A 57671-nucleotide genomic window follows, 5' to 3' on the forward strand; every position below is an offset into this window, starting at 1 on the left:
GCGTGTCAGTTTAGACGCCGAGCACCAAGGTCTGAATTTTTCAGAGCACGGTGCCCGTACAGAATTAAGCGAACTGTTATCGAGCATGCAAGAGCAAGAACGCACGGGTGACTTAAAACAGCGTGTTCCGGTTGAACCCTTTACCGAAGTTGGACAAATAGCAGCACAATACAATCGTGTGATGTCGAACCTCAATCGCATGATTATGCGCACACGCTTGATTGTCAGGGATATGCAAGACGGCATTATTACCTTTTCAAATAAGGGCATTATCACCAGCGCCAACCCAGGGGCTGAAGTGATTTTTGGACGGTCGGCTCAGGACATCATTGGCTCACCGAGCGGATTACTGTTGCATGAAGACTCGCGCCAGTTTTTTCCTGCCACGCATTTAAATGATCTATTCGTAACACTCGCCAGCAGTCCAGATGAAGGCCCACATGAACTCGTGGGGTTTAAAAACGACCTATCTCTTCCCTTCCCTATTGAAGTAACCACCTCAGCGAGCCCCACCGAGGAAGGTATACAATACAGTGCGCTGATCCGAGACATTAGCGAACGAAAACGCATGGAAGCACGCTTGCACCGTCACTCTGAACTCGCACAAGTCACCTTGGAAGCAATCACCGAAGCGTGATCACCTGCGATGCCCAAAAAAATACGGTCTATTTGAATCCCATGGCCTGTACGCTTTTGGGCTGGGAGGCCCAGGCCGCATTTGGCCTCCCTATTGACACACTCTTACCCATGCAAGACAGTGATGGAGACAGAGTCCTCATATCAACGCTTTGCACCGATACCCACTTTAATAATACGTCAAACTCATCATTCAGCTATTTTAAGCTGAGGAACAAACACGGCAAGACGGCTGAGGTGCAAATTAAGTGCTCGCCACTTTTCGATACACAAAAAAAGAGCATGGGTTGGGTGATAGCCCTGCAAGACATGACCCAAAACAACCGACTGCAAGAGATGCTCACTTTTCAAGCCGTCCATGACACCTTAACAGGGCTGATCAATCGACGTGAGTTTGAGCGGCGTTTAGAAGGTCTAATCATTGAAGCACAAACACAAGGGGCCGAGCATCTCCTGTGCTATCTGGATTTAGATCAATTCAAGCTGGTCAATGACACCTGTGGCCATCGCGCTGGGGACGCGCTGCTCAAACAGCTGTCCAGTTTACTCAAACCCATCCTGCGTCAAAGCGACACGCTGGCGCGTCTTGGTGGTGACGAGTTTGGCGTTTTACTGTCCTACTGCCCACTGGAGAAAGGTCTGCAGATTGCCGAGCAGTTACGTCGGACCGTGACAAACTTCCGTTTTTCCTGGGATGGGCAGGTTTTTTCAGTGGGTGTGAGCATTGGTATGGTGATTATTTCACATGATTGTGGATCACTTGATGAGGTTCTCAGCCATGCCGATACCGCCTGCTATGCGGCCAAAGATCTTGGACGAAATCGCGTGCATTTATTTGAGCTGAACGATCAAGAATTGCACTTCCGTAAAGGGCAGATTCAATGGGCTAGCCGCATTCAGAACGCTTTGGATCGTGACAGGTTTCGACTTTACTTTCAGACGATTGTCCCATTTGATACGGCACATCTGGACATTCCTCACTATGAAATATTAACCCGTTTGGTGGATGAAGAAGGGGAAATCATTCCACCGGGTGCGTTTATTCCAGCCGCAGAGCGCTTTGGTCTGATGCCCAAAATTGATCAGTGGGTTATCCGCAATACGCTGGCGTGGATGGGCGACCAACTTAGACGAAATCAACAGCCTGTTTTCTGTGCGATCAACTTATCGGGGGCGTCTATTGGACGCCAAGACTGTTTAAACGTCATCCGCGACCAAATACGCAAGCATGCCGTTCCTGCTCAATATATCTGCTTCGAAATTACCGAAACGGCCGCCATTGCCGATCCATCAAATGCAGCTGCCTTTATCGAAGAGCTAAAGTCTCTAGGCTGCCAATTTGCACTCGATGATTTCGGCAGTGGCCTGTCTTCATTTGGTTACTTAAAACAATTGCCCGTGAACTATCTAAAGATTGATGGCATTTTCATCCAAGACTTACCCAACAGTCCGATTGATCAAGCCATGGTGGCCTCGATCAATAACATAGGTCATCTGATGGGCTTGAAAACCATCGCTGAATGCGTTGAAGACGCTGAAACGCTCAGGATTCTCGCCCGCATCGGTGTCGACTATGCACAAGGATTTTATCTCTCACGCCCCGAACCCTTAGAGTCCATTGGCGGCGTGAAAGTCATGCCGCGTTAATCAATGCCCAAACACAGACCAACCTGTGTGTTGTACAAAACGCTCTAGGGCTCGGGTTCCTAAATAACTATTCCCGAGTTTATCGAGCCCTGGAGACCAAACAGCTATGGAGCCCTTACCGGGAGCAATGGCAAGAATACCACCGCCGACACCACTTTTTCCGGGCAACCCCACGCGGTAAGCAAACTCGCCAGAACCATCATAGTGACCGCACATCATCATCAACGAATTGATACGACGGGCACGTTGGGCCGACACGACACGAATCCCCGTTGTTTTATCCACCCCATCGGATACCAAAAACAGCCCAGCTCTTGCCAGTTGCTCACAACTCATAGCAATGGAGCACTGATGAAAATAGGTCCCCAGCACCTTGTCTACATCATGACGTAAACGCCCAAACGCCTTCATAAAATGCGCCAGTGAGGCATTGCGGTCACGGTGGGCCATTTCAGACGCGGCTACAATGTGATCAAAGCAAATACTATTGTCATTCGAAATAAAGCGCACGAAGTTGAGGATCTCGGCAAGTGTTTCTTTTGGCGCATGCCCCATCATAATGGCATCGACCACCGCTATGGCACCTGCATTAATAAAGGGATTACGCGGCCTGCCAGACTCATGTTCAAGCTGAACAATTGAGTTAAATGGATCACCCGATGCTCGCGCCCAACATGCGTCCAAATACCATCCCCCAACTTGCCAAGCGCAATCGTAAGGGTAAAGACTTTTGAAATACTCTGAATGGAAAACAAGGTATTTGCTTGCCCAGCCGAGTACATTTGTCCCTCAGGGGTGCAAACCGCAATACCGAACTGATGCGGATCGACATGCGCCAGTTGCGGAATATAATCCGCCACCTTGCCACGATTTTTTTCTGTGGATAAAGTCAAAACGAGGTCATCTAAATATTCTTGTATCATGAAGGGGCACTTTGTTGATCTATTGTTGTTATCGATTGGTCTGACTATTTTAACGTGATTTCAGATGCCATGGCTCTAAAAGAAATCGGCTTAAAAACAGAGAGTGATGCGATCTGTTGCTGATTATCTTACAAAGAGCGTCTATCATCATCTAATCGTCAAATGTGAACTCGGTTGAGGCTATGTTGAAATACTCAGATAAAAACATAATAGGACAGATGATCATGAAACGCCGAGTGCTTATTATTTATTCTGGTGGAACCATTGGTATGCAACCCTCTGAGCAGGGCTATGTCCCGATGAAGGGTTTTCATAAGCTCATCAACAAGCTTTTTCGTGCCCGTGGTCTACAACACCTCCCTCACTATGACATTATCGAATGCCAGCAGCTGATTGATAGTTCAAATATCCTGCCCAACGATTGGACTCGACTCAGTCATCTCTTAATGCAAAACTGGGACGAGTATGATGGATTCGTACTGCTTCACGGCACTGACACCATGGCTTATACCGCCTCTATGCTGTCATTCATGCTCCAGGGAATGAATAAACCTGTGATTTTAACAGGCTCTCAAATCCCCATGATGGAGGCCAGAAGTGATGGTCCAGAAAACCTGATCACCGCCGTAATGCTGGCCGGTCATTACAATATCCCCGAAGTGTGTATTTTCTTCGCGAATCGGCTCTTGCGCGGTAATCGCAGTACGAAAGTAAAAAGTGCCGGATTTGATGCATTCGACTCCCCCAATTTTCCTTGGTTAGGCAGTATTGGAATTAACATCGAGATTCAAAGCCAGTTGCTACTCAAAAAGCGTGCACCATCACACCTTGCCCCTACCTTTAATCCTGATGCCGTTGCCGTGATTCAAACCTTTCCGGGGATCTCCGCCGAGATTCTTAAAGCCGTTGTTGAGCGTCCAGGGGTAAGAGGGTTAGTTTTGCAGACCTATGGAGCCGGCAACCCTCCAGATGCCAACAAAGACTTTATTGAGGTGCTAGCACATGCATCAACGTCTGGAGTGACCATATTGAATATCACCCAGTGCGCGTATGGATCGGTGAGCCAAGGTGCCTACGCAACAGGGGCAACGTTGAATCGAATTGGTGTCATTGCAGGTGCGGATTTAACCCTTGAAGCCGCCTTCACAAAACTGCACTTTTTACTCAGCCAGAATGAGTCCATCGATGCCGTGCGACAAGGACTTATCCTTCCTCTAGCAGGAGAAATGACCGTCTGAACTCGATAGACTAGGGGAAACACCTATCTTTAGCGGATACCGCCTTTCGGGTTACACTGAACACTCGAGCGGCCAATATCAGCCGATTTGGGTTTATAGGAGAGATGCCATGACTGAAGACTTTTCTCGCAATCTAAGGCTTCTATGCAGTTACTATAAATCCATTGCGGATGTCTGCCGCAGAATGAAAATGAATCGGCCTCAATTTAACCGTTATTTAGGGGGACATGCGAAGCCGTCAGCCAACACTCTTCGACGTTTTTGTGATTTCTTCGGTGTCGAAGAACATGAAATATTGCTCCCTCATAATCAGTTTTTGCGGTTGATTCAAGTCCGTCCACGCCCCTCTAGCGATGAGCTAAGAGCCTCACCTGAAACTGAGCATTTAGAACACTTAGGTCAACTCGGTCATCAAGGCTTGATAAATACTTAGGCTATTATTTTGAATATCATCTTTCCATGGCCTATCCTGGCAAATTGCTCAGAATGCTAACCTGTTTGGAACGTCAGCAAGATAAAGTCTACTACCAGCGCACAGAACGCTTGCAAGAAAGCCCTAACGATAAAATCTATCATGGGAAGTACTTAGGATTTGCAACCTTCTTGATTGATCGCATCTTTATGGTCGACTACGAGTCACTCACCGATCAAGAAATCACGCAGACCATTTTATTTCCGACCTTTAAGAATCGCGTCACGCGGCTAACAGGGTTGAAGTTAGGCGTGTCGGGCAGTGGCGAGCGCATGCCCTGCTGTGCACGAGTAGTCTATGAATATCTGGGGCCATCCGTTGATATACGCCGAGCATTCAAACTCTGTGGGTTGTATGATCTTGACTCACCCGATATCGATGAGAGTATCAAACAGGCCGTTGCTAATGACATTCAACCGGGAGAATGGCATTTTCGTGCTCGACATTAAAGACCGATTACAAGCAGACGGCGTCATACTCGATGGCTTGATGTTGTTGAACCCTGCGTTCAAGCAGGGCTCAACATTTGCCATCCAAGCACAAATGACTAACGAAAAACCTTAACCAATCAAAATATTCCCTATTTGTACCCAGTCCTGCTCAACCCGTACAGCCCAAACATCCACTCCCACCTCCGGTGCTTCAATACAGCGCCCGGTATCTAACCGAAAGTGTTGTTTATACAAGGGTGATGCAACAGACCAGATGCCTTGACTTTCACAGAGAATGCCATGGGCAAGAACTTCAGATCCGGAAAAAGGATCGGTATGGCCAATCGCGTAGAGCTCAGTATCATGACCTGGAAGCCAGAATACAGCCACAGGCTCCTTGCCAAGCATGACAGCGATGCCTGAGTGGGGCACTAGATCCTTGCGATGCAAACGTTCTGCCATTGGAGTGATGCAGTCGATGCAGCATTCATGCGACTTCCTCCTCAGTAATCATGCGCGCGGGTATCAATTGGCCACGCTCTTCAATCAATTGAATACGCGCTTTGCGGGGCTCGCTCGCGTTCACATAACTGCGAAAACGCTTACGTTTCTCGCTGTCATTGATGGCGGTTTTCCATTCACATTGATACGTATCGACAATATGCTGCATCCGGGTTTCCAGCTCCTCAGCCAAACCGAGGCTGTCATCAATCACCACCTCCTTCAGGTATTTTAATCCGCCTTGAAGGTTTTCGAGCCACACAGAGGTACGCTGTAATCGGTCAGCCGTATAGACATAGAACATCAACACTCGATCAATATAACGAATCAGTGTCTCATCATCTAAATCCGTCGCGAATAGATCCGCATGACGAGGTTTCATCCCACCATTGCCACACACATACAGATTCCAGCCATTCTCTGTCGCGATCACTCCGATATCTTTGCTTTGCGCTTCCGCACATTCACGTGTACAACCGGATACCGCCATTTTAACCTTATGGGGTGAACGCATGCCCTTGTAACGATTCTCCAAGCGAATCGCCATGCTCATGCTGTCTTGCACACCGTAGCGACACCAAGTATCGCCAATACAGGATTTGACAGTTCGCAACGACTTGCCATAGGCATGCCCTGTTTCAAAACCCGCTGCAATCAACTCTTCCCAGATTAAAGGCAACTCATCTAAGGTCGCGCCAAACAAATCAATCCGTTGGCCACCCGTGATTTTGGTATAGAGGTTGTATTTTTCACCCACTTCACCAATTTTAATCAGCATTTTGGGGGTTATTTCTCCGCCTGGAATTCTAGGCACAACTGAATACGTTCCATTTTTCTGCATATTCGCCATAAAGGTGTCATTGGTGTCCTGCAGTGGCAAATGCTTTGCTTCGTGAACATGTTCATTCCACACACTGGCCAAAATAGACGCCACGGCTGGCTTACAAATTTCGCAACCTCCACCCTGCCCATGTCGCTCAATTAGCTCATCAAATGTTTGAATACCTTCAACTTTAACTAAATGAAACAACTCTTGACGGGTATGGGAAAAATGCTCGCAGATGGACTTATCAACCTGAACACCTCGGGCTTCTAACTCGCTTTCAAACACGGTTTTGACCATCGCGGCGCAACCACCACACCCCGTTGCCGCTTTTGTCATCGACTTGATATCAGACAGACTCACCGCCCCATCATTCATCGCCTCACAGATATCGCCTTTGGTCACATTGTGACATGAACACAACGTCGCCTCATACGGCAATGCCGATGCACCCAAGCTCGGCGAGCTCATACCAGAGCTGTCCGGTAGAATTAAGGATTCGGGGTGTTCCGGTAACGCGATGCCATTCAATGCATATTGCAATAGGGTGTCATAATAACTGTTGTCACCGACCAGAATTGCACCCAACAGCTTAGAGCCATCAGCGGAGACAACTAAACGTCGATACACGCCCTCAATCTCATTGCTGTAGCGATAATTCAGTGCACCGGGTGTCGCGCCATGTGCATCACCAATGGACCCCACATCGACACCTAACAGTTTAAGCTTCGTCGACATGTCCGCACCGGTAAAGGTGGTTCCAACATTGCCAATCATATGGCAGCCGCCACCCGTGCCATGGTGTAGCCCGGTGCGACTAGGCCATATTGCTGATTGTTCCAGACCGCGCACTCACCAATTGCATAGATTGACGGATCACTGGTCCGGCAATGTTGATCAACGGCTATCCCGCCTCTCTCTCCCAGCTGCAAACCGGCCTCACGTGCCAGCTGATCTTGTGGGCGAATACCCGCTGAAAACACAATCAGATCTGTTTCAAGGTAGGTTTCATCCGCAAAGCACATCCGTAGTCGTTGTTCATCGCCAGGAATAATCTTGCGCGTCGCTTTTTCGGTGTGAACCTTAACACCCAAATCTTCGATTTTGGCACGTAAAAGTGAACCCGCATCACTGTCCAATTGAACCGGCATCAAGCGCGGTGCAAACTCAACCACATGCGCCTCTAATCCAAGCATCCGCAGTGCATTCGCCGCTTCGAGCCCTAAGAGCCCCCCTCCTACAACAACCCCTCTCGTGGCCCCTTGAGCACTGGCCCGAATGGCATCCAAGTCTTGAAGCGTTCGATACACCCAGCAATGATCCAACTCACGTCCGTCTATCGGTGGCACAAATGGATAGGAGCCCGTCGCAAACACCAATGTGTCATATGAATACTGCCGCTGTGCCGTCGTCACAGACTTTGCTTCGCGGTCCAGCGCGATCACCGCTTCATTGAGATGCAAATGGATTCCGGGGAGTGTGTAGAATCCATCATCACCCAATTGTAAGTGCGCCGAACTTTGCTTTTCAAAATACTCAGATAAATGGACACGGTCATAGGCACGCTGATTTTCCTCTGCAAATACATGCAGTTCATAATCGGCGGCCATCTCTGATGCCATCCACTGTTCAGCAAAATGATGACCTACCATCCCATTGCCAATAACCACTAGTTGTTTTTTCATGGTGTTCACCTCGACCTCTATCTACTTGAACGATTTCGTTAAGCGGAGGCCGCTTTTTTAAGACTGGCTTGGGTGGATTTCGGTTTCTCAGCCGATGTGAGCACTTCCACCTTACGTTGCTTTTCATATAGGAAACGCAAAACTGCTTGTCGATAACGGTTGTACTTGGGGTTATCAGCCATCTCTATACGATTACGCGGTTTAGGTAAGTCTATTTCCAAAATTTCACCGATGGTGGCCTCTGGGCCATTGGTCATCATGACAATACGATCTGAGAGCAATACGGCTTCATCAACGTCATGTGTGATCATGATGATGGTGCTGTTAATCTCAGCCTGAATCTTCATCACCTCATCTTGTAAATGGGCGCGAGTCAGTGCATCTAACGCACCAAATGGCTCATCCAATAACAGGACCTTCGGTTCCATTGCTAGAGCTCTGGCAATCCCAACACGTTGCTTCATGCCCCCAGAAATTTCGGCTGGACGCTTATCCAATGCGTGAGACATGTGCACCATTTCCAGACTTTTTAGTATCCATTCATGCCGTTCTTGTGCTGTCTTTGTTTTCTTGAAGGTTTTATTAACAGCAAGCGCCACATTCTCATACACCGTCAACCAAGGCAGTAATGAATGGTTTTGGAACACAACACTTCGATCAGGACCCGGTGAGTTCACTTCTTTACCGTCTAGAATGACCACGCCATCTGTCGCAGGCAAAAGCCCCGCCACGATGTTCAACACCGTCGACTTACCGCAACCGGAGTGACCGATTATCGAAATGTACTCACCCTTTTTAATATTTAAGTTCACATTCTTGAGCACACAGGACTGTTTAGCACCCTGTCCAAAGAATTTGTTTACACCTTCAATCGATAAATAATGCTTAGACATTTTATGTGCTCCTATTAGTTACTCGTGCCGCGGGTGACTAAACTTGAAATAAAACCAATGAATTTATCGAGCAGAAATCCGACAACTCCCACATAAACCAGCGCTAACACAATGTCACTGATCATAGATGCATTCCACGCATCCCAGATGAAGAAACCAATTCCCACGCCACCAATCAACATTTCAGCAGCAACGATGGCTAACCAAGACAAACCTATGCCAATGCGAAGGCCTGTGAAGATATAGGGTGCGGCTGCTGGCAACATGACTTTGGTAAAATACTCATAACCATTTAGTGATAACACCTTAGCAACATTGCGATAATCCTCTGGTATATTACGAACCCCAACAGAGGTATTAATAATAATTGGCCAGATTGCTGTAATAAAAATCACAAAGATTGCGGATGGACTGCTGTCTTGAAATGCTGCCAACGAAATTGGCAGCCATGCCAAGGGGGGAACCGTTCTTAAGATTTGGAAAATAGGGTCTAAACCGCGCATGGCCCAAGTGGACTGACCAACCAGCACACCTAAACTTATCCCAACAATAACCGCTAAGCTGTAGCCATAGGCAACTCGTTCTAAGCTCGCCAGAATTTGCCAGCCCATCCCCACATCCGTTCCACCGTTGTTATAAAAGGGATTGATAATTAACTCCCAAGTATCCTTAACAACTTTAGAGGGTGAAGGTAACGTCGCGCCCTGAGAGGAAGACAATAGCTCCCATATCAGCATTAATATAAAACCAACAATAAGTGCAGGTAAAACCTTTTGCACAAAACTGTCACCCAGGCTTTTAAAACGCAATAGTGTTTTATCCATTGCAGCAGGCATGCCGACAGCCGATAAAGGTTTAACAATACTATTCGCTTTGGTAGTCATAGTAAAAATCCTCCCCCAACAATAAGGGCTTATTATTTATACGCGTTTAATCGCTAAGCTATTTAAATAGGCATCTGGGTTTTCTGGATCAAACACCTTGCCATCAAAGAAGGTTTCCAATCCACGAGATGTTGTTTCTGGAATATCGGACTTATCAATGCCTAATGTAGCCGCCGCCTCGCGCCAAATATCCTCTCGGTTAACTTGGTCAATAATCGTTTTTGAATCAAAATCTTTAGGCAAATATCCCCAGCGCTTATTTTCGGTTAAAAACCATAAGTCATGGCTTTTATAGGGATAGGATGTGCTGTCTTTCCAATAACGCATTTGACTCGGATGGTTTTCAACCACCTTACCAGTACCATAATCAAAATTACCTTCCATACGGTCGATAATGTCAGCATAGGGGGCATGTATCCAACGACGTCTTGAGCAGATTTCAGCGATTTCCTTTTTATTTTCGGGTTGCTCACAAAACATCTGAGCTTCCATGATCGCCATGATTAATGCTTTTGTTGAATTAGGGTTTGCATCGACATAATCTGCGCGCATCGCAAAGGCTTTTTCCGGATGGTTATGCCATAGCTCGCCCGTGGTGTTGGCGGTGTAGCCGATACCCTGATTAATCAGCTGCTGATTCCAAGGCTCGCAGACACAGAAGGTATCCATACTGCCAACACGCATATTGGCAACCATTTGAGGCGGTGGAACCACAATCGTCGAGATGTTCTGATCAGGATCAATGCCTCCAGCGGCCAACCAGTAACGCATCCACATATCATGAGTGCCGCCTGGGAAGGTCATGGCTGCATTCACGGCCTGTCCCGAGGCCCGCTTAGCCGCTATTGCCTGTGCGAATTCTTGAGTATCGAGCCCCACTTTTAAATCACTGTATTCACGACCCACAGAGATGCACTGACCCGACAAGTTCAAACGCGCCAAAATATACATAGGCGTTGGAACATTATTGGCGGTCATGGCCCCCGATGCGATCAAATAAGGCATGGGCGTTAAGATATGAGCGCCATCGATGCCGTTACGCTGAGACCCCAACACGAGGTTATCGCGTGTTGTTCCCCAAGAGGACTGTTTCAGCACTTCAACATCCTTCATGCCATGCTTAGCAAAAAATCCTTTTTCCAAGGCTACAAATAAAGGCGCGGCATCTGTCAGGGCAATAAATCCAAGTTTTGCCGATGTCGTCTCAAGCTTGCCTGATGCCGCTTGAGCCTTAGAAGAGACCAATGGCAAGAACCCACCCAAAGAAGCAGCCCCTGCCAATGCCGCCATGCCACCCACAAATTTCCGTCTATCCACATTTAAAGGTTGAACGTCAGTTGTGGTGTTCAGCGTTGAATTTTTAGCTTTCATGGATTTTCTCCTAATCAAAAAAAAACGGCGTCATCTCGAACATCCGAAGGATCAGATGTGAGATGGACGCCGTTGTCCGATTCAGTGACCACAAAATAGTTTATGGTCCGATGCATTATGTCTACTGAATTAGAATGCTTATTTCATGCCAACTTTTCATAGGGCATTAAAAACAATGAATTAGGAAAAAACATGTAAAAAAGGTAAGGCAATCTAGAGTATTTTTGCCCCGTGATTGGGCAAGGTGCACTGAATTCATTCAAAACAAAACGCCAAGGGTCATTTTTTACCAATAATGGCCTGAGTGCGTTTAATAATGGTATCCGCAATGTCGATTACGCGGAGATTTTGTTCCATGGCCGCTTGACGTATCTGTCGATAGGCGGCTTCTTCAGAGAGGCCTTGGTACTCCATCAGCAGCCCTTTTGCTCGCTCTAGGGTTTTACGCTCGGTCAAGGCTTGGCGCGCTTGCTGTAGTTCATCGCTCACTAACTGCAAGCGCATGGATTGAGCTTTTAGTAACTCGTAGACTGAACGACCCGGCGTGATGGATAAGTCCTGATCATACGCATGCAAGGAGTCCGTTAAATAGCTTAATGAAGATGAACCTACATCATCTTCCTTTGCCAAATCAGCCAAAAGTCGGCGATGATTGTGTAAGTCTTGCTCCGCGGCTTTTAATTTAGTTTGACACAAGGCCAATAGATCCGCCGCCAGCAAGCTCTCGATGGCTCGCATGGCATCAATACGGCAAGTGGCAACGTCATACCAGATTTCACTAAACGCCGAGGGGATTGCCTGCCCTTCTTCCGAGCGCGCAACCAGTTGCCGTAAGCGAATCAACTCATCTGAACAGGGGTCGGATAGCAAGGCCTCCCAACTTATTAAAGGCGACTCGCTACTAAACTCGGTGAACACTTCAAAGCATCGGGATTGTGCGTCGATTAAATCATGAAGTTTTTGCTGATCCTCAAGCTCAAAATGACCCGCAGCAAAGCCACTGGCTCCCCAAGCCCGCTCTTGCCCTGCTAATTCTTTCCCTTGCATAAAATTGAACATCGCCACCAAAGCCCGTGTAATATCAGGGTCTGTCGCTGTATCGGCGGCTTCAAAAACGACTGATAACAACCCTGCAATCAAGCGGCTCATCAGCCCTGTTAATTCTTTGGCACTTATTTGAAGGCTCTGAGTTTTGTCACGAATCGATGGCAAGCTATTCAGACCATGAACGACGTAAGCGATACGCGTATAGAGCCTCACGCTACCTGACAAGTGGCAGGCATCTAGATTCATAGACGCCAACCGTGCTTTAAGCTCTGTTTCGAGATGCTCGCCCTGCTCAATTTGAGCTAAGCGCTGAGGGCCAAAGCGTTGACCTGATGATGCGATATAGACATTCGATAAACCACGTTCACGCTGCAGTGTATGAACCAGCTGACTGATTGACTTGACCAGTTCACCCGTCATCAAAAGTTGTTGCAGATTGGATATCTCACAGCGCTTAGACGCCAATAAGAAATCTTCAGTACGGCATGCAGGCATAGACGTCTCCGATTGATAGATCTTACATCACATCATAAAACGCAAAAACTATACCATCCTGCGCACAATGTTGTTTTCTGTGCAATGTAACAGATTTAATCCAGCTTCCAACGTTTTATTTATGTACCCGCACAGTCCCTGCCACCAATTTAACGCAATGCACACTTCTTTCGCACCAATTTGTGGCAAGTTTCATTTCTCAATCGCCTCCTTATCTACCACCAGCACCACAACACTTGTGTATCTCCAGCATGGCATACCTATTGCTTAAATTATTTATGAATCTTCTCGTCTGGTTGATGAACCAGATCGGCAATGCTGCCCATTTCTTTGCACATGATTGGTGTGTGAAGCAATGGGCTTTTTTTTTGGATGAGTGACTATGAAGCAAAACACAACTTGCCCGTATTGTGGTGTAGGGTGCGGTGTAACCGCAGAACTGTCGGATCAACGCATCATTGCAGTCTCAGGCGATAGCCAACACCCCGCTAACTTCGGGCGGCTGTGTATCAAAGGCTCAACGCTTCATGAAACCACCCAAACTGAGCAGCGATTGTTGCTGCCTCGCGTAGATGGACAAAACGTGCATTGGTCTGACGCGATTGAAGCGGTCGCCTCCCGAATTCGCCAAAGCTTGGACGCACATGGACCAGGCAGTATCGCCATGTACTTATCAGGGCAGCTGCTTACAGAGGATTATTACGTCGCCAATAAGCTGATGAAAGGTTTCTTAGGGTCATCTCACGTCGACACCAACTCACGCTTATGCATGGCATCAACCGTTGCAGGACATAAACGTGCGTTTGGCTCTGATTCGGTTCCTGGTTGCTACGAAGATATTGAGCTGGCTGACCTGATTATTCTGGTGGGCTCAAATGCAGCTTGGAATCACCCTATTTTATTTCAACGAATTCAAGCCGCTAAAACGCAACGTCCTCAGGTTAAAGTCGTTGTTATTGATCCTCGTGCAACGGCAACCTGCGAGCTCGCAGACTTGCATTTGGCCCTCAAACCCGGCTCAGATGTCGCTCTCTTTAATGCCCTTCTTGTCCATCTGGCTCACTCGGATGCTCTCGACCAATCCTATATTGACCAGCACACGGAAGGGTTTGAAAGAGCCATCGAAGCGGCACGCCAAGACATCCCCGATATCCAAACAGCCGCGAGATTAACCGATATTCCTTTAGCCGACCTAACAATATTTTTTGATTGGTTTACCAACACACCCAGAACACTCACGCTCTTTTCTCAAGGTGTCAATCAATCCAGCTCTGGGACGGACAAAGTCAATAGCCTGATGAATTGTCACCTAGCGACAGGACGGATAGGAAAGCCTGGTAGTTCACCTTTTTCGTTAACGGGTCAGCCCAATGCCATGGGAGGGCGTGAAGTCGGCGGCCTCGCCAACCAATTGGCTGCACACATGGAGTTTTCGCCCGAAGCCATCAACAGAGTTCAAAACTTCTGGAACGCCCCTAATATGGCACAACAACCCGGCCATAAAGCTTGGACCTCTTTCAAGCGATTGACCGTGGGGAAATTAAAGTATTATGGATCATGGCCACCAACCCTTTGGTCAGCTTACCCAACACAGCGTTGATCCGTCGAGCCTTAAAGCGTTGTGATTGTGTTATTGTGTCAGAAGCCATGTCTGAGACGGACACCCTAACATTTGCCGATATTCAGCTGCCAAGCAGCACTTGGGTGAGAAAAATGGCACAGTCACTAACTCTGAACGCCGTATTTCAAGACAAAAGGGATTGATTAAAGCGCCAGGCGAGGCTCGTCATGATTGGGAAATCATCTGCGATGTTGCCAAAGCCCTAGGGTTTGAAGAAGGGTTTAACTTTAGCCACCCCGCTCAAATCTTTGCTGAGCATGCGGCCTTGTCAGGGTTTGAAAACGATGGGCAAAGGAGCTTTGATATCAGCGGGCTTAGCCACTTGTCTCAACAAGAATACGATCAACTTCAACCTGTGCAGTGGCCGATCAATCAACACTTTCCGTATGGACGCAAACGCCTTTTTGACGACGGCCAGTTTTCGACCCCCTCAGGAAAAGCACAATTTATTGCCACTCAAACAAACACTCCAAAAGCCCTTCCATCGGCTCAGTGGCCCTATCAGCTCAACACTGGGCGAATTCGCGATCAGTGGCACACCATGACTCGGACAGGGCGAGCGGCCCGATTGTTTAATCACCGAGCAGAGCCCTTTGTAGACCTTCATCCAGAGGATGCTAAGTATCACAACCTACGTGATCAAGACTTGGCTGAGTTAAGCAATCATCAGGGTCGCTATATCGGTCGTGTTCGGATCAGCGCAGCGCAGCGTCAGGGCGAAGTGTTTATTCCCATGCATTGGAATCAACAATTCAGTGGTGATGGCTACTGCAATGCACTGCTTGAAGGCTTTTGTGATCCAGTGTCGGGCCAGCCCGAGTCCAAGCAGGGAGCCGTCGCTCTTAGCGCCTACCCGGCTCAATGGCATGCACAGTTACTGATTAAAGATGACACTGAGTTAAGACTCAGGGGCTATTGGTCCAAAATTCCGATGCGTCATTCAACACAGTTTTTGCTGGCCGACACAGAGCTTCCTCGCTCATGGATGGAGTGGTGTCGTCAGCATTTAGGACAAGCCCCAGACAGCTGGGTGCAAAGCTCCGCGGGTGACATGAGAGCAGTGGCATTCGATCAGGATCGATTACGTTGGGTATTATTAATCAGCCTAAATCCGATTCAATCAGACCCAGCGCCTATGGATATGCTCTTTTCAAAACGTACCTTAACACCCACGCAACGCACTAGGTTACTCAATGCTCAACAAGGAGCTCAAGCGACACAGATCATCTGCAGTTGCCATCAAGTGACCGAGGCATCGATTAAAGCCGCCATTGAAAAGGGCTGCCATACACTCGATTCACTCAAAGAAAAACTGGCTTGCGGAACCGGATGTGGATCCTGTATTCCTGAGCTCTCGTCACTCTTGGCTGAGGAGATTGCGACGCTCACAATTGAAGAACAAAGTGTATAACCACCGTTATTCTGTTTCGACCCAGCGAGCTTTGATCTCAAGGATCGCTGGAATCTCTTGAACAAACACATCCACTAAGGTTGGATCAAAATGCTTACCACTTTCGGAAACGATCAAGTTCACAGCATCATCAACGGTCCAAGCTTTTTTATACGGCCTAACACTGGTTAAGGCATCAAAGACATCCGCAATGGCAACAATACGTGCTTCAATCGGAATGGCCTCACCCTTGAGTCCTTCAGGATAGCCGCTGCCATCCCACTTTTCATGATGATACAGAGCAATACGACGTGCCATTTGCAGCAAAGAAGAGTCGTCCTGCCCAATAATTTCAGCACCTATTTCAGCATGTCGCTGCATTTCGCGCCATTCGTCTGCATCCAGTTTGCCTGGTTTACGAATGATTGAGTCTGGAATACCTATTTTTCCCACATCATGCATAGGAGCTGCATTTAATAAATCATCGGCATCATGCTCATTGAACCCAGCAGCACGTGCAATCACGCGCGAGTAATGACTCATACGAATCACATGCATGCCGGTTTCATTGTCTTTGTATTCCGATGCTCGACCGAGTCGCTGTACGATGGCTAAGCGCGTTTCACGAATCTCATCTAAATGCACAAGGTTCAAATGCGTTTTAACGCGCGCTTTCACCACGGCGGCACTGACAGGTTTAGTAATATAGTCAACGCCACCCGCTTCAAACCCTATCGCTTCATCATCCACATCCGATAAGGCTGTGACAAAAATGACAGGAATTGAACGAGTTGAATGTTCAGACTTTAATAAACGGCAAACACTCAGTCCATCTAAATCCGGCATCATAATATCAAGCAAAATCAGGTCAGGCTGCTGCTCCTTCGCAAGACTGATGGCTTTGTGGCCATCTCGTGCAAACACCAAGCGGTATTCGTCCTGTAAAATATGACGAAGCACTTGTAAATTTGTCGGTTCATCGTCGACAATCAAAAGTTTAGGGCGAACATCGGTACGACTCATGAAGCTTATCCCCCTCCTGATTTGAATTCAAACTTTCCTGCAACGTCAACAACGCTGAGTGTGCACAATCAAAATCAAAATCCTCCAAACAGTCCGTCAAGGTGACTAGGGCGTGACTGCCTATGCACTCCGCTAATGCATCAAGACAATCGTCGGGTAATTCCCCCTTATCCAGTCGAGCCAGCATCTGATTAATCAGCGCCTTAGCCTTTTCTACAGAATCTATATTGAGTTGGATCTGACTTTCAAAAACGATCTCATTCGGTAATGTATCAAACAGAGCATACACCTCTTGAAACGCCAACGTGAGCGCTCGTATTTCTTCATCATAATGATGACTTGGCCCTTTATCTTTTAACGCTTTTTCTAATGCATCCAGCGCATGTGCTAGGGATTTTAATGCTAAGTTACCCGCAGCCCCTTTTAAGCGATGCGCCTGCTCCAACAACTGGGAAGCATTCAGGCTCACCAAAGCATCAACCGTCTCTTTATTCTGTGCCAAAAAGCGCTTAATCACATTATGCAATGCTTGCTTAGATCCCCAAAGCGCCACCCCCTGTGCATAATCAATGACATCTACGCCTTTAATTTCATCACCCTCTAGCGGGAAATGCCTATCGGATGAGGGTTCGTCCTCTGACAGCTTCAGCTGCAGAACACGAACAATTTCCTCACGCAAGGCCTGCATATTCAAGGGTTTGATAGCAAAACCTGACATGCCTGCTCTCTCTGCATTGAGGCGATCCTGTTCTAAAACGTTGGCGGTCAGTGCGATAATTGGGGTCGGTGACTGCTGTTGCATCCGCTCCCATTCGCGAATATTGAGCGTCGCGTCATACCCGTCCATTTCAGGCATTTGCACATCCATTAGTACTAAATCAAACGGATGCTCTTTAAAGGCAGAAACCGCCTCATAGCCATTTGTTACTAACTGCAGCTGATGCGACTCCTTCTCAAAGTTCAACGCCAAAAGTTCAAGATTTTGAGGCACATCATCTGCTATCAGAATCCGCAACGGAGGCAATTGTGCTTGGATTGCACGTCTTCGCGGAGTAATAACCTCTTTTCCTACAGGAAGTGGTAACTCTATTGAGAAACAAGAGCCCTTACCCAGTTCACTGGTAACGCGTATGTCTCCTTTCATCGCCTCAACCAATTGTTTTGAAATACTGGTTCCAAGCCCTGTTCCACCGTATTTTCGAGTGGTGGATGCATCTTCTTGTGAGAAGGGATCAAAAATAGCCTCTAAGCGGTCGGCCGCAATGCCAACACCTGTATCCAGTACCTTGATCAAGAGGAGATCGTTTTCATACTTCACCGATACAACAACACGTCCATGATGGGTAAATTTGATGGCATTGCCAACCAAATTAATCAACACCTGCTGAATGCGCAACGGATCCCCTTTAAACCAGGTTGGCTGCTCTTCGGGATAATCGCAGATCAGTTCAAGGTCTTTTTTATAGGCTGAGAGCCCAAGTGTTGCCAACACTTGATCACACACATCCCGTAATGAAAAATCGATCGACTCTAAAATCACCGCACCCTGCTCTAATTTTGCTGTGTCGAGGATATCATTCAATAGGGATAACAAGGACTGGGCCGACTTTCGAATGGTTGTTAAGTGGCGCTGTTGGGTCGGTTGTAAGGGCGTATCAAGCATTAAGTCAGTAAACCCAATAATGGCGTTCATAGGGGTGCGTATTTCATGGCTCATATTGGCTAAGAAGTTCGTTTTGACTTGTGCAGCGAACTCAGCTTTCTCTTTTGCTTGACGTAAACGTATCTCCATATCTCTGCGTTCAGTTAAGTCTGTTGCTAGCTCTATGACTCGCGCGTGCCCATGATCAATATCGTGGATCACACGAAAGGATGAACGCACCCACAAGGGCTGCTTGTCTTTTCTAACTCGGTGATACTCACCTTCTAGCCGCTCTTGCTCCATCAACTCATCCCAGTTCAGTTGATGTATAGACTCGCCCTCACGATCATCATTGAGCAGCGTATAGGCTGGTGCAACAGCTCATTTTCTAGAAAGCCAGTTAGGGTGAGAAAGTTTTCATTCACCCTGAGGATTTGTCCATTTCGATCATATTCACACACAGCGACGGCTTTATTCACCGCTGACAATACGCCACTTAAAATCGCATTTTGACGTTTGGATTCAGTGATGTCGACCATGACGCCATCAATCCATATCAGTTCACCTTGCCCATCACGCACCCCGGACGCACTTTCTGACACCCAACGGGTAGTGCCATCACGGTGTATAAATCGATATTCAATAACCCATGGCTTATCGTCTAAAATCGAGTTGGATACGACATTCCAGACATATTCAACATCCTCAGGATGGATCAAGGCCCCAAACGTGACATTCGCTTCAGTAAACTCGTCTGATTCCCAACCAAGGAGTTCTTTTACTTGGGTACTGACAAACAAAACCGTCCAATGCTCATCAAAACGACAACGAAACGTCACGCCAGGCATATTGTTGATTAAAGTTCGGTACTGATGTTCACGCTCTAGCAAGGCTTGTTCCATTTCTCGGCGCTGCGTCAAATCGGTAATAAAGCCAACAAAGAGCTTTTGGTCCTGTACTTGCGTTTCACCGATCGCTAGGCGAATAGGGACAAGATGCCCATCTTTATGTAACGCTTCCACTTCACGGCCGACGCCGATGATGCTCGCATGTCCTGTTTTCAAGTAATTTTTTAAATATTGATCATGATGACGCGCATGCACTTCGGGCATTAGTGATTTAATGTTTTTACCCAAAACGTCAACCGCTTCCCAGCCCAAAATTCGTTCAGCAGACGGGTTAAACGCGCTAATAGTACCGAGAGAATCAATGGTAATAATGCCATCAACAGCAGTGTCAAAAATGGCAGACAAGCGTGCAGATGTTTCTTTTCCTTGCCAATACAGCGTTTTGTAGCGCATCAGTAAGACTGTTGCAAAGACAACGCCACTGATCACAATCGTCACCAATGTGATTAACAGCGCCATCTCAATATGATGTGTCACATCCTGTGATTCGGGGATATGGACTTCGCCAACAAAACGAGCCGCCAACATGGCCGTGTAGTGCATCCCAGCAATGGCGCACCCCATGGTTAAGCCACTAATGGATAAACGAACGCTAAAAGGCATCACAGTAATGCGCGCCAAGCCAAAACGAACCCAAAGCGCAATGACGGCCAAGAGAACAGCAACAATAATAGAGGCAGCAAACCAATATGGGTCGTAACCCAATTTCAGCTCAGTTCGCATCGCTTCCATGCCCGTGTAGTGCATAAGGCCAATACCACTGCCCACGAGCAAGCCCCCGTAGAGCAAGATGCGCTTACTGATTTGATCTCGTGCCAACAGATCCAACGCCACCCAAGACGCAAGAAAACCAGGTAATGCCGATAACAGCGTCGTCAAGCCATGATAATGAACCTCGGCCGGCAGCTCAAACGCGAGCATCCCGATAAAGTGCATTGACCAAATTCCACCGCCCAATGCAAATGCACCAATCATTAGAAAGCGTTGGCGCGTCCAAGGATCACGCTCACGCTTCGCAAAACCCGCGACACGAAAGGCCATCATCGAGGCACCTGTCGCAATCAATAAAGACAACACAACTAACCAGCCATTGTAATGCCCTTGGATCAAGGCCTCAGGATGCCCTTGCAAGATAAAAAAATAACTGAGTCGGTCTAGCACGTTTTGCATCTCTTTGGCGGCTTCACTGAACGTTTAGAAGAACATTATCCAGAATATTTGTAAACTACACGTCATAGAATCAGGCAAATTAATTGATCATCAAACCCTATCGCCAACAGGCTTACAGAGGCAATTTGCAATGAAGAAACACACATCGGTTCTGTTTATTTGCTTAGGCAACATTTGCCGCTCACCCACGGCAGAAGGCGTTTTTCGTGAGATGTCCGAGCAAGACTCACACCCATTTACAATTGACTCGGCGGGCACGGCCGCATGGCACATTGGCAAGGCTCCTGACACACGCTCTCAGACTGTCGCACTCAAGCGCGGCTACAACCTAAGTGGGTTAAGAGCAAGGCAAGTGAGAGTCGAGGACTTCAAGCAGTTTGATTACCTCCTTGCGATGGACGCAAATAACCTAAAGGACTTGAGGGCGTTAGCACCGAAAGACTTCAAAGGGCATTTGTCACTCTTCACAGATTTCGCAGCAACACCTTACCAAGGTGTTGAAGTTCCCGACCCCTACTACACGGATGGAGACGCAGGGTTTCACGAAGTTGTGGATATTATTGAAGCGGCAAGCCGAGGGCTACTTGAGCACATCGCACGGCAGCAGAGGTAAGGTTTTTAAAATCGATAACAGCCCTCTAAGCCTAGAGAGCTGTTATATAGTAGGCGGCGCGGTTTATAGGGTTATCACGTCCTTGCCACAGCCACAATTCAACGAGCCCAGATCCTTAACGAATCCCAAATCAAACTCAGCAAGATAGTCGGATTCATACTGCTCTACAAAATTAATCTCTTGAAAGTTCCGCGCTTTAAGCGTCGCATTACTAACTAAATCAGTAATATAGTCATATCCCTTATGAGAGGTGATCGAATAATTTGATTCATCGCCCACGATTGTCAGGACATCGTAACCCTTGCCACCATCTGCAAAACTACCGTCGGCAAAGCTGTTCAAAATTAAATGATCATCACCCTTACCCAGATCAACGTCCTTAGCATGGAAACCTATGTAAACCGTGTCATTGCCTGAACCTGTGTCAACTTTTCCATTATTCACATCAATCTCAAGACGGTCATTACCTGACCCTGATTTGAAAGAAGACTCTAATGTATTGATAACGGCAAGATTATTACCATCGCCCATATCAATTTTTCCAGCTTTCTGACCTACATACAGCTGGTCTTCACCTTTACCCGTAGATACCTTCGCTAAATCACCATTGACCCAGATCAGATCGTCATCTTTTCCGCCTTTGATTTTAGTGGTCACGTCGCCGCCAACAAATAGATCGTTATCACCTTTGCTTAAGTAGGCTTTATTCAGATCACCCTCAATCATGATTTGGTTTTCACCACGGCCTAAAGCGGTAACCTTAGAGGCATCTCCGCCAACGTATAACTGATCATTTCCTTTGCCTAGACTGACTTTACCCACATCACCACCCACGGTAACGACGTCATTGCCAGAGCCAGCCTTTATCTTCTGTGCATTTCCATCAACGTCTAAGCAATCATCACCTTTACCCAAAGACGCTTTTCCTAAATCGCCACCGATAGAAACGACATCGTCCCCAGATCCTGCGCGAACTTTATTGGCATCGCCCTCTACACAAAGGTTATCATCGCCTTTACCCAAGCTCACTTTATGAACATCTCCGCCGACAACGACCTTATCATCACCCGCACCTGCTTTGATCTTATGAGCGCTACCCCCGACTTCAAGGACATCGTCGCCTTTACCTAAGCTGGCCTTCCAAAGATTTCCGTCAACAATGACTCTGTCATCTCCATGACCTGCTTTTATCTTCCATGCATCGCCTGTTACGGTGAGCGTGTCGTCCCCAGCGCCTAACTTCGCTTTGGATAGATTGCCATCAACAACAAAGTTGTCATTTTGCTTTGTCCCTTTAATGACATCGCCTTGTTTTTTGGCAAGATTTAATAAACTTTTCAACAAAGACATTTCAATATTCCTTTTCATTTATCTTAGGTATTAGTGCATTTTAGTTTAAATTCATTTTCGCGCCAAGAAATTGATCGTTTTTTAACCACCACATTAGACTAAGAGATTAAAAGGAGATATTGATCAATAACACGAATTCGGTGTTTGATCTGGATGAATATCGCCATCGACCTCTTCTGGGTCGATATCATTAAGGAGCAATGCTTCGCGCACCAGCTCTATCTCATCAATAATCCGTTGGTAGTCTTCGCCATATTCATAGCGAGTCACTTCAATTGCCTTTGGCATAAACGTAAAGGCGACTTTTAAGGCATGCAGTGTTTTTTCGTTTAATTCACTCATCGCAATTTTCTCATCAATCAGGCAAGGTAGTCACCTTACGATAAATCATTCACTGTCTTTTCGCCATTGTGAAGCCGATGCATTGAGGAGCGGCTGGAGTTAGGTTTTAACCTGCGCATTCAATATGCAGATGGATCTACGCAAGCGTTTTGTGCATTAAGAGGCGATGACCGAACGCATCCGACCATCGCATTAGGCAAGTCTTAGAAAGAGAAGACTTTAGTGCTGCTCAGCATTTTTGTAGCCACTTCTGGTGGAGCCGCAGGGGTGATTCCTTCACGCAATGCATCTTCAGTATTGCCACTGTTCGGTAAGTAGAGTGCGCAAACCTCAACCTTTGCTCCGCCCTTTTGTAAATTCATCAGCAACTGCTCAGGCGTCACATCGCGAGGCTTGAGTGTTTCGTTTTCCGTCGCTTTTAAAGCAAGATCCCCGGCAGGTCCGCAGAGAAGAACATCCACTTGCGCGCCTTGACCTTGCATCGCATTGCCCAGCACCATCGCCATTCCTTGCGTTTGTAGATCTGCACTGTTCACTAAAATGAGTGCACTTTCAGCGGCTTGGCCTTCAGCAAAACTGAACGGAGACAAAGCCACTGAAGACGCGAGAACAAGGGCGGGTAAAATTGAACGTTTCATTGCACTTCCTTTTTACGTTGAGTTAATCGAATAAAGTAAAACCAATCTAAATTAGATTTTACTAATAAAATGAGTGGATGCAAGGTAAAATGTCCATAGAGGAACATAACGGAAGGCGAAAGCAGAAAGCGCCTTAAACAAGTATGGAAAGCACTATGTATTAACAAGCCTTCCGAAAGGTCAAATTATAGCGAACACCGACCTGCGCATTAGGCTCATTCAAATCGGCTTTTAAGGGCATAACCCCATGAAAATTGAGGCGTGAACGACCACCCCACACCACCACATCCCCTTGTAATAAAGGGAAGCGCTGCACGGGGTCTTGACGACGCTCCCCACCGAACATAAACACAGCGGGCAGCCCTAGCGACACAGATACAATCGGCTGTGACATGTCTTGCTCATCCTTATCCTGATGCAAAGACATCTTGGTTCCGATCTCATAACGATTAATCAAACAAGCATCCGGCATAAAGCTTTAAAACCCGCTTGCTCTGCTGCCGCTGCCGCGACTTGATAAAATAAAGCAGGCATGGCTGGCCAAAGGTTCCCCGTCACAGGATCGACAGCAGCATAACGATACCCCTTGCGATCACTTATCCATCCAAAGGAACCACAATTGCTCATACTGACTGACATCCAAAATCCACCGGGTGTTTGCTGCCGACGAAAAGGAGATAAGGCTTCTATATTGGCAATGCCCTCCAGCAGCTCGCCAACCCACTCGATTGCAAAGTGTCTTAAAATGACGGCATCATCGCCAATCACCTGCACCCAAGGGGTGGGTGCACACGCATCGTCAAATAGATCTCCCGTCACTTTCCTTCCTCGTTAAAGCAAAGCCTTGATGGCGGTACGATAGACAGGCAGCAATTGCGATAAACGCCACGAATCTGGCATCTGAGCTCCAGAGGTTGTTGCCATAATTGCACAAATTGATCGGCCGCCTGCTCCGCCTCCTTTATGGGTTCATTCAACTCACTCGCATATAAAAAAGGTGCCTTGATATACTCAGGGTACGCCAAGCGCTTTGGTGCATAGGGAATGCAACCCGCGGCCATGGCCTCTAGCATCGACAAGCCTTGAAAATCATGCAGCGCCGTTGATAACACAACGTCCGCTTGCGTTAAAAGCCTACGATACTCTGATACGTCAGCCATAAAGCCCCAGTTCACGATTCGCTCCGCATGACGCTCACGTATGCACTGAAAAGCCTCCGGCTGCTTACGAAACTGCTCTCCCACTAGACTGAGTGAAAAATCTTGCTTTCGCTCCAGTAACGCATCCAAAAAATACGCTAATCGATCAGGCCCCTTATCGTACTCCCAACGATGATTCCACAAGAGATGTGGCTGGGTGTGATGAATGGGCCTCTCTCGTACCGCAAAGAGTTCATCCTCAATCGGTACAGGAAGAATCGATGATTTCTCGAAAATATGATCCATCAAACCGACAGGTATTTCATCTGGCAGTTTTTTAAGCAGAGCACTGGCTCCCTCAATAAAACTACGGCGGTTCCACTCGCTGTTAAACAGTATCTGTTCGGCAGATAAGGCGCTGTAGAGGTTAATCATTTGCGGCTCGTAGCTTTTATGCTGGCGACCTGAGTCTGGAAAGGCAAACTGATTTTCATGCATATAGAGCAAGGCCGGTGTTTTCGCCAAATGAGGGTGTAAGCCACGCAACCCAGCTAGATCGACCATGGACGTGCAGATTAATAGGTCCCATGATTCTCGCAATTGCGGATGTTGAAACCAACTCAAGGCATTTCCTCGAATACGCCAACTGAAGTAACGGGGCGATAACACTAAGGTGTGCCAATGCATTTCAGGCAACGCGGCCATAAGTTGAGTTCGCCAACGCTTATGACTGGCGGCATCGTACGCCGAAAGAAGCAATATTCGAGGGGATGAAATAGAGGTGCTGGGCATTGGTTACATTCAACGACAGATAAAAAAACCAATACTACCGTAATTGCTCGTGTTTAGCAGATTCATCCGTCCAGCGCTCCGCCTTCATTTATGGCACACTAAAGCATCTGCGCTCCAACATAGCGCACCCAAAAATGACCCAACACTGAAAACACCTTCAAAATACGTTGTTTATTGAATGGCCTATAAATTGCAAGTAATAGTGTAATCAAACAGTAAAGTGTGATGCTTACGCAGTAACGCCTTCACTGAAATTGGGTAACGTAGCCCGCAGGTTGACAGGATGAATGTCCTAACGACCTGCGGGTTTTTTTATGCTTAGGAGTCAGCCATGCCAGCACTACATCCGTTCAGCCCTTTGGCTTTTCAAAGCCGTTTTTCTTCTATAAAGATGGAAAAGGGTCTTAGTGGGCTCGTATCCTTTTTCCGTGGACGCGCGCGCCAAGGTCAAGTGGCCTTAGTTGGAGCGGGCCCCGGTGATCCAGAGCTGATCACACGCAAAGGTTGGCAACGGATTCTTGAGGCAGACATCCTGGTTTACGATGCGTTGGTGAGCCAAGAATTGCTCGACGAGATCCCCGCGTACATCAAACGGATATACGTAGGCAAACGCAAAGGCCATCACTCGATGTCACAGCACGACATTAATCAGCTGTTGGTCGAGCTAGGTCAACAAGGTCTCAAGGTTGTGCGCTTAAAGGGGGGCGACCCTTTGATTTTCGGCCGCGTCACCGAAGAGATTCAAGCATTGCAAGCCGCTCATATCCCTTACAGCATCATTCCTGGCATTACGGCCGCAGCAGGCTGTGCGGCGGGATTAGGCTTTTCACTGACCGAGCGCGGAATCGCACCCAGACTTCGACTGATCACGGCCCATTTTTGTGATGATCGTGATATCAATTGGGCAGACTTAGCGAAAACCGATGAAACCTTGGTTTTTTATATGGGCCTATCTAAAGTCTCGACCATCAGCCAAGAGTTACAAAAACATGGACTGCCTGCCCACTGGCCTGTGTTATTTGTTGAAAACGGAACCCATAAAAATGAGCGCATGATCAAAAGCACGCTGGCCGAAATGAGCAACTGTGTGAACTCTATGGCATTGCAATCGCCCACGTTGATCTACATAGGACAAGTGACGCTGAATGCGCGTTCACAGACAGAAACCCTCTGCTCAAAACAGGCTCATATTGGCTAACTGAAGTGAGGTGCTGGGGTATTCGCGACTGAAAACCTATGGTCTTCAAAAGACTCAGAAGGTATGATTCCTATCTTTGATTGGCAGGTCATTCGCTGAAGGTTATCGTATGGATACTCGTTTTTTAACACAATTAACCCTAGCCATAAGCCTTGGTCTAAGCGCATCACTGACTAGTGCTAATGGCAGCATCGAACGCATCGTCCACCCTGACGGCCGAATCGAATTTTCCAACACCGGACGTTCGGGTCAAGCGAGCAGCTCACAAACACGCTCGGTGTTTTCTTATCGCACCCGCGATGGCAGTCTGGCCTTTACCGATCAACGACCTTTAGACGGCGTTGATTATACCGTCCTCCGTTTTGACTGTTACGCCTGCCGTGTTGACTCGGGTATCAACTGGCGAAGCACACGTTTATTCACAGACCGTTACCGGGATGAAATCAATCACGCCGCACAAACCTATCAAGTCGATGCTGCACTCATTCGTGCTGTCATTCATGCTGAATCGGCATTTAATCCAGGCGCAATTTCCCCTAAAGGAGCACAAGGCTTAATGCAATTGATGCCCGGCACGGCTTCCGATATGGGCGTTCGCAATGCCATGGATGCTCGCGAAAATATTGGCGGCGGTGTTAGATACCTTTCAGCCTTACTGCGCCAATATAACGGCGATATTCGCCTGGCGACTGCCGCCTATAATGCAGGCCCGGGGGCTGTTCAGCGCTACGGTGGCATTCCTCCCTTTCCTGAGACACGCGCCTACGTTGATCGCGTCGCGACCTTGCATCAACGCTACCAATCTGCACAGTAATGTGATAGCGTACTAGTACATGAATACAAAAGACCCTTATACCGAGGCGTTTTTGGATGCAATTTTAGCGGCTGATAGCATGAAAGCCTGATGAGCCTACTAGAAAGTTTGCTCACGCCCGCTGAACTTAATGAAATTCCTAAGCGACTCCAGATTCTAAAAATGCTGCAAGCCGGTATTCCTCAGCGAAAAATTGCTGAGCAGCTCGGTGTGGGTATCGCAACCGTTTCCCGTGGCGCTCGTGCGCTCAAACGTGACTAACAAGAGTTCATCATGTCTAACCGACCGAAAAAAATCGAGCTTCCTCGTAAGCCACACTACATCACGCTAACGACTGACTGCGATTTTTTTGATTTGTTCTGCAAAATCGAAAAACGCTTCACGCATTGTTTTATGTTGGAGTCTTTGGGGGAAGACAGTCACTTTTCTCGTCACTCCATTATAGGCTTTGATCCCGAACAATTGCTCTACGCCAAGGGTAAGCAGCTGACAATCGAAGATCGTCAAGGCAATAAAGAGCACTACGAGAGTGATAATCCCTACTACTTGCTGCGCGAAATCATGCCGCAAGACATCATTTCACGAAAGTATGCCGGTGGTTTGACAGGCTATATTAGCTACGATGCGATGAGCTACTTCGAACCCTCATTAGCGCTGAAAACCAATGACTGGTTTGAATCCTTCCGCTTTGGGCTTTATAAGGATGGGCTGATTCTCGACAAAATGACGGGCGAGATCATTTATTTTTACTACAGTGAAAATCGTATTCAGCTGATTCATGACATTATGGCCACGCCTTTTGAAGGCATGGGCCCTTTGCGCATTGAGTTCACACATGAAACCATGACCGAACAACAGCATGCTCAGGCCGTGATGAAGGTTAAGCAGGATATCATTGAAGGTAAGATTTTTCAGTGCGAAGTCGGCTTCAAAAAGTACCTACGCTTTGAAGGCGATACCCTCAATATGTATGAGCAACTGCGCGAGGTTAATCCTTCACCGCAGATGTACTATCTCAAGTTTGACGACCAAAAGCTCATCGGTGCCAGCCCCGAACTCTTGTTTAGACTGCGCCAAGGTGAGATGGAGACCTTCCCTCTTGCAGGCACCACTCGACGTGGAAAAGATGCACAAGAGGACACAGCTCTAGCCCGAGTGTTGTTAAACGATCCTAAAGAAATTGCTGAACACAATATGATCGTGGATTTACACCGCAACGATATTGGCCGCGTCGCTCGCTTTGGCACCGTCAAGGTTCGCAGCCTGATGGACATCAAACGCTTCAGCCATGTACAACACATTTCCAGTGAAATTGTTGGGATCATCGACGAAAAAGAAGACATGTTTTCAGCACTGGCCAGCAACTTTCCGGCTGGGACACTAACGGGTGCTCCTAAAATTGAAGCCATGAAAATCATTGACGACCTCGAAACCGATGGTCGTGGTCCATACGGGGGCGCTGTCGGCAACTTCTCATTTAATGGTGATTGCACCTTTGCTATTCCAATTCGCACCGTCTTTGCCAAAGGCAACCAAGCCTATGTGCAAACCTGTGGCGGTAATGTCTACGACTCGAATCCTGCTGATGAGTATGAAGAAATTCGACGTAAGTTTGCGGGCACACGCAAGGCATTAGAAATATTCACGGACCGCCAGGAATCTTCAAAATGAAAGTACTGATTGTTGATAACTACGATTCGTTTACCTACAACCTTTACCAATACATCGGTGAGATTTTAAGCAGTGCCTGCAATGCTGGAGTGATCAGTGAGTTTGACGTTTGGGTCAAACGCAACAATGAGATAACACTAGAAGAGATTCAAGCACTGCAACCGGATAGGATCATTATTTCACCCGGCCCAGGCTCACCGGATGATGAGCACTACTTTGGCGTATGTGCGCAAGTCATTAAAGAACTTGGCCCTAAGATTCCGTTATTAGGTGTGTGCTTGGGTATGCAAGGCATCGTGCATGTGTTTGGTGGCAAAATCATCAAAGCACCACTCCCAATGCATGGCAAAATTAGCGCCATTTCTCACCATCATCAAGATCTCTTTCGTAACATCCCGGATCAACTCGAAATCATGCGCTATCATTCATTGATGGCCGAATACGCAAGCTTTCCAAATGATCTGGAAATCACGGCCATTACGGGGAATATTTCGCTTGATCAGCTGCAGGATACGTCTCGTTCTATCTCGGCAAAGGACTTTGAAATAATGGCCGTCAAACATAAGACTTATCCGATTTATGGTATCCAATTCCATCCAGAGTCATTTGCTACAGAGGGCGGGAAAGAGCTGATCAGCAACTTCCTATTTTTGTAGCACGCAAACGTCATGCAGACTTTATGGCTGAATCGCTCTTTAGATTGAGCCGCAAAGAGTGGCTGGGCACCGATGGTTCGCATTCAACCAAAGGTAACCCCTTATTTTTAGGGGTTCCAGCCTTGCAAGGCTTTTAAACTGCGCACCTCATAAAGAATAATTTGGATACCTTGGGCGCGCCTACTCAGTGCCACATGCAGCCATCGCTTAACATAGGTGTATGTCTACCCAGAGCAAACCCATAGTCCTCTTCACAATCGACTCAAAAAAGCCGATACTGTTCTGGATAAGGCCAAGAAAAGCGGATAATCACGTTTTGAAAGGGCCAAGATCCAAACATATCAACACGATGCTGATGATCTCTCATCTAAACAACAGACCTTACGATTAAAAGCCCCTATGACTATTCTCCTGTCTATCTGGATTAAATTTATATTCCTATTTGCGCCTTTCTTTGTCGTCTCGATGTTTTTATCCCTGACACGAACCGACACAATGAAAGCCAGACGTTCAATTGCAAATCGCTCCGTATTTGCGGCACTTTGCATTAGTTTAATCCTACTGTTTTTCGGCTCTCAGTTATTTACTGTATTGGGCATTACACTTGACTCCTTCCGCATCGGTGCGGGTATTCTCTTGTTCTTATCGGCTGTCAGCCTTGTTCGGGACGGTGTGCGAGCCAATGCCGAAGTTCCACAGGAGCAACGTGACGATATTTCCGTTGTACCGCTCGCCATTCCAACCATTATTGGTCCTGCATCGATTGGTGCCATTCTTGTCTACGGGGCAGAGCTTCAAGGCATTGAAATCTTATTTGGCGTCGCAGGCTTACTTTTAGCCTTGGTTTTTCTGCTCGTGTGTTTACACATGGCGTCATGGCTGGAAAAAATACTAGGACGAACGGGATTAAACGTTTTGAGTAAAGTCACGGGGCTTATTTTAGCTGCAATGGCCTCTCAAATAGTTTTAACCGGAATACATGGATTTATTCAGAGCGCAAGCTAAAATATCACCTATCTTAAAATGCTTGTTTAACATTTACTTGGTCACAGGAATGACATTTATGAAAACCTTCCACGCTCGCTCCCTCGCTACTGCCGTCTTTTGCGCAACCTTTTTGATGGGGTGCAGTAATGAGTCTGACACGCAAGTGTCCGCTCCAGCTTCATCCACGCCGCAAAGTTCGGTTGCAACCACCGCTGGCTTGCTGAGCTATATTCCATCCAGCTCCCCGTATTTCTTCGCAAGCCGTGACGTGTTAAGCGAAAAGGATGCGTTGGAACTCATCGAACGCAGTGGCTATTTCCGCTACTTAGATGAAGACTTAGCAACCCTGCGTGACTACCGTGATCAAGCAGACTCAACCGAAGAAGCCACGATTCTTGATATTGTGCTTTCAGTTGGCAAAGAACTTACTGCACTGAAGACCCTTGAAGACTTCCACAATGCGGGACTGAAGCCCAATGCGCATTCCGCTATTTATGGTTTAGGCCTAGTGCCAGTGCTCAGAGTCGAGTTACACGACGAAAGTGCCTTCGAAACCATGATTCAGCGCGTCCTAACCGATGCCAACTTAACGCCCGTCAAAAAACGCTTTGAAGATATCCAGTACTGGTCTTTAGGTGGCAGCGACGAATGGCCAGTTGAGCTGGTCTTGGCTATTCACGACCAGCAAGCCATCTTTACATTGCTACCCAGCACCGCTGACAACGACGTATTGGCAAGCATTCTAGCCACATCAAGCCTACGGACAGCCTCGCCAACACACCAGTACTTGCACAACTTGAACGGCGTCACGCCTTTACACCTTACGGTGCAGGACAGGTGTCATCTGCGCGCGTATTCTCTGAATTGTCGCAGCCTGAACACATCGCCTCCCAAGCCTTATTCAATGCTATCGAAATGCCTGCATTCGATGCAGGTGAATGCCAGCAGGATATTGATCGTCTGATCAAACGCTTTCCTGGCTTAACGATTGGCATGAAAGAATATGGCCCTGATCGCTTCCAGATGAACACCATCCTCGAAACCGATTCAGCCTTAGCAGCAGATTTAAAAACCTTTGCCGCCAAGGTTCCGGGGCTTGGGCAAGCGGATAGCTTAGCCAGTATTGGACTGGGATTGAACTTACCTGTTCTGATCCAAGCATTGCAGCGCTATGCATTAGAGGTACAACAGGCTCCCTTTAACTGTGACGACCTTCAAGGGATTAACGGCATGTGGGTCGACATCAGTGATGCTCTGAACAACCCTATGCTGCTGATGTCAGCTCCTGCCATCACGGGCTTAAAACTGCGGATTGACAGCCTGTTTGTCCAAAATTATGAGCCGTCTGGAACGGGTATCCTGACCCTTGCATCCCCGAACGCACAAGGCCTTTTGTCCATGGCCAGCTCGTTTGTTCCTCAAATTGCCGCTCTGGGTTTAAGCAATAATGGTGAAGTTAAAAACCTAAGCCCAGACATGCTACCACCGGGTATGCCCAGCGTCAGCGCGGCATTAAGCTCAGATGCACTGACCGTTGGTTTTGGCATTGACACACCGTCCGTCATTTCGGATGCATTGAAGGCGCCATCCAACAGCGAACCCCTGATGCTTTACGGGCACCTGACCGACCATTTTTACTCAGCTCTGATTCCTTTTGCGGAACAAATGAGTCCGTTTGGTGATGAACTCAGCGGAAATGAATTATCTCGCTATTCTTCACTCTATAAGAATACAGAGCTTTGGATAAAAGCAGATGATTATGGTCTTGAAATCGGATTTGCGGTTGAACTGAAGTAATCGGAAAGACATCCTTCGGCGACACGTGGAGGGCATTACCACACGTATTGCCGAAGGCGTTTATGATCTCAATGCATTTCCGCGCAAGACATATCTGGGCTAAGCGTCTAGACTCAAATAACACAGTCAAGACTTTAGCTTACCCCTATCTCGCTTTATAATCGCTTAAATCAATGATTCAGTTGGGAGAAAGTTCTATGTCTTTTAAACGTTCAAAAAAAGCGGCTTTGATGTGTCTAGTGCTTTTAACCGCTTCCATCCTTGCAGGCTGCAACACCATTCAAGGTGTGGGTAAAGATGTTCAACGAGGTGGTCAAGCGATTGAGCGCGTTGGTAAATAACCCCTTGTTCATCCTTCTCGACCCAACCGATCAGACATCAGTGCTTTGTAAAGGCTGAACCCACAACGTCTGATCGGCCCATTCCCGTGCGTCCATTGCTTCATGTGTGACCATGAGCACGATTTTTTGCTGCTCTTGGCAAACGTGTTTCACCCAGTCTCCACAGAGCCTGCGCGTTTGCGCATCCAGTGCACTAAAGCTCATCCAATAAAACGATTGGCTGTTCACGCAGCATCACCCGAATTAACGCGATACGCTGACGCTGGCCTCCCGACAACACTGAAGGCTTACGTTTTAGCTGTTCTTGGACACCTAGTAAAGCCAAGGCCTGCTCAACCTGTTGCCACTGCGCTGGCGTTGGGGATGCTTTGCAAAAACCCAATTTAAGGTTTTGCTCAACAGTTAAATGTTCAAACAGATTGTATTGCTGAAATAACGTTGAAACTGGGCGCAAACGAATATCCAACGTTGCAATAGACTGCTCCCCCAGATATATCTGCCCCTGCTCCGCTGGGTAAAACCCACCAAGGGTATCCAACAACGTGCTTTTACCGCAGCCACTTTCTCCCATCACCGCCAGCATTTGCCCTGTGGCAACGTGAAAATCATAACGCCAAGACAGTGATTCGCGTCGAATATGCAAGTCTCGAACGTCTAACCCGAGCTTATTTGGACGCATTATTTGGCTCCAGTACTCGTAACACCAACATGGAAATTCCCATCAATAATAATGCGGCTAACGCAGCATCGGCCATTCGATAAGAGCCCGCCAAGCTGTAAATTAACCAAGGCAAGGTTCGCCACTCATCGCGTCCAAAAATTGAAAAAATGGCCATATCCCCTAACGCCAGCACAAAACTCATTCCGAGAACACGCTGAAGCGTTGGCCGTAAATAGGGCACGTAGACACAATAAAAATGCCGCCAAGCTCCCAGCTTCAGATCGGAAACAAGCCGTCGGTACTGTTGATCATACTCAAAAACAGCAGGCTTCAGCTGAGTGAATGCAAAAGGCAGTGCAACGAGCGTGTTTAAGAGGATAATGGCGACCCACCCCCATTCATGCCAGCTCAAGTAGGGTAAAAAGAATAAATAAATACCCACCGACAGCACCATACCTGGAATCATTAGATGATGAAGCGCAATGGCTTCAATAATGGCCCGCCTTCGTGCTGAGGTTGACTGTCTCCATACTGAAAACACACCCACGACACAGACCAGCAAGCAGAGACTGGCAACTGATGCAAACCCCAAAGATCGCAGAGTGACCTGCATCAGCTCATCCCAAGGAAAAACCGCCAGATTAACACGCATCGCTGCTGGCAAAAGCGTTAGAATAGGCAGCACCAAGAACAAGACCGCCATTCCATAGGCGCAACGTCCAATCAGCGTTATCGCTGCGCCTTGAGACGGTCGCCATCCTGTCTCCTGAGCAGGAGACAACCACTCCAGCTTTCCTAAACGCCGGAACAACACGTACAACACACCCACAATTAACAACTGAGTCCAAGCTAAAAACAGCGCCTCTGCCGGATTAAACTGATACTTTAAGGCTTGATAAATGGCCACTTCCAGAGTGCTCGCCGACGGCCCTCCCCCTAGGGCCAAGACCACTGCAAAACTATTGAAACAGAGTAAAAAAATAAAACCCGCCACGGCTGGAATCACACCTCTCAGCACAGGCCACTCAACCAACCAAAAGGTCTGCCATGTCCGAAATCCCAACTGAGACGATAATTTCCAAGCGGTTTCAGGGATCATTTGCCAACGATGGCAAAATACCCGTATTGCAAAGGGTAGGTTTAAAAAAACATGTGCCAGCAGAATGCCATTCAGCCCATAAAATCGCCAATGTTCTCCCAGCCAAGGGGTTAAGTAGCCCGAACGACCAAACAGCGCCACCAGCCCTGTAATCAAGACTAAGGAAGGCATCACAAAGCACAACAGGCACCAGCGTAAAAACCACGCCTTCGCCACTAACCCCGTATCCAGCGCCAACGCGCGGGCAACCGGGATCGCCAACAGCACCGACACGACACTGCTTAACAAAGCCTGCACGAGAGAAAACTCTAACACTTGCCAAAACCAAGGCTCGCTCAGCAAGCTCACATCAGCGGCAGAGCGCCCCCAGCCCATTAACGCCCAAAAGGCAACGAGGCTAACGGCGAGCAAACCGCTCAGTAAAAGAGGGCCAGGCAGTTGATCAAGACGCGGCAAAGGGGTCCCCTTATACCCTTCGACGAAGCAAAGGGTAAGGCCTAAAGATTAATCGAGTTTCATCAAACGCAAACGATTGGCGTTGCTCACCACTGTCACCGATGACAGTGCCATGGCCGCCGCGGCATAGGCAGGATTCATCAACCATCCTAACAATGGAAACAGTACACCTGCTGCAAGAGGGATACCCAAGGAGTTGTAGATGAACGCGCCAAACAAATTTTGATGGATATTGCGCAGGGTTGCCCGTGAAATCATCATGGCATCGGCAACGCCCTGCAAAGATCCCCGCATCAACGTAATGTCAGCACTTTCTATTGCGACATCCGTGCCCGTGCCAATGGCAAAACCAACGTTGGCTTGCGCTAAGGCTGGCGCATCGTTTATACCATCGCCGACCATGCCCACTCGCAGACCTTGTGCTTGTAGCGCTCGAACTTTGTCCGATTTTTGTGCGGGCATAACACCGGCAATCACCTCATCTATGCCTGTTTGAGCAGCCACTGCTTGGGCGGTTCGTTCACTATCCCCTGTCATCATGATGACTCTGACACCGGCCTTTTTCAAACGTGCAATCGCCTCTGAGCTGTCACTTTTAATCGGATCGGATATGCCCAATAACGCCACCAATTGTCCCTGTAAGCCGACCATTACCACAGTACTGCCTTGATCAGAGAGCTGATCAATTCGCTCTTTCGTGGCCGATGATACCGAAATGCCCTGCTCATCCATCAAGCGCACATTACCCACAACCCAGGTTAACCCCTGATCTTCATACACCAACCCCCGACCAGCAAACACTTCTGGGATGCCTGTTTGGGCCAGCGTTAAGCCCTTCTCTTCAGAGGCTTGAACAAGGGCATTGGCCAGCGGATGCTCGGAGGCCCGCTCTAGGGCTGCCACGTGTGCCAGTAACCAATCGTCTTTGTCGACGTCATAGTCCAATGAAATCGGCCAAGTATCTTCAGCTAAACACTCCAAGTGCACTAAACGCGGTTTGCCTTCAGTTACCGTGCCCGTTTTATCCAACACCATGACGTCTAAACGCGAGGACTCTTGTAATGCATCTCCTTTCCGAATCAAGATTCCCCGTCCCGCCGCGCGTCCAACACCCACCATAATCGACATAGGTGTTGCTAACCCCAATGCACATGGCAGGCAATCACAAGGACGGCCATTGCGGTTGTAAAGGCATAAGCACTCGAGGCTCAGGCCCCACTAACCACCAAATGAAGGCCGTGATCAGTGCAATCACGATGACCACTGGCACAAACACTCGGCTAATATCATCGGCCAGACGGCCAATTGCTGGTTTTTGGGCTTGAGCTTGGCGTACTTGCTCGATAATTCTGGCAAGGGTTGTCTCTTCCCCTACTTTTCGCACGCGCATCTTAATGCTGCCAGAAAGATTGACTGTGCCTGCGGACAAAACATCCCCTTTGGCTTTGCGCAAAGGCAGTGGCTCTCCCGTTAACATCGACTCATCAACTTGCGTATCACCTTCGGCTAAAACACCATCAACAGGAATACGCTCTCCGGGTTTCACCCGCAGTAAGTCGCTCGTTTGCAAGGAGGCCAAACGCATGGGCTTTTCATCACCATTGCTTAGAATCAAGGTCGCCGTGTCCGGTTGCAACTGCATCAGCGCCCGAATCGCTTGTGATGCTTGACCTCGTGCACGTGTCTCCAACACTTGGCCTAAGTTCACCAAGCCTATGATGAAAGCCGCCGCCTCATAATAGACATGTCGACCTTCCGCCGGCACGATGTCAGGCCAGATCACCATTAGGGTTGAATAGAGCCAAGCACTCCCTGTTCCTAGAGCTATCAGCGTATCCATCGTGGCATGCCGATGCTTGAGCGCTGTCCAAGCCCCTACAAAGAAATGCCCCCCGGAGTAGATCATCATTGCGAGCGTCACAAGCCCAATCAATGCCCAAAGCAAACGCGCTTCGTCTAGCATCGGCAGGTGCCCTGTCATCATGAACAGCATTTGTGGAATACCCACCAGTAATGCTACCCAAGTTCGACGCTTAATAGCCTGAAGATGCTGTGCTTCTTCTGCTTGACGCTCGGCTTCACCGTACTCCGCGTTCATTGGTGTTGCCTTAAAGCCTGCTTCATCAATGGCCGCCACCAACGCATCAACAGGGGCATCGCCTTCTACACTTGCGCTTCGATCGCCCAGATTGACGCTAACCGATTGCACGCCCGTGACGTTTTTCAGTGCATCTTCAACACTACCTACGCAGGCCGCGCACCGCATTCCACGCAAAGCAAGACGAGTCTTCTGAGACATACCACACCTGTTTAATAATGGGCAGGAGCCTCTTAATGCCCCTCTCCCGATTGATTCCCATCACACTAACGGCTGACCGCGTTGCGCCAAGTCCTTAACCAGGTTTCACGCCCAGCTTCCGTTTCTTCAGGCGAAAAACCGATGCGCTGAGGCTGTGTTTGTAAAAACACCTCGGGCAACTCAATGTCTGTTCGAACCGGTAGCATCCAATTGGTTGTTGGAATCACCGTTTGAGCATCCTCACTTAACAAAAAGCTTAAAAAGGCTTGAGCCAACTCCACATTTTGGCTGGGGGCCGTCACCGCTGCCAATTCAATCTGCGCGACGTGTCCCTCTGTAAACAAGGCCGCCTGATATTGATCACTCTCTTCTGCAACCACATGATACGCCGGAGAGGTGGTGTAACTCAGCACATAATCGGCCTCACCTTGAAGAAACATGCCATAGGCCTCTGACCAACCCTTCGTCACAGTGACCGTATTGCGCGCTAAGCGTTGCCAAGCTTGCTGCACATCATCACCGTACACCTTTTGCATCCAGAGCATCAGCCCCTGCCCTGGCGTACTGGTTCTTGGATCTTGATATATAATGCTGGCATCACTGTTTAACAAGGCTTCCAAAGAGTCCACTGGCGTTTCAATTTTATGCGCATCGTAGATAAAGGCAAAGTAGCCATAGTCGAACGGAATGAAGTCGGTATCGGTCCAGGCTAAGTCGGGATTAAGCGGCCAGTTCGACAACTCCAACTGGTGAGGCTGAACCAAGCCCAGCGCACGGGTTTGCTCCATTAACGCATCATCCAGCCCCAAGACCACATCCGCCCGCGTTGACGCCCCTTCAAGCCTCAGCCGATTTAACAAACTGACTCCATCGTCACTGCTCACGTAGTTGAGTGTACAGTCACATTGCGCTTCAAATAACGTCTTAAGTTGCGGCCCAGGTCCCCAGCTACTGGTAAAGGAACTATAGGTATACACGGTAAGTTCTTTGGCTGACAAAGTCGTGATACAGAGGGATAAACCCAGTGCTGACAATAATCGTAACGATGATTTCATAACGAACGGTATCCACAAAAAATAAGGAGGTTGGGATTACCGGCAATAGACAAAGACAAGCATTCAAAGCAAGGCATGGCTCAATCCCTACGCCGGTGCTAACCGGATCAGGTTCAACGGGTGTATACTCTCAGCCAACCGCTCGACAGATTAAACCTGCACAGTTTTGGCACCCCGATGAGACTCGACTTAGTATACCAACGCATTCAATGACAAACCAACCTATCCTTCGTCTCCCAACTGAGTTAATCACTTGGTTAAACGCAATGCCTGACATCGACTATATAGGTGCAGGTACGGCTAATCAGCATTGGCGTTTAACCTGTGGTAATCAACGCTATATCTGGCGTGAGCGTATTCATCACCAACCAGGCAGCTCTCACATTGCTGAGCGTCTTGCCTTGCAGTGCATCCATGGGCGGAGCTGGGCACCAAAGTGTGCTTGTATCTGGAGGATGGGATTTTATTTGACGATCAAGCCACTCACACCTTTGATCCTCAAACCCTGAGCCCTGCACAACGCCAACACCTGTTGCACAGCGTCACGGAGCTATGGCAAATCCCCTTTGAGGGTCACAAAATGAACTACACAGCCTTGATTCAACAGTATGCCGACTTAGCTGGACATGGGGCGGACACGGATGCGCTTGAAGCATCACTCTTGGCAGAGGTTCGTCTATGGTGTGACGAGATGATGTGCTTTATTCATCAGGACATCCATCCCGGGAATTTATTGTTGAGCCATGAACACGTCATTCTAATCGATTGGGAATATGCGACGCGTGGAAACCCCTGGATAGATGCCATTGCACTGCAACGCATGCTGCAATTAACTCAATCAGAACGCCAATATTTAATGCAGTACTTGCCAACCTACCCAGCCGAAAACGCTTGGACACGCATGAGTCAATGGTTAACGCAGTTAGATGCGTTATGGAGTCGAGCACAAACGCAACAAAGCTGTTAAAATATTGACCAATTCATTTATCGATTCATTCTGGAAGTCGTGCCCTAGCCTGCACGTCACGTCTTCCTATGCGGATCAGCCCAGTTAGGCTAGAACTGTTGAGCTAGAGGAAGCTATGTCTAAGATTGTTGTCTGTGCACTGTATAAATTTGTTACCTTGGAAGACCATGTCGCGTTAAGAGCCCCCTTACAGGCCACCCTTGAACAGCAGGGTATTCGTGGCACATTACTCTTAGCGGCTGAAGGCATTAATGGCACGGTTGCAGCTCTCGCCAAGCCATTGATGCCTTGAAAGACTGGTTTGCACAATACGAAGCCTTTTCCGGTATTGACTACAAAGAGTCATTAAGCGACGAACAGCCTTTTTATCGTACAAAAGTGAAATTGAAAAAAGAAATTGTCACGCTCGGCGTTGAAGGCATCGACCCTAAGAGAGTTGTCGGAACCTATGTCGAACCGAAAGACTGGAACGCCCTGATCAGTGATCCAAACGTGATTCTGGTGGATACACGTAACGACTATGAGGTTGGCATTGGCACGTTTAAAGGGGCGATAAACCCTAAAACAGAGACCTTCCGTGAATTTCCGGACTATGTCAAAACACATCTAGATCCCCAGCAACACAAGAAAGTCGCTATGTTTTGTACAGGTGGCATACGTTGTGAAAAAAGCACGGCCTATTTAAAAGAGCAAGGCTTTGAAGAGGTCTATCATTTGCACGGCGGCATTCTAAAGTACCTTGAAGAGGTCCCAAAAGAGGCGTCTTTATGGGAGGGTGAATGCTTTGTATTTGATAATCGCGTCACCGTTGATCACGACCTGCAACCGGGTCATTATTCGCTCTGTGCGGGTTGCCGAGCGCCCTTATCTGAAGAAGATACGCTCAGCCCGCATTACGAAGAAGGCATTAGCTGCCCTCATTGCGCCGATAAACAGACCCCAGAGCAGCGTGAGCGCTACGCCTCTCGGCAAAAGCAATTGGAATTGGCTAAACAACGTGGCGAAGCCCATATTGGTGCCGATGCGCTTCAAACCGCTGAACGACGCAGAGCCGAAAAAAAGGCACGTAAAGTCGCACAGCAAAAGGACTAGTACCAATGTTGTTTCCGACGTTGCCAAGAGGTCGTCTGCGTCTTTTTTTAGGATTCATCGCCTTTGTTTGCCTTGCCACCAATGCAAACGCAGATCTGTACGCATTTGATACCGCTAAGTTTGAGATCGGCGGAAAACAACTCAAGGTAGAGTTGGCTCAGACGCCCGTGCAACGTTCAAGAGGCTGATGTGGCGCGAACATCTGGATGAGGATGCTGGCATGCTGTTCGTTTTTAACAACGCCGAGCCGCTCTGTTTCTGGATGCGCAACACATTGGTTCCCTTATCCATTGGTTTTTTTGATGCAGAGTTTGTGCTGATGCAAGTCACTGACATGCATCCCTTATCGGACCAAATCCATTGTTCAGATAGACCCGCCCAATATGCTCTAGAGGTGAATCAAGGCTGGTTTGAGCGCCAACAGATACGCGCCCAAGACCAGCCTCGTGGGCGCATCATCTTAGATCAAGACTCCTCTCCCGATAAAGATTGACTCACTTTTCCCAAAGGGGCAGCCAATAAGCGTGTTGCACTGCCCTCTTGAACCTCGGCGTGTTCCGTCTTGTCCAAGCAATAGTGCACTAGAGGTAAATCGCTTTGCGCAAGCGCAAGCGCTTGTCCAGTCACGATAAACTGGCAATTTGGGAACAAATAGGCCAAAGACTTGAGTAGCGTCGGCTGCATTTTCACATCCAAGGATTGATCGATATCGTCAATGAGGATAATCCCACTGCCGCTTAAAGGGGTCAGGCTCAAGGGATGGGTCTGGCACAAACGTTTAACAATATCGCCACTTAATGCCAACAACTGGCGCTCCGACCGTGACAGTTGGTTTAACTCTAAGGTAACGCCTCGTTTATCAAACAACAAACGGGGTGCGGGATGGCGCTCTATACGGATATTGGTTAACTCAGGCAAGAGGTATTGCCATACCTGACGCAAAGCGGTCATGGGAGGGTGTGCTGACTGGCAACGCTCAACATCCAATGCCTTATACAGGTTGGATATGTCAGGATGCGCGTGCTGACGACGAGCATTCGCTAGGCTGAGATGCATGGCTCGACTGCGCAACTCATTCTCCAGGTCTTCTTGCTCACGCAGCCAATGAAAAAAAGTGATGAAATCAACACTATCTGGAACCGTATTATCCAGAACATTTAACGGATGCGTCAGTGATCCTTTGGGCAAGAAATTGGGGATGCTGAATGAGCGATCCGACGGATAATACGCCACTAATGGGATACCGTCTTCTGCATCACGTTGAAGCCGCTGAGCATAGTGTTGCGTCACAGCCACCATCTCACTTATTTCGGCTCGATCAGCAAACCCTGCGCCCTTTTTCTTACGCGTTAGCGCCCAACTTAACGTGCCTTCAACACTGGGATCTTCTGCACGAATTTCAAGTGAGCAATGATCAGCGCCCTCTTTTAGGTCACTTATCGGAAACATCTTGCCATTCAGTTTGTCATTCTTTAGTCGTGAAGAAAACCAGGTCAGCCCATAGGCCAAGGCACGCATAGCGGCCGACTTACCTGTGCCGCTGCTACCACTAAGCAAGGTCACACGACCCGAGTCTTCTAAATACGCAGGCATTGTCACGTTTAACTGGCTCAAGCCTGCAATGTTCTCCAATCGGAAGCCAACTATTTTCATACAACACCTCTAAACACGACCGACTTTAGATACGCTAACGCTATATGTAATACTCTGATTAAACCCAAAAGTACACCCAAAAGCCTTATCGAAATACGGACATTTTAAATACACCATGCTCATCAAAGACTTACTCTACCCCTTGTACCTTAGTCTCTAGAATTAGCCAGAGCAAGCCTCGCCCTATTATCGAGCGCCATTAAAATCTTTTTCGCACCAACACAGGGCAAGCCTCTTTATCAACATCCCCCTCCTGCACACCTTAATCAGGTTCACAACCTTCAATTACAGGGGGTTTGAAGAATTGGCACACTTAATGCTGTATCACAGCAAACCTTAAACCAGATAGGATTTGACCGATGAAACAGATGAACAAGAAACTGGCCACTGCAACCTGTGCTCTCGCTCTGTCAATTGCGGCAATCACCGCTCAAGCCTCCGACACTATTAAAGTCGGCGTATTGCACTCACTATCCGGCACCATGGCTATCAGTGAAACCACACTGAAAGACACCATGCTGATGCTGATTGAAGAGCAAAACAAGCAAGGTGGCGTTTTAGGCAAACAGTTAGAAGCCGTTGTAGTGGACCCTGCGTCGGATTGGCCACTGTTCGCAGAGCGTGCACGTGAGCTGCTTGAGCGTGATAAAGTCGCGGCTATTTTTGGTGCATGGACATCTGTTTCACGTAAATCTGTTTTACCCGTTGTTGAAGAGCTTAACGGACTGTTGTTTTACCCCGTTCAGTACGAAGGTGAAGAGTCGTCTAAAAACGTTTTCTATACAGGTGCCGCACCTAACCAACAAGCCATCCCTGCTGTTGACTACTTAATGAATGAGCTGGGTATTGAGCGCTGGGTACTGGCTGGGACCGATTATGTCTACCCACGCACCACCAACCGCATTCTTGAAGCCTACTTGAAATCCAAAGGGGTTGCAGAAGCGGACATCATGATTAACTACACGCCGTTCGGTCATTCTGATTGGCAGACCATCGTTTCTGACATACGTCGCTTTGGTGGTGAAGGCAAGAAAACAGCCGTTGTATCCACCATTAACGGTGACGCAAACGTACCCTTCTACCGTGAGTTAGGTGCGCAAGGCGTCTCTGCAGAAGATATCCCAGTCATTGCCTTCTCTGTTGGTGAAGAAGAACTGTCCGGTATTGATACCGCGCCTCTGGTCGGGCACTTGGCAGCTTGGAACTACTTCATGAGCATCGACACCGAGGCGAATGACGAGTTTATCGATACTTGGCATGCGTTTACGGGTGACACCAACCGCGTAACCAATGACCCAATGGAAGCGCACTACATCGGCTTTAACATGTGGGTTGAAGCGGTAAACAAAGCAGGCACGACGGATCCATCAGCCGTCCAAGAAGCCATCATCGGTGTCACAGTGCCCAATTTGACGGGTGGCTATGCGGCGATGATGCCAAACCATCACATCACCAAACCTGTCTTTATCGGTGAAATCCAGTCCGATGGTCAGTTTGAAGTGGTTTGGCAAACGCCTAGCACCGTTGTTGGCGATGCGTGGTCTGACTTCTTAGAAGGTTCTAAAGATATTATTTCAGATTGGCGCAAGCCTCTCTCGTGCGGTAACTACAACGTAGTCACCAAAACCTGCTCAGGTCAGAACTTCGAATAATCGCAAGTGTACTTCGCTGCATGCAACCTCTGCATGCAGCGACTTCTCGCTCCACTTTTCTGGGATATTCAATTATGAAAAGCCGGATTAAGCACCTAATGTGCGCTTTAGGCCTGCTGGTTCTCCTGCTCTGTGCTGTACAACCTGCATTTGCCAAATCTGACGACCCTGTGCTTCTTGAGTTGCAGACGCTGTTGATCTCATCGAATAACCAAGACCGAACAAAAGCCATTGAGCTTTTGACACAGTCACAACATGAATTGGCCTTCGATATTTACGGTTTACTGCTAGAGGGCAAGTTCTTTTTTAACCGCACGGATAACCAACTTTATTTAGTGGATCGTGCCGAGGCGGGACAAAGCGCCTTACATTTTCTGGATGAACGTGATGTTGTCATTGAGCGCCCTCGGGATTTTCGCCGTGTTGCCCTCAACAATGCACAACGCACGCAGATTCGCCGAGTCATGGCTCAAACAGGCTTAACAGCAGACTCCAGCAAAACTCGAATCAAAGCGGTACGACAAATGATGGGCGATCCAGATCCAGAAGCCCTAAGTCTGATTCGTGCGGCCTACACCTCAGAAACAAATGACAAAGTCCGTGATCTGATGGCGGTTGCGATTGCCATTGACACCCTCACACAGACAGATGAAGCCGCTCAGCGAGATGCCATTGACACCTTAGCCGCTTCGTTAGAACCGCGTGCGCGCAACGCCTTAAACCAATTTGTCAGCCAAACCGAGAATGCTTCCTTAAAAGAATTGGCGGAAAAAGGGCTGATTGGCATTGAACAAAAGATCAAATTTTACAAAGGCCTCGAAACCGTTTACTTCGGACTTAGCCTAGGCTCTGTCCTAGTCCTCGCCGCTATTGGCTTAGCAATCACCTTTGGTGTGATGGGCGTGATTAACATGGCCCATGGCGAGTTAATCATGATTGGTGCTTACACCACTTTTGTTATTCAACAGTTAATGCCTAACCACATCGGTCTGTCTGTTTTGGTTGCCATACCCGCGGCCTTTGTCGTATCCGGTCTTGTGGGTATTGCCATTGAACGTGGCGTCATACGCTTTTTATATGGCCGTCCATTAGAGACACTGCTGGCAACCTTTGGTATCAGCCTTGTTCTGCAACAGGCTGTGCGCACCATTTTCTCACCCTTGAATAAAACCGTCGAAACACCTTCGTGGATGAGTGGCATGCTGGAATTTAACCCAGTGTTCGCCATCACCCTCAACCGTTTGTACATCATTATTTTTTGCTTATTGGTTTTCTTCGCGCTCTTAATGATTCTGAAACGCACAGCCTTAGGTTTGCAGGTCCGTGCCGTGTCTCAAAACCGTGCAATGGCGCGTGCCATGGGCGTCCGCTCCGAACGTGTCGATATGATGACCTTTGGCTTAGGCTCAGGGGTTGCTGGCATTGCAGGCGTGGCGCTATCACAAATCACCAACGTCGGACCCAACCTAGGACAAGCCTACATTATCGACTCCTTTATGGTGGTGGTCTTTGGCGGTGTCGGCAATATTTGGGGAACACTGGTCGCAGGGATGACACTGGGCGTTGCCAACAAAATTATGGAGCCTTGGGCGGGTGCGGTATTGGCTAAGATTTTAGTCCTCGTCTTCATTATTCTCTTTATCCAGAAAAAACCGCGCGGACTCTTTCCGCAACGCGGTCGTGCGGCAGAGGGTTAAGCCATGATGTTATGGAATCTGATTAAAGAAGATCGGGGTGGGCAGATATTGCTACTGCTACTGGCGATTGCCATTATTGCAGTCCCCATGCTCAATGCCTTACCCCCTGATCATGCCTTGCATATTCCCACCTACACGGTGGCCCTGCTCGGCAAATACTTGACCTTAGCACTCTTGGCACTGTCCGTTGATTTAGTCTGGGGCTACCTTGGTATCTTAACGCTAGGTCATGGGGCGTTCTTTGCGCTCGGTGGCTATGTCATGGGTATGTATCTGATGCGTCAGATCGGCGAGCGGGGAGTCTACGGACATCCCGAGCTCCCAGACTTCATGGTGTTCTTGAACTGGGACAGCTTGCCTTGGTACTGGACGGGCTTAGATCAATTTTGGTTCGCAGCCATCCTGATCATACTGGTGCCTGGCCTATTGGCGTTTATTTTTGGTGCCTTGGCCTTTCGTTCGCGCGTATCTGGCGTCTATTTATCCATTATCACGCAAGCCTTAACCTTCGCCCTGATGTTGGCTTTTTTCCGCAATGAAATGGGCTTTGGTGGCAATAATGGCTTAACGGACTTTAAAGATATTTTAGGCTTTAGCTTGCAAGCGCGAGAAACCAAAGTTGGGTTATTTGTCGCCTCAGCGGTTGCCTTAGCACTGGGCTATTTAATCAGTCGTGCCGTCATCCAAAGCCGACTGGGCAAGGTCTGTGTTGCCGTGCGCGATGCAGAATCGCGTGCACGCTTTTTGGGCTACCGTGTTGAAAACGTCAAGCTGTGGGTATTCACCCTATCAGCCATGATTGCTGGGGTTGCGGGCGCGTTGTATGTTCCGCAAGTCGGCATTATCAATCCGAACGAGTTTTCACCACTAAACTCAATTGAAATTGTGGTCTGGGTCGCTGTCGGTGGCCGTGCAACACTCTACGGTGCGGTTGCGGGTGCTTTGTTTATTAACTACGCCAAAACCTGGTTCACCACCGAATTACCAGATGTCTGGTTATTCGCATTGGGCGCTATTTTCGTGCTAGTCACCTTGTTTTTACCCAAGGGGATTGCCGGTCTGTTTCGTCGTAAGGAGGCCAGCGTATGAGCCAAGCACGCTTACTCGATGAAATAAAAGACAAAAACCGTGTCTTCTCGTTCATGCACACTCAACAAGCACCCACACTGAACGTCAGCAAAAACGTCCTGCTCTACTTGGAAGGCTTATCAGTCAGTTTTGATGGTTTTAAAGCCATTAATAACCTGAACCTCTACATCAATGACGGTGAGTTACGCTGCATTATCGGTCCCAATGGCGCGGGTAAAACCACGATGATGGACATCATTACAGGTAAAACCAAACCCGATACGGGGTCTGCCTGGTTTGGGCAAACCATTAACCTATTGGAGATGGATGAGCCAGCCATTGCCCAAGCAGGCATTGGCCGTAAATTCCAAAAACCCACCGTATTTGAGTTTTTGAGTGTGCGTGACAACCTGCTTCTGTCTATGCCTGAAGAGCGTAAAGTGTTTAGTATTCTGACCGCGCGCTTAACGGGTGAACAGAGTGATCGCATTGATGAAGTGTTGGAGATTATTGGCTTAAAAGAGCAAACCCTCTTGCAAGCGGGCAGCCTTTCTCATGGTCAAAAACAGTGGCTGGAAATTGGCATGCTACTGATGCAACGCCCTCGCCTCTTGTTGGTCGACGAACCCGTTGCGGGGATGACGCATCAAGAAATGGACCGCACAGCGGAGCTGCTGATTTCGCTCTCGGGTAAGCACTCAGTGGTCGTAGTCGAGCATGATATGGACTTTGTTCGTCACTTAGCGGGCAAAGATCGTACCGTGACGGTGTTGCATCAAGGCAGCGTGTTGGCTGAGGGCAGCATGGATCAAGTTCAGAATAACCGCAAAGTGATTGAAGTCTATCTGGGAGAATAAACATGATTAAAATTCAGGGACTTAATCAATTTTACGGTCAAAGTCATACCCTCTGGGATGTCGACATGCAGATTCCCGAGGGGCAATGCACCGTATTAATGGGTCGCAATGGCGTGGGTAAAACCACTCTGCTGCAATGCATTATGGGCCATCAGAAAGTCAAAACCGGTAGCATTGTACTCGCAGGTGAACATGACTTGGTGAAAGTCTCAGTCGAACAACGCCCTCGTTTAGGGGTCGGCTATGTGCCTCAAGGACGGCAGATTTTTCCACTCATGACCGTGGAAGAAAATCTACAAATCGGGTTGCCTGTATTGCCACGCGGGCAGCGCAAAATTCCCGATTATATCTTTGACCTCTTTCCCGTTCTGGCACAGATGATGAACCGTCGTGGCGGCGATTTATCCGGCGGGCAACAGCAACAGCTCGCCATCGGTCGTGCGTTAGTGGTGAACCCTAAACTTCTGATTCTCGATGAGCCGACGGAAGGGATACAGCCAAACGTGGTGCAGGAAATCGGCGATATCATTCGCAAGCTCAATCGTGAAATGGGACTCACAGTATTACTGGTCGAGCAAAAACTGCCCTTTGCCCGTAAAGTTGGAGATCGCTTCTGCATTCTCGACCGTGGGCGCAAGGTGGCTGAAGGCGATATGCCAACGCTAGACGAGGCATTGATTAAGCAGTATTTGACGGTGTAAAGGGTTAGCGGATACGCGCTTTGCAGACTGTTGATTTAGAGTCGATTGAGTACTGGGCGATTTCCTTGTCCTGTACTCAATACGGCTCGTATGTGTTTTATGGTTTGAGTTTTTATAAAGGTGTTAGCCTGGACTCAAAATCATCAGTCAAGTCATGCTGGATGGCTGAGGGCTTATTGATCAGGTAAACGCAACCAACCCAACACCCTGTTATTGTCCACTCGGTAGTTGCTACCTTGACGCACAAGAGGAATGGCTTCTCTGGACGAGTAAATGGGTCCCGCATTTTGCTGCGCAATAATCACAGCATACGCGTTTACTTGCGCGACAATAGCCACATGACCATAGGGATTAAACAGCGACGGAGCATACACGATAATATCGTCTGGGGCAGGCATGCTAGTGCCTCCGTTTCGGTATTGCAGCAAAGCCCGCTGTTTGTTTAAAGCGCCATCCGGCAAGTTTTGATCAAAGAATGTTTTGGCGTGACCATAAGAATCCGGCATCTGATGGTCGAACCTCTCATAGTAATAGCGCTTTACAAACTCAATACACTGGTACTTGATGCCAAGGTTATAGCCGGAAGCCGTTAAATTTCTACCGTAAGACTGGTTGACCCCGCCGTTATAGTAAATACCCACGCCATTTAATTCATCAATCTGCGTACCCGGTGAAATACTGCTAGCAATTGGCGTACGGGTAATAAGCTGATAAGCGCCAAATACAACTGCGGCGACGACCAGCAAGCTTCCTGCTATTTTTATTGTGCGATGCATTCCTATCTCATCTTTGATTAAGCAACAGACTAGGCCCCAGACAAAGGAGCAAAACCCGTGTCGCATTTTTGTTAAGTTTACATGGGTCAATTATGTATCGAAAATAGCAGGTAACCAGAGTTTTTACCTGCGTGCGGACACCCAGATGATGATACCAAACAAGCTGGCAGGATTCTAATCATTGCAGTATTGGCAAAGGTCTTGAAGTTAGAATGGTGCATTATATGCGCCGTTTTTATCAAACCTTTTCAATTCGAGACGCACTGCGTCCCGAATTCAGCTGGACTCATTAGCGGTCAACTGCATTTACTTAAGCGCTATTTCCATAGGCTGATAAACCAAACCCGCAAACTCGCCTATGTCGCCACTGCATTTGAAACCATACTTTATGTATGCAGGAACCGAAGACAAAGAAGCTCTTACCGTTACGGTTTCAGCTCTTGCATGCTTTAAAGCTGCTGCCAGCAAAGCCTTACCGATCCCTTTCTTCTGGTGATCAGGACAAATGAATAGCATTGCAACATGCCGTCCTTCTTTGAGCTCAATTACACCCTGAACTTCCCCACTCCTTTCTGCGACTAGCATCATGTTATCGCCATTCATTCTTGCTAAGAATGCGTCACTGGCTGCAATGCTTGTGAAGGTTGCAATCCCTTGCTCAGACAAGCTATCTGCGACAGAGCGAGTAAAAGATGCAATGCAAATCGCACTTACGGCTTCAAGATCCGTCTCTTCCATTTTCCTTATAATCACTTAATACCTCTCTTGTCGGTAAATTTAACTGCATCTAGGCCTGCATTACTTGGTGCTTTTGCTTTATTAAATGCATCAATCAACGACCTGGCTGCCACTCTTTATAACTGGGGATACCTTCATACTCCAGCCACTCCACATCATGATCGGTCCAAATATGCGCTTCTGGTTTTAAGCCTGGATCCTCATCCAAGGTAGCAACCCGCAGAATAACGTGCGGTTGGCCAGGCCTTTCTGCGACTAAATGAGTGCCACAGACCGAACAAAAATGCCGTATTTTTCCAGGGCTGGACTCAAAGCTCGAAAGCTTATTCTCTCCGCGCAACCATCGAAAGTTCTCTCTCAGCACACCAGCGGTCGGCGCGAAAGGTGCAGCATGTGCTTTTCGACAGGTTTTGCAGTGGCAAAAAATGATTGGCATATCAAGTGAGGTAATCTCATATTCTATCGTTCCACACAAGCAACTTCCTTTCACAAATATCTCCTTATAGAGTTGATGAGCGTCTCAAAAGGCCCAATTTAGATATATTTTTTCTACTGGGAACCTATAGTTTTTTGCTTTTATACTATTTACTGGGTGCTTTATCCAATTCAAGCGCAATCATTTTCGGCTTGTCGTCAAGGTGCACTATCAAAAGGGTAACGCAATGATTGAATGGGTTGGTACTCACGCTGAAAACCGTGCTGAATATGGCACTGAGTTACACACCTATCAAAGCAACTGTCTGCTGAATTTGGTAAAGGCTTTGAGGCCAGAAACTTAGATTATACGCGCAGTCTTTATCAAATTTTTCCAATTTGGAACGCACTGAGTTCCAAATTAAGCTGGACACACTACCGTCGTTTATTGCGTGTAGAAGATGAGACCCAAAAGGTCTCCGACTTGGACAATCGTTGTTTTAATAACTTTAATCCCTTCGCGCTTTCGGCCTTGTAGTCGCACTTGGCGACCTTGATCAAGCGAGGGTGCGCCAAGTCATAATAAATGCGCTCAATAGATTCCTGATCTGTGACCACAAAGCACTTGTCAAACGATGTTGTTGCCATGATGGCACCTCCTCTTTAGCAGAAGCCTAAATGAAATATAACAGCTTGCAACATGAGTCAACAGCCTACTCTGTTTCATTCATTTTGGTCTGGATCTTAAAGGAATGGGAGTAATTGATGGTTGGGAGCAGTCAATTCCACACTGCCTTTCCCTGTGCATTCGGCAAAACTATTCCATAGCTTTACATTTCATCAAAAAGTATCGTATTACTAGACGGCACACTATTTATGTCAAGCTCCAGCAGATTGCCTCAATCCTATAACGATCAGACGCTTCTTGAATGAGTTGTGAAGCGAGTGCGCTTTTCTCTTTACGTGAAAGCATCCAAGCTACAATGTAACGGCTAAACAGATCCATCACGACATAGAGAGATAAATACTCACCACGCTTTCTTGAACAAGCATCATGAGTCGTTCCCTTGCTCCAAGGCTTCGACTAAAGCCATCGTTTTTTTTGGAGCATGATACAGCTGTCTTTTACGTCGAGCTGATGTCGAAGACGTGCATTTTCTTTCTCCAGCTGTTCTATCCGTTTTTGTTCTGGGGTCTGACTCGCTGCTGGTCCTGGCTGTGACTTTTAAAGGCCTTTCACACCTTCAGCCGCGAATTCACGACGCCATTGCGCTAACTGATTGGAAACGAGTAACCTTAGTACAAAATTGTGAAGTACCCCCTAAGCTGATAGCTTAGGCTTAAATAATTTGTGTTAACGTGGTCAGTTGTAGAGCAATCCTTGATAAATGACTGTAAGTTCATTGAACTGGCGATCTCAACTATCAAGGATTACTTGACAGTTGCTATACCGATCTTAGCAGCTAGTGAAACTTGCTTACCCAGCTTACAATTATGAATAGTTTTTATTTTGCATAAACCGAGATCGATATGACAGGAGAGCGTATTAAGCGTGCCAGAAGCGCTGCCGATCTCTATAATCCAGAATCAATGTCAGACAAGCTGACGAGCAAAAGGATGAGGTTTTGGAGCGTATCTTCATTGGCCGCTGGTTCAGAAACAATACTGAACGTTTGGAAAAGCTGTCCGATCTTTACACTGAAATGACAACAAACCCAACTATGAATAGTAAAAAAGCAGAGAGCCTTACAATGAGAAACGTTAATTTAAAGCTTCTGAAACCATCATCAACATCAATAAATATTGAGATTTTAAGCCGTGACTGATACTCGTACTTTGGCGTTGATTGATGAATTACTTGCCCTACCAGCTGAGACCACATGGGTTGAGTTCAAGGAGAACAATTCAGATGCAGAGATGATAGGTAAGCGGATCTCAGCATTGTCGAATTCAGCTAGGTTAGTCGACAAACACTTTGCTTATATGCTCTGGGGAATAAGAGATGCCGATCACCAGGCAATAGGCACTTATTTTGAACCCTCAAGCCAAAAACAAAATAATCAACCGCTTGAGATGTGGCTTTCACAGCACCTACAGCCAGCAATAGCTTTCAATTTTTCAGAGGTGGATTACCGAGGCTCACGTCTAGTACTTTTAGAGGTGCCCGCAGCTAACAACAGCCCAGTAGAATTTGATCGCCAAGCCTATATCCGCATCGGTAGTGCAACACCTCGTTTGTCTGATCATCCTGAACGCCTAAAAGCATTATGGACAAAACTACAGCCCTATACTTGGGAGAGTGCTCTAGCCGCCCAATTCTTGAGCAGTGATGATGTGCTTAGCCGTCTGGACTATACCGTGTACTTTGAACTAACCGGACAGCCCTTGCCAGATAATAGAGCAGGCATATTCGACAAGCTTCGGGCAGACCATCTGATACAGGAAGATGTGGGTGGACGCTGGAATGTCACCAATCTAGGAGCGATTTTGTTTGCAAAGCGTCTGGCCGACTTTTCTCCTTCATTAGCACGGAAGGCGGTTCGCTTCGTTGCCTATGATGGTTTAAGCCGTGCCGATACGGTTACACATCGACAGGATGGACAAAAAGGTTACGCGACAGGATTTACCGGGCTGATCGATCACATTGATGGGCTGATGCCACGCAATGAATTCATAGGAAAGGCCTTTAGAGAAGAGCGGCCTTTGTATCCAGCCATCGCTATTCGTGAACTCGTAGCCAATGCATTGATTCATCAAGATATGACCATTACAGGTGCAGGACCTTTGGTAGAAATGTTCTCTGATCGTATTGAGATTACTAATCCAGGGCAACCTTTAGTACAACCTGAGCGCTTCCTTGATTTTCCGCCCCGCTCTCGTAATGAGGCGCTGGCTGCTCTTATGCGGCGCATGAGATTGTGTGAAGAGCAAGGCACTGGAATTGATAAAGTGATCGTTGCTGTAGAGCTCCACCAATTACCTCCCCCGGATTTCCGCAAGGAAGGTGATGCTGTTCGAGTGGTACTGTACGCTCCACGCCGGTTTGCAGATATGACACCTCAAGAACGAGTTAGGGCTTGTTACCAGCATGCAGCATTGAAGTATCTATCTGGAGAAAAGTTGACTAATTCAACGCTTAGAGAACGGCTAGGAATTGAGCCTCAAAATGCGGCTCAGGCTTCTTCAGTCATCCGTCAAGCTATCGAAGCTAAGCTAATTCGAGTTGCTGATCCTTCTGCGCCACGTTCAGGTTATGTTCCATTTTGGGCCTAGGTTAGGAAGATTTGATTGGGTTTTGATTTTGGCTACGAAATGGATGAATCACAGATCGGTTACAAAAAAATAAATCATATTTATCAAATATTTAATTATTATCAGCGTATGCAGAAAGTTTTGATCAGGTTTTGATTGCTCGGATGAATTTTGAGTTTTTGGCAACTCAATTATCAGATAAGAGCCACCACTTGATGTTTATGCACTGCATAAACTGAACACTTCAAGCCTGTTTAAATAGCTAAAAAATCCTAAATTGGAACGCATTGCGTTCCGAATTATTCCTGCGACAAAACCATACATCTGGATTAAACCAAACTACCGAATACCGCTTACGTATTTGAAGAATTGCCAATAATAACCTTCATACTTTTGGTCTTTGAACAGCTAATCCACACCCACACTTCAGAAATCCCTTCTATTGAGTTACTCTTAACTACGACGAAACTGTTTTTAATCAAGCGCTAATCATCAAACGCGAGATAGTGGATATGGACAAAAAATCGCTCACGGAACGGGATATTTGCACTAAGTTCATCAACCCAGCACTTGAGCAGGCAGGCTGGGATTTAAACACACAGGTCAGGGAAGAAGTCTCTTTCACCGCTGGTCGAATCATTGTGCGTGGAAGACTCCAAAGCAAAAAACCTTCTCCCACCCCCACCACTAGCCACAACATTCATAAGGATAATTTCACCAAGACGCTTGCTCTTCCCGCTTCATTTAAAGATGATTAACTCACAGCATGAGCCCCTCGCTCTGCTATTATAATTTTTAAAGGATAGGTACATGAGTAAGTTAGAATTTGGCCCCATGCCTGATGCTCAAGGCTATTTTGGTGAATACGGTGGGCAGATTATTCCACCCGAGTTGCAAGCGGTGATGAATGATATAGACAAGGCCTACGAAGAAATTCGACAGATGCCCGAGTTTCAAGACGAGTTAAAAACACTGTTTGCAGACTACATTGGCCGTCCAAGTGCGCTCTTTCATGCACGTCGTTTGAGCGAAAAACTCGGTGGGGCGCAAATCTTTTTGAAGCGTGAAGACTTAAACCATACTGGCGCACACAAGGTTAACCACTGCTTAGGCGAAGCCTTACTGGCGAAATACATGGGTAAAACCAAAGTGATTGCCGAAACCGGTGCAGGACAACATGGCGTTGCTTTGGCAACAGCCTGTGCATTGGTGGGTATTCCCTGCGAAATTCACATGGGACAGGTCGATATTGAAAAAGAACACCCCAACGTTGTGAAAATGAAAATCCTAGGCTGTACGCTGATCCCTGTGACACGCGGAACCGCGACCTTAAAGGATGCAGTCGACAGCGCCTTTGAAGAATACTTAAAAGACCCACAAAACTACATCTACGCCATTGGTTCTGTTGTTGGTCCTCACCCCTTCCCAAAAATGGTGCGTGACTTCCAATCCGTCATAGGTGAAGAAGCAAGAGAGCAGTTCCTCAGCCGCTTTGGCAAGTTGCCTGACTATCTGACCGCATGTGTTGGCGGCGGGTGTAATTCGATTGGCCTCTTTACTGCGTTTTTGAACGATGAAGATGTTCAAATGGTTGGGGTTGAACCTGCAGGAAAAGGACTGGATACAGATCAACATTCGGCGACCCTAACGCTTGGTAAACCAGGACAAATTCACGGTATGAAGTGCTACGTCTTAGAAACTGAAGACGGCGAGCCGATGCCCGTTCATTCCATTGCCTCTGGGTTAGACTACCCTGGCGTTGGCCCCCAACACTCCTATTTAAAAGACCTAGGCCGTGTGCAGTATGCCACAGCAACGGACCAAGAGTGTTTAGATGCCTATATGATGCTGTCTCGTGTAGAAGGCATTATCCCAGCGCTTGAAAGCTCTCATGCGGTTGCTTGGGCGATTCGTACTGCGCCGACCTTAAGTAAAGACAAAACCATTTTGATCAATATTTCCGGGCGTGGCGACAAAGATGCCGATTATGTTGCCGAGTTGTTAAAGCTTTAAGTTATCAACACCCTATGTGGATTGCTTTGCTGTAAAGTAATTCACATGAGCGCCCTCTCATTGGCAAAGAAACACCGCACCAAAATCTATCAAGAACATTTTTAAATGCATGATTTTGGTGCAATTTTCGCACCGAAAAAGAGCAGAAAGAGCCTGATGCGCCGTCATGGGTCATGGCACGCTCTTTGCTAAATCAAAGGCATACTTAAGCAAGTCTTTTTGACTCGTTGATTAATCGTCCGATGCCGGACCTCAACCGAGACTAGGTTATGGAATTAACACCCCGCGAGAAAGACAAACTTTTACTTTTCACCGCGGCTTTAGTGGCCGAACGTCGCAAAGCACGCGGAGTAAAACTCAACTATCCTGAGTCTATCGCTTACATCAGTGCCGCAATTATGGAGGGTGCCAGAGACGGACGCACAGTTGCTGAACTGATGGATTACGGCCGTACCCTGCTAACTCGCGAAGATGTAATGGACGGGATCGCCGAGATGATTCCTGAAGTTCAGATTGAAGCGACCTTTCCGGATGGGACCAAGCTCGTCACTATCCATGATCCTATTGTCTGAGGAGTAGCACATGATTCCGGGTGAAATGAAAGTCCTGCCTGGTGACATTGAGTTGAATGTTGGCCGCGAAACCCTGAGCGTAAGCGTTGCAAATACAGGCGATCGTCCCATACAACTGGGGTCTCATTATCATTTTTATGAAGCCAATGATGCCTTGCAATTTGATCGCGAAAAGACACGAGGCTTTCGCTTGAATATCGCCGCTGGCACAGCGGTGCGTTTTGAGCCAGGGCAAAGTCGCACCGTCGAACTGGTTGCCTATGCAGGTGAGCGCAAGGTGTATGGATTTCAAGGCAAAATCATGGGCAGTCTATAAGACAACGGGAGGCTTCAATGGCAAGTATTTCACGACAAGCCTATGCGGAAATGTTTGGTCCCACAACGGGGGACAAGTTACGTCTAGCGGATAGCGAGCTTTGGCTGGAAGTTGAAAAAGACTTCACCATCTATGGTGACGAAGTCAAATTTGGTGGCGGAAAAGTCATTCGCGATGGCATGGGACAAGCGCAATCGGTGTCTGAATTTACCGTCGATCTTGTCATTACAAATGCGTTGATTATCGATCATTGGGGCATCGTCAAAGCCGACGTCGGGATCAAGAATGGACGCATTCAAGCCATCGGCAAAGCAGGCAATCCCGATACCCAACCCGGCGTCGATATTGTCGTTGGCCCTGGCACCGAGGTAATCGCAGGAGAAGGCCAAATACTCACCGCTGGCGGCATTGATGCCCATATTCATTTTATCTGCCCACAACAGGTTGACGAAGCCCTTTGCTCAGGCGTCACCACCATGATTGGTGGCGGCACGGGCCCTGCAACGGGAACCAACGCCACCACCTGTACATCAGGGCCTTGGAACATATATCGCATGCTGGAGGCAGGTGACAGCTTACCCATCAACCTCGGCTTTTTAGGCAAGGGCAATGCAAGCTTACCTGAAGCGCTGCGCGAGCAAATTCAAGCGGGCGCAATGGGATTAAAGCTCCATGAAGACTGGGGCACAACCCCGGCAGCCATCAATTGCTGCTTAAGTGTGGCGGATGAGATGGATATACAAGTGGCCATCCATACCGACACGCTGAATGAGTCTGGCTTTGTTGAATCCACCCTGGCCGCGATCAATGGCCGTGTGATTCACACCTACCACACCGAAGGTGCTGGCGGTGGCCATGCGCCCGATATTATTAAAGCCTGCGGTGAGTCGAATGTTCTGCCCTCTTCGACCAACCCCACGCGTCCCTATACGATTAATACGGTCGATGAGCATTTGGATATGTTGATGGTCTGCCACCATCTTGATCCGGCCATCGCCGAAGATGTTGCCTTCGCCGAGTCACGTATTCGCCGTGAAACCATCGCATCTGAAGACATTCTGCATGATTTGGGTGCTTTTTCGATGATTTCATCCGACTCTCAAGCCATGGGGCGCGTGGGTGAAGTGATTACTCGGACTTGGCAGACTGCACACAAGATGCGTGTGCAACGCGGTCCTCTTCCAGAAGACTCCGA

59 protein-coding genes, 5 pseudogenes and 1 riboswitch (2 of these 65 cut by a window edge) are annotated in these 57671 nt (G+C 47.8%); of the genes and pseudogenes, 37 read left to right on the forward strand and 27 right to left on the reverse strand.

Features of this window, described 5'->3' with window-relative positions; genetic code table 11:
• Both amt and D791_RS20360 read left to right on the forward strand, forming a co-directional pair.
• On the forward strand, positions 1-637 hold the 3' portion of the coding sequence (amt, locus tag D791_RS20355; RefSeq protein ID WP_202806847.1) for an ammonium transporter. Its footprint begins 1145 nt before the window's first position; 637 of the gene's 1782 nt are visible here — the last part of the coding sequence; its start codon lies off the left edge, out of view; its stop codon occupies positions 635-637.
• Positions 634-2283 carry an EAL domain-containing protein gene (locus D791_RS20360; RefSeq protein ID WP_202806848.1) on the forward strand — a complete coding sequence of 550 codons (1650 nt, stop codon included), beginning with the start codon at positions 634-636 and terminating at the stop codon, positions 2281-2283. Before amt ends, D791_RS20360 begins: the two co-directional genes overlap by 4 nt.
• On the opposite strand, the pseudogene D791_RS09525 reads toward D791_RS20360, so the two are convergent.
• Positions 2284-3206, reverse strand: a pseudogene (locus D791_RS09525) (glutaminase).
• A gap of 224 nt (positions 3207-3430) precedes the next feature.
• Between D791_RS09525 and ansA the strand changes: the two are divergent.
• From ansA to D791_RS21410, 4 genes are all read left to right on the forward strand, one after another.
• Entirely contained in the window at positions 3431-4444 is a 1014-nt protein-coding gene (ansA, locus tag D791_RS09530) for an asparaginase (RefSeq protein WP_036510802.1), read from the forward strand.
• 109 nt (positions 4445-4553) lie between these two features.
• Positions 4554-4877 carry a helix-turn-helix domain-containing protein gene (locus tag D791_RS21740; RefSeq protein ID WP_337588623.1) on the forward strand — a complete coding sequence of 108 codons (324 nt, stop codon included), beginning with the start codon at positions 4554-4556 and terminating at the stop codon, positions 4875-4877.
• 65 nt (positions 4878-4942) lie between these two features.
• Positions 4943-5365: a hypothetical protein gene (locus D791_RS21745; protein ID WP_337588624.1), complete on the forward strand. Its 423-nt coding sequence runs from the start codon at positions 4943-4945 to the stop codon at positions 5363-5365.
• Positions 5352-5480: a hypothetical protein gene (locus D791_RS21410; RefSeq protein WP_272944827.1), complete on the forward strand. Its 129-nt coding sequence runs from the start codon at positions 5352-5354 to the stop codon at positions 5478-5480. Before D791_RS21745 ends, D791_RS21410 begins: the two co-directional genes overlap by 14 nt.
• Here D791_RS21410 and nirD read toward each other — a convergent pair.
• The 6 genes and pseudogenes from nirD to D791_RS09565 all read right to left on the reverse strand — a co-directional run bounded on the left by nirD (position 5477) and on the right by D791_RS09565 (position 13046).
• On the reverse strand, positions 5477-5809 hold the full coding sequence (nirD, locus tag D791_RS09540; protein ID WP_051514388.1) for a nitrite reductase small subunit NirD: 333 nt from the start codon (positions 5807-5809) through the stop codon (positions 5477-5479). The two genes, D791_RS21410 and nirD, sit on opposite strands and share 4 nt — an antisense overlap.
• A gap of 25 nt (positions 5810-5834) precedes the next feature.
• A pseudogene (gene nirB, locus D791_RS09545) lies at positions 5835-8356 on the reverse strand (nitrite reductase large subunit NirB).
• Positions 8357-8394: 38 nt separating this feature from the next.
• On the reverse strand, positions 8395-9249 hold the full coding sequence (locus D791_RS09550; RefSeq protein WP_036510805.1) for an ABC transporter ATP-binding protein: 855 nt from the start codon (positions 9247-9249) through the stop codon (positions 8395-8397).
• Between the two features lie 14 nt (positions 9250-9263).
• Positions 9264-10133 (reverse strand): nitrate ABC transporter permease, encoded by an 870-nt coding sequence (ntrB, locus tag D791_RS09555; RefSeq protein ID WP_081763808.1) that lies wholly within the window; start codon positions 10131-10133, stop codon positions 9264-9266.
• Between the two features lie 36 nt (positions 10134-10169).
• On the reverse strand, positions 10170-11504 hold the full coding sequence (locus D791_RS09560; RefSeq protein ID WP_051514389.1) for a CmpA/NrtA family ABC transporter substrate-binding protein: 1335 nt from the start codon (positions 11502-11504) through the stop codon (positions 10170-10172).
• A 279-nt stretch (positions 11505-11783) separates the two neighbouring features.
• Entirely contained in the window at positions 11784-13046 is a 1263-nt protein-coding gene (locus D791_RS09565) for a nitrate regulatory protein (RefSeq protein WP_036510808.1), read from the reverse strand.
• A 382-nt stretch (positions 13047-13428) separates the two neighbouring features.
• Between D791_RS09565 and D791_RS21750 the strand changes: the two genes are divergently transcribed.
• The 3 genes and pseudogenes from D791_RS21750 (at position 13429) to D791_RS21760 (ending at position 16078) form a co-directional block, all read left to right on the forward strand.
• Entirely contained in the window at positions 13429-14646 is a 1218-nt protein-coding gene (locus tag D791_RS21750; protein WP_337588625.1) for a molybdopterin-dependent oxidoreductase, read from the forward strand.
• Positions 14604-15436, forward strand: a pseudogene (locus D791_RS21755) (molybdopterin oxidoreductase family protein); the annotation flags it as partial. The gene D791_RS21750 and the pseudogene D791_RS21755, both read left to right, overlap by 43 nt.
• A gap of 372 nt (positions 15437-15808) precedes the next feature.
• Positions 15809-16078 carry a (2Fe-2S)-binding protein gene (locus D791_RS21760; RefSeq protein ID WP_337588626.1) on the forward strand — a complete coding sequence of 90 codons (270 nt, stop codon included), beginning with the start codon at positions 15809-15811 and terminating at the stop codon, positions 16076-16078.
• A 6-nt stretch (positions 16079-16084) separates the two neighbouring features.
• On the opposite strand, the gene D791_RS09575 is transcribed toward D791_RS21760, so the two are convergent.
• From D791_RS09575 to D791_RS18920, 3 genes are read right to left on the reverse strand one after another with little or no spacing between them, the layout of a single operon-like run.
• Positions 16085-17080: a response regulator gene (locus D791_RS09575; RefSeq protein ID WP_036510811.1), complete on the reverse strand. Its 996-nt coding sequence runs from the start codon at positions 17078-17080 to the stop codon at positions 16085-16087.
• Positions 17055-19025 (reverse strand): ATP-binding protein, encoded by a 1971-nt coding sequence (locus D791_RS18915; RefSeq protein ID WP_051514390.1) that lies wholly within the window; start codon positions 19023-19025, stop codon positions 17055-17057. Before D791_RS18915 ends, D791_RS09575 begins: the two co-directional genes overlap by 26 nt.
• 14 nt (positions 19026-19039) lie before the next feature.
• Entirely contained in the window at positions 19040-20791 is a 1752-nt protein-coding gene (locus D791_RS18920; protein ID WP_051514391.1) for a PAS domain S-box protein, read from the reverse strand.
• Positions 20792-20930: 139 nt separating this feature from the next.
• Between D791_RS18920 and D791_RS09585 the strand changes: the two genes are divergently transcribed.
• Positions 20931-21413: a low molecular weight protein-tyrosine-phosphatase gene (locus D791_RS09585; protein ID WP_036510814.1), complete on the forward strand. Its 483-nt coding sequence runs from the start codon at positions 20931-20933 to the stop codon at positions 21411-21413.
• Between the two features lie 63 nt (positions 21414-21476).
• Here D791_RS09585 and D791_RS09590 read toward each other — a convergent pair whose 3' ends face one another.
• From D791_RS09590 to D791_RS09610, 6 genes are all read right to left on the reverse strand, one after another.
• On the reverse strand, positions 21477-22763 hold the full coding sequence (locus D791_RS09590) for a calcium-binding protein (protein WP_036510817.1): 1287 nt from the start codon (positions 22761-22763) through the stop codon (positions 21477-21479).
• Positions 22764-22886: 123 nt separating this feature from the next.
• Positions 22887-23105 carry a hypothetical protein gene (locus D791_RS09595; protein WP_036510820.1) on the reverse strand — a complete coding sequence of 73 codons (219 nt, stop codon included), beginning with the start codon at positions 23103-23105 and terminating at the stop codon, positions 22887-22889.
• A 203-nt stretch (positions 23106-23308) separates the two neighbouring features.
• Complete coding sequence (locus D791_RS09600; RefSeq protein ID WP_036510823.1) at positions 23309-23743, reverse strand: DsrE family protein; 435 nt, start codon at positions 23741-23743, stop codon at positions 23309-23311.
• 160 nt (positions 23744-23903) lie between these two features.
• Complete coding sequence (locus D791_RS21415) at positions 23904-24200, reverse strand: alpha-ketoglutarate-dependent dioxygenase AlkB (protein WP_272944828.1); 297 nt, start codon at positions 24198-24200, stop codon at positions 23904-23906.
• A complete protein-coding gene (locus D791_RS21420) occupies positions 24197-24562 on the reverse strand; it encodes an alpha-ketoglutarate-dependent dioxygenase AlkB (protein WP_272944829.1) in 366 nt (121 codons plus the stop codon). The genes D791_RS21415 and D791_RS21420 overlap by 4 nt, the downstream gene beginning before the upstream one ends.
• Positions 24559-25674 (reverse strand): tRNA-queuosine alpha-mannosyltransferase domain-containing protein, encoded by a 1116-nt coding sequence (locus D791_RS09610; RefSeq protein WP_202806849.1) that lies wholly within the window; start codon positions 25672-25674, stop codon positions 24559-24561. Before D791_RS09610 ends, D791_RS21420 begins: the two co-directional genes overlap by 4 nt.
• A gap of 331 nt (positions 25675-26005) precedes the next feature.
• Here D791_RS09610 and cobA point away from each other — a divergent pair, with 331 nt between their 5' ends.
• The 8 genes and pseudogenes from cobA (at position 26006) to D791_RS19635 (ending at position 33138) form a co-directional block, all read left to right on the forward strand.
• Positions 26006-26872 (forward strand): uroporphyrinogen-III C-methyltransferase, encoded by an 867-nt coding sequence (cobA, locus tag D791_RS09615; protein ID WP_051514392.1) that lies wholly within the window; start codon positions 26006-26008, stop codon positions 26870-26872.
• Between the two features lie 109 nt (positions 26873-26981).
• Complete coding sequence (locus D791_RS09620; protein WP_036510826.1) at positions 26982-27686, forward strand: lytic transglycosylase domain-containing protein; 705 nt, start codon at positions 26982-26984, stop codon at positions 27684-27686.
• 19 nt (positions 27687-27705) lie between these two features.
• A pseudogene (locus D791_RS09625) lies at positions 27706-27947 on the forward strand (Trp family transcriptional regulator).
• Between the two features lie 12 nt (positions 27948-27959).
• The gene (locus D791_RS09630) at positions 27960-29357 is read left to right on the forward strand and encodes an anthranilate synthase component I family protein (protein ID WP_036510829.1); all 1398 of its coding nucleotides are present in this window, start codon (positions 27960-27962) and stop codon (positions 29355-29357) included.
• Entirely contained in the window at positions 29354-30013 is a 660-nt protein-coding gene (locus D791_RS09635) for an anthranilate synthase component II (RefSeq protein ID WP_036510832.1), read from the forward strand. The genes D791_RS09630 and D791_RS09635 overlap by 4 nt, the downstream gene beginning before the upstream one ends.
• 399 nt (positions 30014-30412) lie before the next feature.
• Positions 30413-31018, forward strand: coding sequence for a MarC family protein (locus D791_RS09640; RefSeq protein ID WP_036510835.1), 606 nt, complete (start codon positions 30413-30415; stop codon positions 31016-31018).
• Between the two features lie 819 nt (positions 31019-31837).
• Positions 31838-32797 carry a hypothetical protein gene (locus D791_RS18930; protein ID WP_157682304.1) on the forward strand — a complete coding sequence of 320 codons (960 nt, stop codon included), beginning with the start codon at positions 31838-31840 and terminating at the stop codon, positions 32795-32797.
• A gap of 197 nt (positions 32798-32994) precedes the next feature.
• Positions 32995-33138 (forward strand): entericidin A/B family lipoprotein, encoded by a 144-nt coding sequence (locus D791_RS19635; protein ID WP_081763811.1) that lies wholly within the window; start codon positions 32995-32997, stop codon positions 33136-33138.
• A gap of 30 nt (positions 33139-33168) precedes the next feature.
• Here the strand turns inward: D791_RS19635 and D791_RS20025 are convergent, their stop codons facing one another.
• The 6 genes from D791_RS20025 to thiB all read right to left on the reverse strand — a co-directional run bounded on the left by D791_RS20025 (position 33169) and on the right by thiB (position 38708).
• Positions 33169-33366 (reverse strand): hypothetical protein, encoded by a 198-nt coding sequence (locus D791_RS20025; protein WP_157682306.1) that lies wholly within the window; start codon positions 33364-33366, stop codon positions 33169-33171.
• On the reverse strand, positions 33332-33817 hold the full coding sequence (locus D791_RS09650; RefSeq protein WP_051514395.1) for an ATP-binding cassette domain-containing protein: 486 nt from the start codon (positions 33815-33817) through the stop codon (positions 33332-33334). The genes D791_RS20025 and D791_RS09650 overlap by 35 nt, the downstream gene beginning before the upstream one ends.
• Positions 33804-35354: an ABC transporter permease subunit gene (locus D791_RS09655; protein ID WP_051514396.1), complete on the reverse strand. Its 1551-nt coding sequence runs from the start codon at positions 35352-35354 to the stop codon at positions 33804-33806. Before D791_RS09655 ends, D791_RS09650 begins: the two co-directional genes overlap by 14 nt.
• Before the next feature lie 48 nt (positions 35355-35402).
• Positions 35403-36482, reverse strand: coding sequence for an HAD-IC family P-type ATPase (locus D791_RS20870; protein ID WP_237748582.1), 1080 nt, complete (start codon positions 36480-36482; stop codon positions 35403-35405).
• A 34-nt stretch (positions 36483-36516) separates the two neighbouring features.
• Positions 36517-37653, reverse strand: coding sequence for a heavy metal translocating P-type ATPase (locus D791_RS20875; protein ID WP_237748583.1), 1137 nt, complete (start codon positions 37651-37653; stop codon positions 36517-36519).
• Positions 37654-37718: 65 nt separating this feature from the next.
• Positions 37719-38708 (reverse strand): thiamine ABC transporter substrate binding subunit, encoded by a 990-nt coding sequence (gene thiB, locus D791_RS09665; RefSeq protein ID WP_036510837.1) that lies wholly within the window; start codon positions 38706-38708, stop codon positions 37719-37721.
• 67 nt (positions 38709-38775) lie between these two features.
• Positions 38776-38895: riboswitch (TPP riboswitch) on the reverse strand.
• A gap of 22 nt (positions 38896-38917) precedes the next feature.
• Between thiB and D791_RS20030 the strand changes: the two genes are divergently transcribed.
• The 5 genes and pseudogenes from D791_RS20030 to D791_RS09680 all read left to right on the forward strand — a co-directional run bounded on the left by D791_RS20030 (position 38918) and on the right by D791_RS09680 (position 41260).
• On the forward strand, positions 38918-39217 hold the full coding sequence (locus D791_RS20030) for a hypothetical protein (RefSeq protein WP_157682308.1): 300 nt from the start codon (positions 38918-38920) through the stop codon (positions 39215-39217).
• 71 nt (positions 39218-39288) lie between these two features.
• Positions 39289-39675, forward strand: coding sequence for a phosphotransferase family protein (locus D791_RS09670; RefSeq protein WP_157682310.1), 387 nt, complete (start codon positions 39289-39291; stop codon positions 39673-39675).
• Positions 39676-39790: 115 nt separating this feature from the next.
• Positions 39791-40767: pseudogene (trhO, locus tag D791_RS09675) on the forward strand (oxygen-dependent tRNA uridine(34) hydroxylase TrhO).
• A 5-nt stretch (positions 40768-40772) separates the two neighbouring features.
• Positions 40773-40955, forward strand: coding sequence for a hypothetical protein (locus D791_RS18935; RefSeq protein ID WP_051514397.1), 183 nt, complete (start codon positions 40773-40775; stop codon positions 40953-40955).
• Complete coding sequence (locus D791_RS09680) at positions 40955-41260, forward strand: DUF192 domain-containing protein (RefSeq protein WP_051514398.1); 306 nt, start codon at positions 40955-40957, stop codon at positions 41258-41260. Before D791_RS18935 ends, D791_RS09680 begins: the two co-directional genes overlap by 1 nt.
• Here D791_RS09680 and D791_RS09685 read toward each other — a convergent pair.
• On the reverse strand, positions 41233-42420 hold the full coding sequence (locus tag D791_RS09685; protein ID WP_036510843.1) for an AAA family ATPase: 1188 nt from the start codon (positions 42418-42420) through the stop codon (positions 41233-41235). The two genes, D791_RS09680 and D791_RS09685, sit on opposite strands and share 28 nt — an antisense overlap.
• 368 nt (positions 42421-42788) lie before the next feature.
• Here D791_RS09685 and urtA point away from each other — a divergent pair, with 368 nt between their 5' ends.
• The 5 genes from urtA (at position 42789) to urtE (ending at position 48395) form a co-directional block, all read left to right on the forward strand.
• Entirely contained in the window at positions 42789-44072 is a 1284-nt protein-coding gene (gene urtA / locus D791_RS09690) for an urea ABC transporter substrate-binding protein (RefSeq protein ID WP_420329345.1), read from the forward strand.
• 74 nt (positions 44073-44146) lie between these two features.
• Entirely contained in the window at positions 44147-45769 is a 1623-nt protein-coding gene (gene urtB / locus D791_RS09695) for an urea ABC transporter permease subunit UrtB (RefSeq protein WP_036510849.1), read from the forward strand.
• A gap of 3 nt (positions 45770-45772) precedes the next feature.
• Entirely contained in the window at positions 45773-46858 is a 1086-nt protein-coding gene (gene urtC / locus D791_RS09700; protein WP_089503623.1) for an urea ABC transporter permease subunit UrtC, read from the forward strand.
• The gene (urtD, locus tag D791_RS09705) at positions 46855-47694 is read left to right on the forward strand and encodes an urea ABC transporter ATP-binding protein UrtD (RefSeq protein WP_036510852.1); all 840 of its coding nucleotides are present in this window, start codon (positions 46855-46857) and stop codon (positions 47692-47694) included. Before urtC ends, urtD begins: the two co-directional genes overlap by 4 nt.
• A 2-nt stretch (positions 47695-47696) precedes the next feature.
• Positions 47697-48395, forward strand: coding sequence for an urea ABC transporter ATP-binding subunit UrtE (urtE, locus tag D791_RS09710; protein ID WP_036510854.1), 699 nt, complete (start codon positions 47697-47699; stop codon positions 48393-48395).
• A 173-nt stretch (positions 48396-48568) separates the two neighbouring features.
• On the opposite strand, the gene D791_RS09715 is transcribed toward urtE, so the two are convergent.
• The 3 genes from D791_RS09715 to D791_RS09725 all read right to left on the reverse strand — a co-directional run bounded on the left by D791_RS09715 (position 48569) and on the right by D791_RS09725 (position 50399).
• Positions 48569-49171: a CHAP domain-containing protein gene (locus D791_RS09715; RefSeq protein WP_036510857.1), complete on the reverse strand. Its 603-nt coding sequence runs from the start codon at positions 49169-49171 to the stop codon at positions 48569-48571.
• 306 nt (positions 49172-49477) lie between these two features.
• On the reverse strand, positions 49478-49924 hold the full coding sequence (locus tag D791_RS09720) for a GNAT family N-acetyltransferase (RefSeq protein ID WP_202806850.1): 447 nt from the start codon (positions 49922-49924) through the stop codon (positions 49478-49480).
• Positions 49925-50003: 79 nt separating this feature from the next.
• A complete protein-coding gene (locus tag D791_RS09725) occupies positions 50004-50399 on the reverse strand; it encodes a GFA family protein (RefSeq protein ID WP_036510862.1) in 396 nt (131 codons plus the stop codon).
• A gap of 109 nt (positions 50400-50508) precedes the next feature.
• Between D791_RS09725 and D791_RS20035 the strand changes: the two genes are divergently transcribed.
• Together D791_RS20035 and D791_RS22035 are read left to right on the forward strand one after the other, a co-directional pair.
• Complete coding sequence (locus D791_RS20035) at positions 50509-50688, forward strand: type II toxin-antitoxin system HigB family toxin (RefSeq protein WP_272944830.1); 180 nt, start codon at positions 50509-50511, stop codon at positions 50686-50688.
• Entirely contained in the window at positions 50646-50861 is a 216-nt protein-coding gene (locus D791_RS22035) for a DUF1016 N-terminal domain-containing protein (RefSeq protein WP_081763818.1), read from the forward strand. Before D791_RS20035 ends, D791_RS22035 begins: the two co-directional genes overlap by 43 nt.
• On the opposite strand, the gene D791_RS09730 is transcribed toward D791_RS22035, so the two are convergent.
• Positions 50759-50971, reverse strand: a complete 213-nt coding sequence (locus tag D791_RS09730) for a hypothetical protein (protein ID WP_036510865.1) — start codon at positions 50969-50971, stop codon at positions 50759-50761. The genes D791_RS22035 and D791_RS09730 overlap by 103 nt on opposite strands.
• Before the next feature lie 977 nt (positions 50972-51948).
• Here D791_RS09730 and D791_RS20165 point away from each other — a divergent pair.
• The 7 genes from D791_RS20165 to ureC form a co-directional block, all read left to right on the forward strand.
• Positions 51949-52149 (forward strand): hypothetical protein, encoded by a 201-nt coding sequence (locus D791_RS20165; protein WP_036510869.1) that lies wholly within the window; start codon positions 51949-51951, stop codon positions 52147-52149.
• Entirely contained in the window at positions 52142-53596 is a 1455-nt protein-coding gene (locus tag D791_RS09740) for an ATP-binding protein (protein ID WP_036510872.1), read from the forward strand. Before D791_RS20165 ends, D791_RS09740 begins: the two co-directional genes overlap by 8 nt.
• A gap of 491 nt (positions 53597-54087) precedes the next feature.
• On the forward strand, positions 54088-54333 hold the full coding sequence (locus tag D791_RS09745) for a hypothetical protein (protein WP_036510875.1): 246 nt from the start codon (positions 54088-54090) through the stop codon (positions 54331-54333).
• 52 nt (positions 54334-54385) lie between these two features.
• Entirely contained in the window at positions 54386-55588 is a 1203-nt protein-coding gene (trpB, locus tag D791_RS09750; RefSeq protein WP_036510877.1) for a tryptophan synthase subunit beta, read from the forward strand.
• 269 nt (positions 55589-55857) lie between these two features.
• Complete coding sequence (gene ureA, locus D791_RS09755) at positions 55858-56160, forward strand: urease subunit gamma (protein ID WP_036510880.1); 303 nt, start codon at positions 55858-55860, stop codon at positions 56158-56160.
• A 10-nt stretch (positions 56161-56170) separates the two neighbouring features.
• Complete coding sequence (locus tag D791_RS09760) at positions 56171-56476, forward strand: urease subunit beta (RefSeq protein ID WP_036510883.1); 306 nt, start codon at positions 56171-56173, stop codon at positions 56474-56476.
• Positions 56477-56493: 17 nt separating this feature from the next.
• Positions 56494-57671: the 5' portion of an urease subunit alpha gene (gene ureC / locus D791_RS09765; protein WP_036510886.1), read on the forward strand. It continues 526 nt past the right edge of the window; only the first 1178 of its 1704 coding nucleotides appear in the window; the start codon lies at positions 56494-56496; its stop codon lies off the right edge, out of view.

Origin of the sequence: Nitrincola nitratireducens (assembly GCF_000585235.1) — a bacterium.
GTDB lineage: Bacteria > Pseudomonadota > Gammaproteobacteria > Pseudomonadales > Balneatricaceae > Nitrincola > Nitrincola alkalisediminis.

Bases quoted from the DNA above. Each gene is read 5' to 3' on its own strand.
- D791_RS09650 (WP_051514395.1), bottom strand. From the start codon at position 33,817: ATGCGTCCAAATAAGCTCGGGTTAGACGTTCGAGACTTGCATATTCGA.
- trpB (WP_036510877.1), top strand. From the start codon at position 54,386: ATGAGTAAGTTAGAATTTGGCCCCATGCCTGATGCTCAAGGCTATTTT.
- ansA (WP_036510802.1), top strand. From the start codon at position 3,431: ATGAAACGCCGAGTGCTTATTATTTATTCTGGTGGAACCATTGGTATG.
- D791_RS20030 (WP_157682308.1), top strand. From the start codon at position 38,918: ATGACAAACCAACCTATCCTTCGTCTCCCAACTGAGTTAATCACTTGG.
- D791_RS21740 (WP_337588623.1), top strand. From the start codon at position 4,554: ATGACTGAAGACTTTTCTCGCAATCTAAGGCTTCTATGCAGTTACTAT.
- D791_RS09670 (WP_157682310.1), top strand. From the start codon at position 39,289: ATGAACTACACAGCCTTGATTCAACAGTATGCCGACTTAGCTGGACAT.
- thiB (WP_036510837.1), bottom strand. From the start codon at position 38,708: ATGAAATCATCGTTACGATTATTGTCAGCACTGGGTTTATCCCTCTGT.
- urtE (WP_036510854.1), top strand. From the start codon at position 47,697: ATGATTAAAATTCAGGGACTTAATCAATTTTACGGTCAAAGTCATACC.
- D791_RS18935 (WP_051514397.1), top strand. From the start codon at position 40,773: ATGTTGTTTCCGACGTTGCCAAGAGGTCGTCTGCGTCTTTTTTTAGGA.
- D791_RS09565 (WP_036510808.1), bottom strand. From the start codon at position 13,046: ATGCCTGCATGCCGTACTGAAGATTTCTTATTGGCGTCTAAGCGCTGT.
- D791_RS09595 (WP_036510820.1), bottom strand. From the start codon at position 23,105: ATGAGTGAATTAAACGAAAAAACACTGCATGCCTTAAAAGTCGCCTTT.
- urtA (WP_420329345.1), top strand. From the start codon at position 42,789: ATGAACAAGAAACTGGCCACTGCAACCTGTGCTCTCGCTCTGTCAATT.
- D791_RS09610 (WP_202806849.1), bottom strand. From the start codon at position 25,674: ATGCCCAGCACCTCTATTTCATCCCCTCGAATATTGCTTCTTTCGGCG.
- D791_RS09715 (WP_036510857.1), bottom strand. From the start codon at position 49,171: ATGCATCGCACAATAAAAATAGCAGGAAGCTTGCTGGTCGTCGCCGCA.
- cobA (WP_051514392.1), top strand. From the start codon at position 26,006: ATGCCAGCACTACATCCGTTCAGCCCTTTGGCTTTTCAAAGCCGTTTT.
- D791_RS09760 (WP_036510883.1), top strand. From the start codon at position 56,171: ATGATTCCGGGTGAAATGAAAGTCCTGCCTGGTGACATTGAGTTGAAT.
- D791_RS09560 (WP_051514389.1), bottom strand. From the start codon at position 11,504: ATGAAAGCTAAAAATTCAACGCTGAACACCACAACTGACGTTCAACCT.
- D791_RS19635 (WP_081763811.1), top strand. From the start codon at position 32,995: ATGTCTTTTAAACGTTCAAAAAAAGCGGCTTTGATGTGTCTAGTGCTT.
- D791_RS09680 (WP_051514398.1), top strand. From the start codon at position 40,955: ATGTGGCGCGAACATCTGGATGAGGATGCTGGCATGCTGTTCGTTTTT.
- D791_RS09620 (WP_036510826.1), top strand. From the start codon at position 26,982: ATGGATACTCGTTTTTTAACACAATTAACCCTAGCCATAAGCCTTGGT.
- D791_RS21750 (WP_337588625.1), top strand. From the start codon at position 13,429: ATGAAGCAAAACACAACTTGCCCGTATTGTGGTGTAGGGTGCGGTGTA.
- D791_RS09685 (WP_036510843.1), bottom strand. From the start codon at position 42,420: ATGAAAATAGTTGGCTTCCGATTGGAGAACATTGCAGGCTTGAGCCAG.
- D791_RS20875 (WP_237748583.1), bottom strand. From the start codon at position 37,653: ATGTCTCAGAAGACTCGTCTTGCTTTGCGTGGAATGCGGTGCGCGGCC.
- nirD (WP_051514388.1), bottom strand. From the start codon at position 5,809: ATGGCAGAACGTTTGCATCGCAAGGATCTAGTGCCCCACTCAGGCATC.
- urtB (WP_036510849.1), top strand. From the start codon at position 44,147: ATGAAAAGCCGGATTAAGCACCTAATGTGCGCTTTAGGCCTGCTGGTT.
- D791_RS09640 (WP_036510835.1), top strand. From the start codon at position 30,413: ATGACTATTCTCCTGTCTATCTGGATTAAATTTATATTCCTATTTGCG.
- D791_RS09745 (WP_036510875.1), top strand. From the start codon at position 54,088: ATGGACAAAAAATCGCTCACGGAACGGGATATTTGCACTAAGTTCATC.
- D791_RS18915 (WP_051514390.1), bottom strand. From the start codon at position 19,025: ATGGAGCAAGAGCGGCTAGAAGGTGAGTATCACCGAGTTAGAAAAGAC.
- ntrB (WP_081763808.1), bottom strand. From the start codon at position 10,133: ATGACTACCAAAGCGAATAGTATTGTTAAACCTTTATCGGCTGTCGGC.
- D791_RS09730 (WP_036510865.1), bottom strand. From the start codon at position 50,971: ATGGCAACAACATCGTTTGACAAGTGCTTTGTGGTCACAGATCAGGAA.
- D791_RS21760 (WP_337588626.1), top strand. From the start codon at position 15,809: ATGCTCTTTTCAAAACGTACCTTAACACCCACGCAACGCACTAGGTTA.
- D791_RS09575 (WP_036510811.1), bottom strand. From the start codon at position 17,080: ATGAGTCGTACCGATGTTCGCCCTAAACTTTTGATTGTCGACGATGAA.
- D791_RS09585 (WP_036510814.1), top strand. From the start codon at position 20,931: ATGAAGAAACACACATCGGTTCTGTTTATTTGCTTAGGCAACATTTGC.
- D791_RS20870 (WP_237748582.1), bottom strand. From the start codon at position 36,482: ATGTCGATTATGGTGGGTGTTGGACGCGCGGCGGGACGGGGAATCTTG.
- D791_RS09600 (WP_036510823.1), bottom strand. From the start codon at position 23,743: ATGAAACGTTCAATTTTACCCGCCCTTGTTCTCGCGTCTTCAGTGGCT.
- urtD (WP_036510852.1), top strand. From the start codon at position 46,855: ATGAGCCAAGCACGCTTACTCGATGAAATAAAAGACAAAAACCGTGTC.
- D791_RS09550 (WP_036510805.1), bottom strand. From the start codon at position 9,249: ATGTCTAAGCATTATTTATCGATTGAAGGTGTAAACAAATTCTTTGGA.
- ureA (WP_036510880.1), top strand. From the start codon at position 55,858: ATGGAATTAACACCCCGCGAGAAAGACAAACTTTTACTTTTCACCGCG.
- urtC (WP_089503623.1), top strand. From the start codon at position 45,773: ATGATGTTATGGAATCTGATTAAAGAAGATCGGGGTGGGCAGATATTG.
- D791_RS09635 (WP_036510832.1), top strand. From the start codon at position 29,354: ATGAAAGTACTGATTGTTGATAACTACGATTCGTTTACCTACAACCTT.
- D791_RS09590 (WP_036510817.1), bottom strand. From the start codon at position 22,763: ATGTCTTTGTTGAAAAGTTTATTAAATCTTGCCAAAAAACAAGGCGAT.
- D791_RS09630 (WP_036510829.1), top strand. From the start codon at position 27,960: ATGTCTAACCGACCGAAAAAAATCGAGCTTCCTCGTAAGCCACACTAC.